The following is a 57,671-nucleotide window of genomic DNA, read 5'->3' on the forward strand; positions in this document are numbered from 1 at the left end:
CGATCCGGCTGGAGCGGTTGGCCAATTTCCGGATGGCAACCTTCTGGGCCAGTGTCAGCCCAATGCGTTCCACATCGTCACTGCTGCAGACCGCAAGAAGATCCGGCCGCTCGACATCGCCGATGGCGCAGTCGGCCCGTATGGTGCTGCCGTTGCTGGCAACGGCGTCGCTGCCGTCCAGACTGCAGCAGCGATATGTGAATGCCTTGCGTTTCAACACCTTGTTCGCGATCCGCAGAGGCTCGATTGCAGAGGCAAAGGAGAGCAGGGAAAAATTTCTCATGAGCAGAAAGCAGATCTCGACGGTTCGCGAGGCAAGCGCCTCCCCGCCGTCATCCCCTGCACTTCGGCCGGGGGGCGGAGAGGATTTCCGCCCTGGGGAAACTTGTGCTTCGTCCAATCTAGCGCTCACAGGTATCCTGCCTTCACCATCTTCATCGGCTCGAACCGATCTTGAAGAACCTTCAGCCGGAAATTTAGCAGCCGGAAAAGCTGCTCCCTATCGGGAAACCGGACTACATTGTCGCAGTTCTTCCGTTGCGCTACCCGGCACACGCCTCACGAAAGAGGCCGCCGTTGTGGTTTACAGGCTCCCAGAATCATCGATAGTACACGGGTCTTGAGCTCTTCATGAACGGTGCGACCCATCCCGGGGCACCGGAGTGACCAACCGAAGGAACATTTCATGCTCTACCGCCTCGGCCTTGCCACCGCATTCGGCCTGTTGACCGCCTCTCCCGCCCTTGCCCATCTGGATCCGTCAGAACACGGCTCCTTTGCCGCCGGCTTCACGCATCCACTGTTCGGCACCGATCACGTACTGGCGATGATTGCCGTTGGCCTTTGGGCCGCCCTTCTTGGCGGGCGCGCCGTCTGGGCTCTGCCGACCGCCTTCGTCGGTGCGATGATCGTCGGATTCCTGCTCTCGCTTGCTGGCGTTCCGCTGCCCTACGTCGAACCGTTCATTCTGACATCGGTCGTGGTTCTGGGTGTCGTCGTCGCCCTTGCCTTGCGCCTGCCACTTGGCGTGTGTGCGGCACTGGTGGGGGTGTTCGGCATTTGTCACGGCCATGCCCACGGCGGTGAAATCGGCTCGGCTGGCGAACTTTCCTATGCCGGTGGCTTTGTTTTGGCGACCGCGCTCCTGCATGCGGCCGGGCTCCTGATCGGCTACGGCGCCAATGTGGCCACCCGGAACGATCCCGCCTGGGCACCACGCATCATTCGCAGCCTGGGTGTGCTGACGGCACTCGGCGGCTTGTATCTTGCAGCAGCGTGAGTTCGGTGACTGATTAAAACAGCCGCGACTGTCGTCCCACTGCTCACCCTCATCTGAGCACGCGCGCAGCGCTGTTTCGAAGGATGGCCGGCAAACTTCAGAGCAAGCGGCCCATCCTTCGAGATGGACCTGACGGTCCTTCTCAGGATGACGTAGAGACGGGATGGCAGACAGGGCAGAACACCGAACGGGTAGCCGGTAAAGAGGTCTCAGCCGATCTCGATATCCAGACCCAGATCCAGAACCGGAGCCGAATGGGTGATCCAGCCTGAGGAGATCAGGTCAACCCCGGATTCGGCGACGGCCTTGACCGTATCGAGCTCTATTCCACCGGATGCTTCCAGCAGAACCTTGCCTCCGGCCTTTGCAACGGCCTGCTTCAGGACTTCGGGTGGCATGTTGTCGAGCATGACCACGTCAGGACCGGCGGCAAGTGCCTCGTCCAGCTGTTCCAGCGTGTCGACTTCCACCTCAATCTTCACCAGATGACCGGCGAAAGCCTTGGCGGCTTCGATGGCTTGCGTCACACCGCCGGCGACCGCGATGTGGTTGTCCTTGATCAGGATCGCATCGTCGAGACCAAAGCGATGGTTGGAACCGCCGCCACATTTGACCGCATATTTCTCGAACGCACGCAGACCCGGTGTCGTCTTGCGGGTGCAGACGATGTCCGCCTTGGTGTGTGCGATCAGATCGGCGAATTTCGACGTAGCCGTCGCAATGCCTGACAAGTGACCCAGGAAGTTCAGCGCCACCCGTTCAGCGGCCAGAAGCGCGCGGGCCGGACCTTCGATCCTGGCGGCGACCGCCTTGGGCGACAACCGGTCACCATCTGCCAGAACGGCCTCGAAATGCAAACCGGCATCCGTCTGACGAAAGGCGCTTTCGGCGAAGGCCAATCCGGCGAGAACCCCCGGTTTGCGCGCAGCAATCACGGCGGAGGCTTTTGCATCGGGTGGCAGTGTTGCCTGGCTGGTGACGTCACCCGCCCGGCCCCAGTCTTCCAGAAGAGCGGCCTTGACGGCTTCATCCACCATCAGGCGTGGCAGCTCGGGCAAAAATCTACGGGTCATGCGCCTCTCCGGTCAGGCAGTTTCCAGGGCCTCGGCGGTGATGACTTCGACTTCCTTCAAGGTGGTGTAGGAGCGGCTTGCCATGTCAGGGTTTTCCTGCGGGAAATCCTTGCGGAAATGCCCGCCACGGCTTTCCTCGCGCTTCAGCGCCGCCGCGGTGATGATACGCCCGGCGACCATCATGTTGAGGATCGACTGGCGCACGCAATTCTGTTCAACCTGCGCAATATCGGCCAGGGCCGTCTTGAGACCGGCCGCGTCGCGCAGCACGCCGACATTGCGCGCCAGTGTCTTGCGCAGAACGGTGATCGCTTCCCGCTCCTCGACGTTGCGCTGGCTCGGCAAGCCCGGAGCATCGTCCATCTCGTTCCAGTAGGCACTGCGCGGGGTCGGCATCAGGCCCTGGATATCTTCCGCAATGCGCGCGGCAAAAACGACCGCCTCCAGCAGCGAATTGGATGCCAGGCGGTTGGCGCCGTGGGCACCGGTTGAAGCCACCTCACCCGCGGCCCACAGACCGTCAAGCGACGTCCGGCCGTTGGCATCAGTCAGGACCCCGCCCATGTGGTAATGCTCCGCGGGCGCCACGGGCAGTAGATCCTTTGCCGGATCGATGCCCGCTGCGGAGGCTGCCGCGAAGACGGTCGGAAAATCGTCCTTGAACCTTTCGCCGATCGCTGTCCGGCAGTCGAGGAAGGCCCCCCGGCCTTCCGATACTTCCCGGTGAATGGCGCGGGCAACGATGTCGCGCGGCGCCAGTTCCAATTCCGGGTGAACACCTTCCATGAAGCGTTCGCCGGCCTTGTTGACGAGGGTAGCTCCCTCGCCGCGCAGGGCTTCGGTTGCCAGCGGTGCCGGATCCTTGCCGAGATCAAGCGCGGTCGGGTGAAACTGCACGAATTCGGCATCGGCAATCACCGCACCGGCGCGGGCCGCCATGGCAAGGCCATGACCGTTGGCTTCGTGCGGGTTGGTCGTCAGTTCGTAGAGGTGGCCGATGCCGCCGGAAGCAAGCACCACGGCCTTTGCCGGGAAAATCAGCCGTTCCAGGCCGCCGCGCCGGCGCGCCAGGACCCCGGTTACATACCGTCCCTCGCCAATGAAGCTTTCGCCGATGTAGCCTTCCAGAATGCGGATCGACGGCGTCTTGCGAACAGCCGCGATCAGGGCATCCATGATCGCGCGGCCTGCCATGTCGCCGCGCACACGTACGACCCGGCTCTGGGAATGAGCGGCTTCGCGTGAAAACTTCAGCCGGCCTTCAAGATCCTGATCGAACGGAACACCATAGGACAAGAGGTCATGAACCCGGGCACTGCCTTCACGGGTCATCTCTTCGACGATCTTTTCCTCGCAGATGCCGCAGCCGGCGGCCAGCGTATCGTCGCGGTGTTTTTCCACCGAGTCCTGTTCGGAGATCGCAGCGGCAATACCGCCCTGCGCCCAGGCAGACGACGCCCCCTGCCCGATCGGTGCGTTGGTGATGACGGTGACCGGACGCGGGCTGAGCTTCAGCGCGCAGAAAAGGCCTGCCAGACCTCCCCCCAGAATGACGACATCATCCACATCCTTGCCTATATAGGCAGGTGCAAAATCCTCAACCGACACGGCCATGGGAAACTTCCTGGAACAGACGGGGCAAGAGCCCCAAAGAAACTCCCGGGCCGGCAGGCCCGGAAGCAATCGCATAGATGCGGTTTAGACCGAAGCCGGTCAGATTTTCAAGTTGATCATCCGCTCGACCGCGGTGCGGGCCCTGTCGGCCACCGCCGGGTCGACGACCACTTCCTCTTTCATCTCCAGAAGAGTGTCGAGGATCTTGTTCAGCGTGATCCGCTTCATGTGCGGGCAAAGGTTGCAAGGGCGGATGTAGTCGACACCCGGCGTTTCGCTGGCAACATTGTCCGCCATGGAGCACTCGGTGATCATCATCACCTTTTCCGGACGCTTTGTCTTGACCCAGTCGATCATGTGCGCGGTGGAACCGGCAAAGTCAGCTTCCGCGACCACTTCGGGCGGGCACTCCGGATGGGCAATGATCTTCACATTCGGTTCGATCTTGCGATAGTCGCGCAACTCTTCCGCGGTGAAGCGCTCATGCACTTCGCAGGCACCGTCCCAGACCAGAACCTCGACGTCGGTCTTGTTGCCGACATTTGCGGCCAGATACTTGTCCGGGATCAGGAACACCTTGTCGACGCCGAAGCTTTCCACGACCTGCAGCGCGTTGGAAGACGTGCAGCAGATGTCGCATTCCGCCTTCACGTCGGCAGACGTGTTCACGTAGGTGATGATCGGGATGCCGGGGTTCCGCTCGCGCAGGGCCCGCACATCGGCACCTGTAATGGATTCAGCCAGCGAGCAGCCTGCACGCATGTCCGGGATCAGCACGGTCTTTTCCGGGCTCAGGATCTTCGAGGTCTCGGCCATGAAGTGCACGCCGCACTGGACGATGACTTCCGCATCGGTGCGGGTCGCCTCAATCGCCAGCTGCAGGCTGTCGCCAACGATATCGGCAACACCATGGTAGATATCCGGCGTCATGTAGTTGTGCGCCAGGATAACCGCGTTGCGCTGCTTCTTCAGCTTGTTGATCGCATGGATGGTCGGCGCCAAAGCAGGCCATTCGATGGCCGGGATGATGTGCTTGACCTTCTCGTAGATCGGCGCAGTCGCCTCTGCGACCTCCGGCGTATAACGCAGGTCCGGGCGCTCCAGCTTGCCGAAACGCTCCAGTGCCGTCAGTCCGGCGGCAATCGGTGCTCCAACCGGTGCTTTGGTCTGGGCAATGGTCATGGCGACCTCCCTTTTTTGCGCGGCGCGAGGGGTATTTTGTGCCGCTATTTAATTATACTCAACTTGAGCATATCAGAGGCAAAAGAAAACGGGCGGTGATGCCCATACTTTTGCTCTTTCGGAGTTTATATAGTCATCAGCAAATCGAAAATCTACAAAAATCCGAAAAATTCTCGCATGGAATCCGATTCGCCTTTGTTTTCCTGAGCTTAAGGCGCAACTTTTCCGTTTCCGGAAAGCCGGCTAACAATTATCGCCTTCACACACGAGATGCAAACGGCAAAACCAACCGGGCTCTGACAGCATCTGCTGCTGCGTTTACACCGCGAACGCGCGACGCACTGGCGTGATCCAAGTTTTGCCGTTCCATTTACAACGTTGATCAATCCATCAAAATTACGCGTTTTGCGATTGGATGGCTTCAGACTATACCTATCGTAATTTCACGATCAGAGACTCATCCATGACAACAGCTTCTTCCACCGGCCGGGTCGGCCCGAATATACCGCTGGTGATTTCCTGCGGCTGTTTGATCGCCCTCATTTCGTTCGGGCCGCGTTCTGCCATGGGCCTGTTCTTTCAGCCCATGACCGAGGCCAGGGACTGGAGCCGCGAGATCTTCGCACTGGCATTGGCGATCCAGAACCTTATGTGGGGCATCGGACAGCCGATCGCCGGCATGATGGCCGACCGGTTCGGAACCTGGAAGACCATGACACTTGGCGCAGTCCTCTACTGTGCCGGCCTTTTGCTGATGATCGACGCGGAAAGCACCGTCGCCCTGCACATTTCCGCAGGTGTGCTCATCGGGCTCGGCATCGCCTGTTCGTCCTTCTCGCTGGTTCTGGCGGCTTTCGGCCGTGCCGTCTCGCCTTCACAGAGAACGCTGGCCTTCGGTATCGGCACAGCCTCCGGATCTCTCGGCCAGTTCCTGTTTGCCCCACTTGGCGGCACGCTGATTGCCAGCATCGGCTGGCAGCAGACCCTCATGGTCTTCGCCGGCCTTGTGGCAATTGTTCCGCTTCTGGCGATCGCGCTCAGGGGCAAGTCGGAGATGCCGAAAGACAGCAATCCGGCGAATGACCAGAAGCTGACCTCCGCCATTTCCGAAGCCTTCGGAACACGCGGATTTATCCTGCTCACCTTCGGCTTTTTCGTCTGCGGCTTCCACGTCGCCTTCATCACGGTGCACCTGCCGCCCTATATCGCCGACCTTGGCCTTGACCCCGCCTGGGGCGCTACGGCCATCGCCCTCATCGGTCTTTGCAACATCGCGGGTTCGCTGCTGTCAGGATATATTTCCGGCCGCTATTCCAAGCCGATCTTCCTGTCGCTGATCTACCTTGGCCGCGCCGTCGCGATTTTCGCCTTCATCATGCTGCCGGTCACGCCTGCCTCGGTGCTCGTGTTCTCCGGCGTGATGGGTCTCCTGTGGCTGTCGACCGTGCCGCCGACATCGGGCCTCGTCGCCGTCATGTTCGGGCCGCGCTACATGGCAACCCTGTTCGGCTTCGTCTTCCTGTCGCACCAGGTCGGCTCGTTCCTGGGTGTGTGGCTCGGCGGCAAGATCTACGACGAAACAGGCTCCTATGACGCCATCTGGTGGCTGGGCATCGCCCTCGGCATCTTCGCCGCCATCGTGCACTGGCCGATCCAGGAAAGACCCGTTGACCGGCTCGCTGCTGCACCTGCCGAGTAAGAGACGCCGGACCTTCAAACTTGAACGTTGAGGCAAAGAACGAAAAAGGCGGGCTCAAGGCCCGCCTTTTTGTTTGTCAGTTCCGTTTCGCTTAACCGGCCAATTCCGTTTACCCAGCCACTTTCGAGAAGTCCGCCACCACGTGGGTCGCATCGCGGATTTCAGCAAGGAGCTGCAGGCGGTTCATGCGCAGCGTGGCGTCCTCGGCATTGACCAGGATATCGTCGAAGAAACGGTCGACCGGAGCACGCAATTTCGACAGCGCTTCCATTGCGCCTTCGAAGTTCTCGCTTGCCACGGCGTCGGCCGCTTCAGCCCGGGCCACATCGATGGCGGCGGCCAGATCGATTTCGGCCTGCTCCTGGAAGTGGTCGGCGTGCGGCTTGCCGGAAACAGGGCTGCCGTCCTTCTTTTCCTCGGCCTTCAGAATATTGACCGCACGCTTGTAACCAGCCAGCAGGTTGGTGCCGTCGTCAGACGATACGAACTTGCCAAGCGCCTCGACACGGCGAACCACCAACAGGAATTCGTCCTGGCCTTCCAATGCAAAGACCGCGTCGATCAGATCGTGGCGCGCGCCTTCATCCTTCAGGTGGACTTTCAGGCGATCACCGAAGAAGGACAGCAGATCGGCTACAAGGGCTGCGGGATCGCTCGCTTCAACACCTTGAAGATCCAGAGCGGAACGAATGGCTTCGCCCAGCCTGATCCTGAGGTTGTTTTCCAGAATGATCCGGATCACGCCCAGAGCAGCGCGGCGAAGCGCGTAAGGGTCCTTGGAGCCAGTCGGCTTATCGTCGATCGCCCAGAAACCTGCGAGAAGGTCCAGCTTTTCGGCAAGGGCCACGGCAACGGCGACCGGGTCGGTCGGCACGCTGTCACTTGGTCCCTGCGGCTTGTAATGCTCTTCGATAGCCGTTGCCACCGACGCATCCTCGCCCTGGGCTGTCGCATAGTAGCGGCCCATGAGGCCCTGCAATTCCGGGAATTCGAACACCATGTTGGAGACAAGGTCCGCCTTGGCGAGTTCCGCCGCGCGTCTGGCCTTGGTCTCGTCCGCCCCGGCAACCATAGCCAGTTCGGCCGAAAGCGCGATCAGGCGCTTCACCCGCTCGCCAACGCTGCCGAGCTTTTCGTGAAACTTCACTTCATCCAGCTTGGGCAGGTTGTCCGAAAGTTTCGACTTCAAGTCGGTTTCCCAGAAGAAGCGGGCATCGGACAGGCGTGCACGGATAACCTTCTCGTTTCCGGCCACGATCAGCTTGCCGCCATCGTCGGCAATGATGTTGGAAATCAGCACGAACTTGTTGGCAAGGCGCCCGGTGGCCGGGTTCTTCAGCACGAAGCACTTCTGGTTGACCTTGATGGTCAGCTGAATGCACTCGTCCGGGATCGTCAGGAAATCCTCGTCGAAGCTGCCCGTCAGCACCACAGGCCATTCTACCAGTCCGGCAACCTCTTCCAGAAGGCCCGGATCCTCCACCAGATCGAGGCCTAGTGCCAGTGCACAATCCTTGGCGTCATTCTGGATGATGTCCTTGCGGCGGTCGGCATCCAGCACGACCTTGTGCTTCTCAAGCGAAGGCGCATAGTCGTCGAAACGGCGCACGTCGAAGGGCTCGTCCGCCAGGAAGCGGTGGCCGCGTGTGGTCTTGCCCGCCTTTATGCCATCGAATTCAAACGGAACCACGTCCGGCTCTTCCGTTTCCGGACCGAAGGTCGCGACGATTGAGTGCAGCGGCCGCACCCAGCGTGTGGATCCAGTGCCCCAGCGCATGGCTTTCGGCCAGGGGAAGTTGCGCAGGATGCCCGGCATGAACTCGGCAATGACGTCGATCGCCGAACGGCCCGGCTTTTCGATCACCGCAACGTAGAAATCGCCCTTCTTCGGATCCGTCTGGATGGTTGCCTGATCGATCGACGTCAGGCCGGCGCCTCTCAGGAAGCCTTCCAGTGCCTTTTCGGGAGACCCGACGCGCGGTCCCTTGCGTTCTTCACGTGTGGCGGCAGAACCGGCGGGAACGCCGGCAACATGCAGGGCCAGACGCCGCGGGGTCGCGAAAGCCTTGGCACCCTCATATGGCAAACCGGCATCCACCAGGGCATTGGTCACGAGAGATTTCAGGTCTTCGGCCGCCTTGCGCTGCATGCGGGCCGGAATCTCTTCGCTGAAAAGTTCAAGCAGAAGATCGGGCATGGATATCTGGACCTTTGGTCTGGTGGAATAACACCGGAAACGGTTTGCGCCGTCCGTTACCAAGACAACGGAGACTTGTCACCCCCTTTCGCGGAACCGGACAACGGGCGACCTGCCCATTTTGACGCCAGTCCGTCTGCTTTGTTTCACTCTTCTTCAAGGATTGCATGTGAAACTGCGCGACTTGTTAGCAGTTGTATGTATTGGGACCGACCTTGTGGCGAACCGGGAAGTTGCAGACAACAGATATATGACACGATCTATAGTTGCGTTACTTGCGATAGTTCTTGTCATTTTTACTGGGGTTAAGGTCCTTCCAGTACTTTTCCCGACCTACCAAATCCATAATTCGCAAATGACGTTCGACGTGGTCACCAGCCTCCTTCTGGGCATCGCCATCTTCAGTCTGGGATATGGCACGTGGGCAACGCGCCGTTTGCGCAAGGAGCTGAAGGCAAGATCCTCGGCTCATTCCGAAGCCCTGGCCCTTGCCCAGCACGACCCGCTGACCGGGCTGCCAAATCGCCGCCGACTGCTGGAGGCCTTTGCCGATCTGACCCGTGAGGTGAAGCCTGACTGCTTTCGTGCCGTAATGATGCTCGACCTCGACGGGTTCAAACCGATCAACGACGTCTATGGTCATGCCTTTGGCGATAATCTGCTGCGAAGCTTTGCCGACCGACTGGCCGAAACTCTCGGCAAGGAAGGCATTGTCGCCCGTCTCGGAGGGGACGAATTTGCCATCGTCTCCCCGGTGTTCAAGGACAAATCCGAGGCAGCCGGCTTCGCCAGGCGACTGTTGACGCGGATCAACGATCGTTTCGAGTTCGGCGACCGCCAGATTTCCATCGGCACAGGTATCGGCATCGCGCTTTATCCCCATGACGGCCACGCGGTCACCGAGCTATTGCGCCGGGCCGATATTGCCCTTTACCGGGCCAAATCCTCTGGGCGCTCGACCTACCGGTTCTTCGAGGTCGACATGGATGCCTCGATCCTGCACCGCACGCTTCTGGAACAGCGTCTGCGCCGTGCAATTTCGGAACATGAGGTGAAGGCCTATTACCAGCCCATCCTGGATATGGATTCCGGCCGCATCGCAGGGTTCGAAGCCCTTGCGCGCTGGACCGATGCCGATTTCGGCAAGGTACCGCCGCTGCAGTTCATCCCGATTGCCGAAGACTGCGGCATCATCTCCGAGCTGACCCAGCATCTGCTGGAGGATGCCTGCAAGGTCGCCGCCACCTGGCCGGACGATCTCTACCTGTCCTTCAATCTGTCGCCGGTGCAGTTGCAGGATCCGGCTTTGCCGACCCAGATCAATGCCATCTTGAAGAAATTCGAATTTCCGCCCAGACGGCTGGTGCTGGAGATCACTGAAACGTCGCTGGTGAAGAACCCGGAATCGGCCAAACGCATCCTGACCGAACTGACGGAAGCCGGCATTTCCATTGCGCTCGACGATTTCGGCGCAGGCCATTCCAGTCTGAGCTATCTGCGCGATTTCCCGATCAAGAAGGTCAAGATCGACAAGTCCTTCACCGAACGCATGCTGGAAGACAAGCAGTGTGCCGCCATCGTCGAGGCCATACTGGTCCTGTCCAAGGGTCTCGACATCGACGCTGTCGCGGAAGGGATTGAGGAAAGCGCGGTCCATGACGCGTTGAATTCCAACGGCTGTCACTACGGTCAGGGCTTCCTTTACGCTGCGGCCGTTACTTCAGACGAAGCCTGCAGCCTGCTGGAATCCCAGGTCGACGGACGGTTTCCCTTCAGCGAGAAGACTGACGCCGCCTGACCCCGCCCCTCATCCTCCGAGGAACAGAAGGATGATGACCGCATTGGCCAGATCCACGAAGAACGCGGACACAAGCGGCAAGATCAGGAATGCCTGGGTTGCCGGGCCGAAGTGTTTGGTGATTGCGGTCATGTTGGCAATGGCCGTCGGTGTCGCGCCCAGTGCAAACCCCGCAAAGCCCGCCCCCAGCACCGCCGCATTGTAGTTACGGCCCATCAGCGGATAAAGCGCCAGGATGATGAAGGCGGCCGCAACGACGACCTGCGTGAAAAGAATGAGCAACATCGGCCCTGCCAGTCCCGCAATGGTCCAGAGCTGCAGGCTCATGAGTGACATCGTCAGAAAGATGCCAAGTGCAAGGTCCGACAAGACCGCCAGGGACTTGGACCGGGCTGGCCAGGTCATTTTCGGAAAGACCAGCGGCACGGTGTTTGACAGCACGATGCCACAGAAGAGGCAGCAGACGAAGACCGGCAGATCGAGGCCTATTCCCGCGCTCAAGGCTTCCTGAAGCGCGACGCCGAGGCCAATGGCAATATTGAGAACCAGCAGCGAGCGCATCAGCCCGGTGTGGGTCACGCTCGTGTCTGCCTCTCGTTCCATCTCAAGGCCGATCATGGGGGCTTCTTCCGGGCGGTTCGGATCCGGTTTGCCTCCCCGTTTTTCGATCAGGAACTTGCCCACCGGACCGCCAAGAAGGCTGGCGGCGATCAAGCCGAGCGTTGCCGTTGCTGCACCGATCTCGACCGCCCCTGGAACGCCATAGTCGGTGGCCAGCTTCGGGCCCCAGGCAATTGCCGTGCCGTGGCCGCCAACCAGCGAAATGGTGCCTCCAAGAAGGCCGAACCCTGTGGGCAGACCCAGCGCCGCCGCAATGCCCGAACCGACCGCATTCTGCAGCAGCATGTAACAGACGGTGAGCATCAGCAGGATCAGGAGCGGCTTGCCGCCCTTGGCCAGGTCCGTGAAGCGGGCGTTCAAGCCGATTGCCGTAAAGAAACAATACAGCAGGTAATCACGCGACTGCAGGGAGAACCCGATTTCCGTTCCAAGGCCGAGATAGACCACTAGGGACAGGAACGCGACAAGCAGACCGCCTGATACCGGTTCCGGAATATTGAACCTGTCCAGAACCAGAATCTTCTTGTTCAGCCGCACGCCCAGGAAGTAGACGAGGATTGCCAGATTGAAGCTGACAAATTCCGTTAGCGTGATCGTTTCGCCGGCCATCCGCACCCCCGCTCCTGCTTGATGCTTCCACTATGCCGTTCGAAGCAGCTTGCGCAAGGCGGAGCTGACGATCCTCAGCTCGTCACCAGCCGCCGCCACCGCCACCGCCGCCACCGCCGCCGGAAAAGCCGCCGGAGGAACCCGACGATCCGGAGCTGGAGGATTTCGGAGCTGGCAGAGACGACTGGAAGGAGCCAGCCATGGAACTTGCCGTCCGGCCGAGGCTGTCGGACACGTGCCGGGCATCGAAGTGATTGCCGGAGTACCAGCCCGGATGGTAGCTGGCGGCCGCAGCCGCCCCGGCAGCGGTTGTCAGCCAGGCCTCGAAGGCCTTGGCCCAGGGCTTTTCGACGCCAAGCGCAACGGCGTAGGGCAAAAGCTCCTCGAAATGATCCGTGCTCATATCCGGAAGCTTTTCCATATTGAGCCGCTCCTTTTCCGCCACGCTCAGATACATCCGAAGACCCTCGATTTCATCGAGAGCCTGGCGGCCGATTGCCGTCGGTGCGCCGATCAGGAAAAAGAACAGGATGTTGAGGGCAACCAGCGCCACCGCGATGAACGGCAGAACAGGCAAGGAATCCACACCGCCATTCACATGGAAGGCACCGAAAGCTGCCCCTGATATTGCGAGACCAAAGACTATGAAGATCAGCGCCATACGCAGTTTCATGCTGGCGAAGCGGAAGATGGCCCTCCCCAGATTGACTGAAATGACAGTCGCAAAAACGGAAAAGACCAGAAAGACGATGACGAACCCTTCCTGACCCGGTTGCAGTCCACCGAAAGCCAGCAGCGCGACAATGGTAACCAGGCTCAGTATGAACCCGGGAATGAGATAGACCTTGTTCGCCCTGAAAAAGACGTTTCGGCTCTCCCGCTCGATAGCCGCCCGGAATTTTTTCCCCAGCGCCTGGATAGAAGTGCCGTTGTCCTTGTTGAGAGTCAATGGACTACCCCGTCCGCTTAGCCAGTCCTCAAGCGCAGCTTCGCCATTGGGCAGCCCGAAGCCCGGGATCTGACCTTCCCGTCCCTTCCGGTTCAGAACCAGAGTTGTATCGCCATCCGTCTCTTCAAGTCGCAAACGTTTCTTGACCGCGAGGTTGAGGCAGGCTGCAGACAGGGCCACCCAGCCACCATCCCCGAACCCTCGGTTGACAATGTATTTGGCAAGAGCCGGCGAGATGCCGGAAGGCGGTGAAAACCTCGGGAAAACAACACCTTCAGAAGGATCCCGGCCAACCATCCACCAGGCTGCGAAATAATAAAGCAGCACCAGCAGCACCCCGGCTCCGCCGATCAGCTCCGATCTGTAGTCCTCGACGAAATACTCCAGCTGTTCGGCTTCCGTAGGCGCTGCAATTGCGCCTTTCGGAAGGCTGACGTTGATCGACAAGCCTTCGTAGGCCCCCAGAACCTCGGTTGTCCGGAAGATAATCTCAGAACCACCCTGGGCGCTTTGTGCCTCAAAGGCATTTCCGGTTTCGCCATAGCCGCCCGTATAGGCCGTCCATGCGCTGGCTTTCACCCTTTCCGGCAAAACGACCCGCGCAATGGCCTCATCAACGGGGAAGATCCAGTCATTGCCTGTCACGTTCCAATAGACCTCGTCATGGTCTTCAAAGAAACGGATTTGCCGGTTGGTTTCATAGGTGAAGCTGTAGGTGTAATTGCCCGGAGACAGGAAGGTGTATTCATCCCCCACATAGATCCGCACACCCCGACTGTTCTCGTTGGTGTGGTAGGAGGCCGGGGCGCCGTCCTGCTGCACCGAGAGCAGCTTGAAGCCGGCCTTGTAGATGCGCCCGTTTGCACCTTCCACCGCAAGCGGAATATCGCGGAAAATGCCCCGCTTGATCTGATCGCCTTCCGCACGAACGGTAATCGTCTCCGTGACCGTCAGCGTGCCATTGCTCGCAACGTCAATATCGGAAACGAACTTCAAGATGCGTTCGTCAGCTTGCGCGCAAAGTCCGGCAGTCAGCAGGACGAAGACGGCCAGGATGCCCGCAGAGACCCGGTTCAGCATTGCGCGCACCTCAGAACTGGACCTTGGGAACCGCGCGGTCAGCCTCGTCTTCGATTTCGAAGTACTCGGCCTTTTCGAACTTGAACTGGTTGGCAATCAGATTGGATGGGAAGCTCTCGACCGCAACACTCAGGTTCCGGACCGCGCCATTGTAATAACGGCGCGCCATCTGGATGGCGTTTTCGATCTCGTCCAGCGAATTGTGAAGGTCGGAAAAGTTCTGACTTGCCTTCAGGTCTGGATAGGCTTCCGCAACTGCAAACAGGCGGCCGAGAGCATGACTGAGTTCTCCTTCTGCCTTCGCACGGCCAGCAACGTCATCCTTCGGCACTGCCGAAACTTGCGCGCGCATGCTGGTTACGGCCTCGAGCGCTTCCTTTTCGTGCGAGGCGTAGCCTTTCACGGTCTCGACAAGGTTGGGAATGAGATTTGCCCGCCGCTTGAGCTGGACATCGATGCCGCTCCAGCCCTCCTCGACCATCTGCCGTTTCTTGACAAGTCCGTTGTAAAGAACGATCGCAAAAACAGATAGCGCAATCAGCGCTGCAAGAAAGAACCAGGACAAGACAATCACCTCCAGAAAATGTGTTCTGGAAGCTAACCGGGAGGTGCTGACTTGTCATCTTCTTCAAGCGAGCGACGCCTGAATTGAGTCATTCTGTAATCTTCGACACAGGATTGCAGATAAGCTTGGGCGAGCTTGTCCGAAACGCCTGAACGAAAGGTCGGCCACCAATGTGCGTCTTGCAACTTTGCAGAATGATCCCGGCACTTGCGGTGCTGCCGTTGGTGCTGGCAACGCAAGATGCCCATGCCTCGCTTGCTGACCAATATCGCTGTTCGAATGGCGATCTGGTCTTTCACGTCATCTTCTCCCCACAGGAACCGGGACCCGCGACGCTTTCCGGACCTGTTGGCGGAAAGGCACATACGCAAGTCCTGCTTGACCCGGTTCCGGGCGCTTCGGGAAAAAGTTTCGAGCGGGGAAGCACCCGGTTTTCCGGCAATCGACAGGCAAGCCACCTGGACATCGGCGACATGCACCTCGCCTGTGAACTGGAGCCCGAGCCGGGCTCGGAACCCGAGTGAGCCTTCGCAGGTTGCTGGTAGCAGGCAAATGAACAGCCTGGATATTGCCTGACGAAAACGGGGCCAACCTGGCCCCGCATTCGATTGATCAAAAAAATCCGCCTCAAGCCGGAATGCGTTATTCCGCAGCCTGGTTGTGATAGCCGACACCGCCGGCTTCCGTTTCAAGGAAGGCAGCGCCGCAGGCCTTGGCAAGTTCGCGGACACGCAGGATATAGCTCTGGCGCTCGGTCACGGAGATGACGCCGCGCGCGTCGAGCAGGTTGAAGGCATGGCTGGCCTTGATGCACTGGTCATAGGCCGGCAGCACCACCTGATGGACATTGGCACCGGCAGCTTCACGTGCTTTCGCACCGGCTTCCAGCAGTGAACGGCATTCGGCTTCGGCATCCTTGAAATGGCGGAACAGCATTTCGGTGTCCGCGTGCTCGAAATTGTGCCGCGAGTATTCCTGCTCGGCCTGCAGGAAAACATCGCCATAGGTGACCTTGGCATCGCCTTCCATGCCGTTGTAGTTGAGGTCATAGACGTTATCGACGCCCTGAATATACATCGCCAGGCGCTCAAGGCCGTAGGTCAGCTCGCCGGAGACGGGCGAGCATTCAAAGCCTGCCACCTGCTGGAAATAGGTGAACTGGGAGACTTCCATGCCATCGCACCAGCATTCCCAGCCGAGGCCCCAGGCCCCCAGGGTCGGGCTTTCCCAGTCGTCTTCCACAAAGCGGATATCGTGCAGCTTCGGGTCAAGGCCGATCGCGTAGAGCGAATTCAGATAGAGCTCCTGAAGGTTTGCCGGTGACGGCTTCAGGATCACCTGGAACTGGTAGTAGTGCTGCAGACGGTTCGGGTTCTCACCATAACGGCCGTCGGTCGGGCGGCGCGACGGCTGCACATAGGCAGCCCGCCACGGACGCGGGCCGAGTGAGCGCAGCGTGGTTGCCGGGTGGAACGTACCGGCGCCGACTTCCATGTCGTAAGGCTGAAGCACAACACAGCCCTGGTCGGCCCAGTAGCGCTGCAGGGTCAGGATCAGGCCTTGAAAGGAGTTTTCCGGCCGCATGTGCGCCGGCAGGGTTTCAGTCGACATGAAGATGTTCCGCGAATATGGCTGTGCCCGGCGTGCACGTATCGCCGGTTTGGGCGACAGGTGCCACGATGTCGGGGCAAGGTCAAGGCGAAGCGGGCGTGGCTGTTTCAGATTGACGGAGCGCCGGCACCAAGGTATCCCTCGCACCGGCTTCAGAATGCCTGCCGCTCGCGGACGACAGTCACGGTGAAATTCTGGTCTTCAAGACTTTCTGTTCCCCACGCATTTCGCGCTGGTGGCAATGCGAGCCCCTCCTTCCCGATCGAAATGCCCATTGATGGAGAACGGAATGTCTTCCGACATATCCCGGCCCAACGCCTATACGCATGGGCCAATCCTTCCGACCCTGGCCAGAACCGCCTTGCCCATCATCCTGGTGATGAGCATGAACGGGTTGCTGACCGTGGTCGATGCCATATTCCTCGGCCTTTACGTCGGGCCGGATGCCCTCAGCGCCGTCACGCTGATGTTTCCTGCCTATATGCTGCTTGCGGCGTTGGCGACACTTGTTGCCAGCGGCATGTCCAGCGTGCTTGCCCGCAAACTCGGAGCCGGCCTTCATGCCGATGCCGAAGCGGTTTTTGCCGGCGCCCACGGCCTGGCACTTGCCATAGCAGGCATCGTGATCGCTCTCTTCCTGGGTGTAGGTGACGGCCTCACCCAGGCCGCCGCTGACGGTTCGGCGGAGATTGCCGGTATGAGCCATACCTACATGGCCATCACGGTTGCCTTCACACCACTGATGTTCGTGCTGTCGGTAAATGCTGATGCGCTGCGCAACGAAGGCCTTGCGGTTGTAATGGCGGGCTTCAGCCTGCTTGTTTCGCTGGCCAACATCGCCTTCGATTATCTGCTGATCGCGGTCTACGATTACGGTGTTGCCGGTAGTGCGGCCGGAACCGTGCTGGCACAGGCGATGGCGCTTGCAATCATGCTGGGTCTGAGACTGAGCGGGAAAACGGAATTGTCACCGTCCGCACTCCTGCGACATCCGCTGACATCTTTCTGGCGCGATATCCTGATGCTTGGTGCACCTCAGAGCCTGAGCTTCATCGGCATCGCCCTGGGGTCCGCCGCAACCATCGCCGCGCTGCAGACGGCCGGTGCCAGCGGATATGAGGCAACGGTCGCCGCATTCGGGATCGTTACCCGGGTCATGACCTTCTGCTATTTGCCTCTCCTGGGCCTTGCCCAGGCGCTACAGTCCATGGTCGGAAACAATTTCGGGGCAGGTCTGTGGCATCGCTCGGACAGCACCTTGCGGGCTGGCCTGGTTGTGGCCCTTGTCTACTGCGGCCTTGCAGAACTCGTGCTCACGCTGTTCTCACACCAGGTCGGCTTCGCATTTGTGAACGATCCAGGCGTGGCGGCGGAAGTCGGCCGGATCCTTCCGGTGATAATGGCGCTCTACTTCGTCGCGGGGCCGCTGTTCATGGTTGCGACCTACTTTCAGGCGCTCGGAGATGCGGCTCGGGCAGCTCTGCTGAGCCTCGCCAAACCCTATGCGTTCTTTCTGCCGCTGGTGTTCCTGATGCCGGTCTATTTCGGAGAGGGCGGCATCTGGCTGTCCAGTCCGCTGGCGGAACTGATGCTGCTGGTGGTGACGCTGGTCCTGCTCAGGATTACCGCGCGCACCGGGACAGCGCGCTGGGGGCTTTTCCGGGCGGTACCGGCAAATTGAAGCCGCTGAAACAAAGCACCTGACGGCGGGCGGGCAAACTGCCCGCCGTTGCGTCAGGCTTGCGGACGGTACTTGCCGCTGACCGGGTCAAGCACAAGCTTGGCACCGCGGCCATTGGGATCGGCTTTTGCAGCTGCCCTGGAAATCTGATTTTCAACCTCGGCCATCTTGCGTTTCACGCGCTGCACGATCCAGTAACCTCCCACGGCCAATGCGGCGACGCCTATCAATTCGGTCATGTCTTTTCCCCTTGCTCACCCGATTTTCACACAGGCATTGTGCCTTTTTAAAGGCCGTAGCGCATCCACATTGCCCGTTCCTCGACAGAGGAGATCAACTCCTCGCCGACCCCGTCCAGCAGTCGGCCCTTTGCAAGGCCGACACCAAGTCCGGCCTTGCGGCCAAAAAGGCCACGTGGTGCGGAAATCAATTTCGGCTCGGCCTTGTCGCCATACCGGTCCTTGATTACTTCGCGCAGGTCGCCGATCGCGTCGACCAACCCAAGCTGAACACCGGTGCGCCCGGTCCAGAACTTGCCCGTGAAAAGATCCGGATCATCTGCGAGCACGTCACCGCGACGCGATTTCACCATGTCGATGAAGGTCTCGTGGATCTCGAGCTGCAGGCTCTTGATGTATTCGATGTCTTCCGGCACTTCCGGCTGGAAGGGATCGAGCGTCACCTTCTTTTCACCTGCGGTATAAACGCGCCGGTCAACGCCGATTTTCTTGATCATCTCCGTGAAGCCGAACCCGGCTGCAACCACGCCGATGGAACCGACGATGGACGACGGATCGACAAAGATCTCGTCCCCTGCGAGCGCAATCATGTAACCGCCGCTGGCAGCCACATCCTCAACGAAAACCAGAACGTCCTTCTCGTTTTCCTTGGCCAGATCCCGGATCCGCTTGAAGATGAGCCTCGACTGAACAGGTGAGCCACCCGGCGAATTGACCACCAGGGCCACCGCCGGTGCTTTCTTCATCGAGAAGGCTTTTTCCAGGGGGATGGACGCGGTCGCCAGGGACAATCCGGACTTCAGCGGCCCACCGCCACCGATTGCCCCATGCAGGCGCACGACCGGAATGACAGGCTTATCGTTTCGAAAGGGTTTGGGAAGAAACCGGCGAAGGGATGAAATCACGCGCAATAGGCCCTGAAAGAGTTCACAAACTCCATCCGATATATGTACGCAAAGCCCGCTTGCAAAGACTCCAGGCCGTCAAAACCTTGTCGCACGGTTTAACGCGCCCAAGCGCTGTTCAACCACCGAAAGCGCTGATCTTCTTTTTGCGCTTGCGTTTCGGCTTTTCGTCTTCTTCTTTCATTCGCTCCAGAACCTCTTCCGGTTTGGGCTTGGGCGACGCTTCGAACGGCCAGGTGAGCCTGACACCGGCCTGGTTGTTCTTGCGCCAGACAATCTCTGCACTGATTGGCAGATCGAGACCGGGAATGGAGACCTCGATGTCATCGGGAAGTCGATCCAGCTTGTCGCCTTCCAGCCGGCATCCTGACCTGCTGGCATCAACGATCCGACATCTCATTGTTGCCGAATTGGTCTTGCCGCAAACGATTGCCGTGATCCAGACTTGCCGCCGGATCTCGCGGCGTTTTTCGCCTGACGCCTCTCGTTTGGTCTGAAAAGAAATTTGCGCTTGCTGATCGCCAAAGGCAATCACGGTCCCGCGGACCAGTTTGTCGAACCCGGCAAGGCGCAAGCCCACCTCCTCCTTCAGGAGGTCAACCCTGTCGGACGCAATCCAACAGCCGTTCTCTGTCAGATCATAGGCCGTTGCTTCGAAACACGACATGTCCGCCAAGTCGACGACGAGCGCCGAAATGCATTTGTCTGCATCCATCGTCATGACCGGTTGTTAAAATCACCCAGAGCGTTACACACTCAATGTTACAACCTGTAGTCTGAAATCCAAGTTAACGCAAGGTCACTTTTGATCTGAAAAAGAAGGATTTCCCTGAACGTTTCGAACAACCCGCCCGGCAAGGTCGAGAAAACGAAGAAACGTCTGGATGATTGCAGGAAACCATGCAGTCCGAAGGTTATTGCACTGCTTTTTCTGCCAGCTTCTGCTTGATCGCCAGAAAGTCACGCCAGGACAATCGCTTCTCAAGCGGACTGCGTAAAAGATACGCCGGATGATAAGTGGCGATAGCCGAGATTTCCCTGCCCTTGCAGGGATAGGTCATCCAGCGCCCGCGCATCTTGCGGATGCCGTCCTGTACCCCGAGCAGGGTCTTGGCGGATGCCGCACCGAGAAAGACGAGCACGTCCGGGTTGACCAGTTCGATCTGGCGCAGAATGAACGGCTTGCAGATCTCGGTTTCCTGCGGTGTCGGCGTCCGGTTGCCAGGTGGCCGCCAGGGAACCACGTTGGCGATATAGGCCGACGAGCGATCCAGACCGATCGCACCCAGCATTCTGTCCAGCAATTGGCCGGAACGGCCAACAAAAGGCAGGCCTTGAAGATCCTCGTCGCGGCCCGGCGCCTCGCCGACAAACATCAGCTTCGCCTGTGGATTGCCGTCGGCAAACACAAGCTTCTTGGCGGTCAGCTTGAGGTTGCAGCCGTCGAAACCGCCCAGGCAATTGCGCAGTTCCTCGAGAGTCGGGGCAGTTGCCGCCAGATCCCGGGCTGCGGCGATTATCTCCCTGTCCGGCAAGACCGGCGCTTGCCCCGCAACTGCGGGCGGCACGGAAATCGCCTGGGGAGCGACGGGAGCTGCCGGAACCGGAGAGCCTGTCTGCCCCTGGAAATTGCCTGCCGGGGCCTGTTGCCGGGGCTGCTGAGCATGCGTGGGGGCTGCTGCATGCTGACCGGCCAGCGCACGCTGCGCTGCCTGCGCACGCGTCAGCGCTACCCAATCGACGGGTTCGTCCTGAAGAAAACAATCGACACCCGCACCGGCATAAAAATCCAGCAGGGCTTCAAGGTGTCTCGGGTCGTTCGGGATCTGTTGCAAGAGGCTGCCTCCGGCGCGGAGTTTAACCGCCCCGATCATTTCTACAAGCATGCAGCGCCAGACCACCTTCAATCCGGCCGGTTTTCCAAAGCCTGTGCACATTTTCGAAACTGCCGGGAATACACTCGAATTACGTTTACGTAAACGTTAACTAAGCACTTGACGCCCTGCGCCTGCTTTGGTCTATCTGATGCCCAACTGAAGGAATAGCGGCGAAATTTCGCAATTGCCGATGAAAAATGTCGTGTTTTGCGCTGCAAAATGGGGCAAATAGGCGGTAAGGGCTAATAGGCGCTGCTTCCGAACGGACGCAGGTAAGTTGCTCTAACAATTGGGCATCAGCCGTTACCGATACGCTGGTTCACTTGATTTGAGCACCTGGCGGCGCAGACGTTGCCCTTTGGGCGGAGGGAGAAAAAGATGAGCGAACAAGAAGCGCTTGGCGAACGCGAAAGCATGGATGTGGATGTTGTGATCGTAGGCGCAGGGCCTGCCGGTCTTGCAGCTGCGATCCGGCTGAAACAGATCGCCAACGACAAGGGCGAAGAGCTGAGCGTTGTCGTACTGGAAAAAGGATCCGAGGTCGGCGCGCATATTCTCTCCGGCGCCGTGATTGATCCGATCGCTCTCGACAAGCTGCTTCCGGAATGGCGCGAAGAAGACACGCCGATCAAGACGGCGGTTACCGACGACCACTTCCTCGTGCTGGGGCCGGCAGGTTCCATGCGTTTGCCGAACATGTTCATGCCGAAACTCATGAACAACCACGGCAATTACATCGTCTCGCTTGGCAATGTCTGCCGCTGGCTGGCCGAAAAGGCTGAAGCGCTCGGTGTTGAAATCTATCCGGGCTTTGCAGCTGCCGAAATCCTCTATGACGACAATGGCAACGTGGTTGGTGTTGCAACGGGCGACATGGGCATCGGCCGGGATGGCAAACCCAATGCGATGTTCACGCGCGGCATGGAGCTGCGCGGCAAATACACCTTGATCGGTGAAGGCGCACGTGGCTCTCTGGCCAAGCAACTGATCGAGAAATTCGACCTCGACAAGGACAGCGACGTGCCGAAATTCGGCATCGGCATCAAGGAACTGTGGCAGATCGACCCGGAGAAGCACCGGCTTGGCCTGGTGCAGCATTCCTTCGGCTGGCCGCTTGACGGCAAGACCGGTGGCGGCTCGTTCCTCTATCACCTGGAAGACAACCAGGTCGCTGTCGGCTTCGTGGTTCACCTCAACTACGAGAATCCCTGGCTGTCGCCCTTTGACGAGTTCCAGCGTTTCAAGACGCACCCGGCGATCCGTGACACCTTCGAAGGCGGCAAGCGCATTTCCTATGGTGCCCGTGCCATTACCGAAGGCGGTTTCCAGTCCGTGCCGAAACTCTCGTTTCCCGGCGGTCTGCTGATGGGTTGTTCCGCAGGCTTCGTCAACGTGCCGCGGATCAAGGGCTCCCACAATGCCATGCTGTCCGGCATGCTGGCGGCAGAAGAAGTGATGGCCGCAATCGGCCGTGGCGAAGCGCACAACGAGCTGGCCAATTACGACACAGCCTGGCGCGAAAGCCCGATCGGCAAGGATCTCTGGCGCGTGCGCAACGCAAAGCCGCTGTGGTCCAAATTCGGCACCGCTATCGGTGTTGCCCTCGGCGGTCTCGACATGTGGACCAACGAGCTGTTCGGCTTCTCCTTCTTCGGCACCATGAAACACGGCAAGAAGGACGCCGACACCCTGAAACCGGCCAAGGACTGCAAGAAGATCGACTATCCGAAGCCGGATGGCGTCGTTTCCTTCGACAAGCTGTCTTCGGTGTTCCTTTCCAACACCAACCACGAAGAGGATCAGCCGATCCATCTGAAGGTGAAGGACGAGGCACTGCAGAAGCGCTCGGAACACGATGTCTTCGCCGGTCCGTCCAACCGCTATTGCCCGGCTGGCGTATACGAGTGGATCGAGGAAGGCGAAGATGCGCCGCGGTTCCAGATCAATGCGCAGAACTGCGTCCACTGCAAGACCTGCGACATCAAGGACCCGAACGGCAACATCAACTGGACCGTTCCGGAAGGTTCCGGTGGTCCGAACTATCCGAACATGTAAGGTTCGCTGCCAAACTGGAAAACATTGAAAGCCACGGGGAAACCCGTGGTTTTTTGTGCCTTGAAAAAACGAACAGCACCGGAAAGGAAGCCTTCCCGGTGCTGCAGTCTTGCGGCCGATGGGTCGTAATCAGGCTGGCGTATGTGGGGGTCCAGCCTGTTGCGGTTGTCAAACACACGGACAAGGCCGAGTGGACATGCCACTCCGCTTGCTGCCGCGTGGTTGCCCGCGCCACAAGTTCGTACCCGTATTAACAACGGGCAATTCTTATGGGGTCGTTGGTCCCGATGGAGCCAGCGTGCACATTTATCCCAGAGATGATCTGGATTTTTTTCGGGTTTCGATTTGTTTAATTCTGTTAACCAAAACCGTGATGGCGCCGGAATAAACTCCCCCTACGGCAAGGTCAAATAAATAATGAGACGAATAAAAACTTGTTATGACTCCAAAAGACAAAATTATACCAACTGGTCAAAAAAATGCCAGGAATAAGCCTCAACTGAAAACACGGAGCCTGGAAAATAAGGGTTACCGAAAATACCGATCAATACATCGCGATATTTGACAGTATAACTATTGCCGGTTTTTTCCGTTTACAAACAAGGCGATAAGGAACTTATCGACCTTCAGAGGGTCTATAAATTTTTTCTATATAACAATAAATTAAGAAAATGAATTAGCCAATTCTTTGAAATCTAAGCGTTTATTTCAACCACTCAACCATCAACTCCATCTGAGGTTGTTCGTCAAATCCATCACTATTTCACCAAAAGCAAACTAACTAGCTGAATTTACTGATAAATCTATTTATCCACATACCAAATAGCGACCAGCTGGTTGTGATTGCAGTCTCTCGTTGGTTAATTTACTTTTACTTTCACGGGGCAAATTTGTAGAAAGTCACCAAGATCTTGGTGACTTTCTACAAGTTCTTCGCGGAGTTCCCGCGGTTTTCCCGAAAGCTTAACGAGATCGAGCCGCGCAAGCGGTTGGATACCTTGTGGACAGGAAGACAGCAGGGTCATAACCAGCCGGCGGCGGTTCTGGTTCGGATCAGGCGGTTCATCCACCAAATTCATTCAGCACTGTTTCAACAGTTCTGAAACCCATCGACCACAAGGTTCGGCACCGGGAAGGCCACTTCCCGGTGCAATTTTTTTCACATCACAATGAACTGCGACGTAACCCGTCAGTCGTCAGGCTGCATCTCTGCGTGTGTTCTGACGACGGCGACGCGGAGGACGACGGTTTTCGGACGCGTTGTCGTTGGCGCCGGAGGACGACTGCTTGCGGAACGGCTTCTTGCCACCCGGTTTGCTGTTGCCATTCCGGTTTCCGCCGCGCTTTGCGCGCCCGGCAGCCGCGGACATCGGCGGAATTTCACCACCGGCGACCGTGATATCGATACCGATCAGCTTCTCGATCTGGCGGAAGAGACCGATTTCCTCCGGAGCACACAGGGCAATCGCCTCGCCTTCCGCACCGGCGCGGGCCGTACGGCCAATTCGGTGAACGTAGGCTTCTGCAACTTCCGGCAGCTCGAAGTTATAAACGTGGCTGACACCCGGGATATCAATGCCGCGAGCGGCAACATCGGTTGCCACGAGCACGTTGATGGTGCCTTCCCGCAGGTCCTTGATCGCGCGGTCACGCTGGTTCTGGCTCTTGTTGCCATGGATCGAACCAGCGGAAATTCCGGAATGCGCCAGCTTGCGCATCAGCCGCTCCGCACCGTGCTTTGTGCGGCAGAACACCAGCGACAGCCCGTCCGGCTTGTCACGAAGCTGATCGACCAGGAAGTCGCCCTTGTCGTTCTTGTCCATGAAATGAACCGACTGGGTAACCTTGTCAGCGGTCTTGCCGGCCGGAGCAACTTCGACCCTCTCCGGGTTGCGCAGATAGGACTGTGCCAGCTCGTTGATCTGCTTCGGCATGGTCGCGGAAAACAGCAAGGTCTGGCGTTTGTCGGCCACCAGGCCTGCGATCCGACGCAGGGCATGAATGAAGCCCAGATCGAGCATCTGGTCGGCTTCGTCGAGCACCAGGTAGGAAGCGGTGCGCAGGTCGATCGCTTCACGATCTACCAGGTCCAGCAGCCGGCCCGGTGTTGCCACCAGAATGTCGGTGCCCTTTGAGAGCCGCTTGATCTGGCCGTTGATGGACACACCACCGACAACGGAGGAAACCCGCAGCGGTGTATGCTTCAGGAAGGAAATCAGGTTCTTAGCGATCTGGTTCACCAGTTCGCGGGTCGGGGCCAGAATAAGCGCCCGTGTGCCCTTGGGAACGGCTCTTTTCTTCTCCAGGAGAAGCCGGTCGATCAACGGCAGGCCGAAAGCAGCCGTCTTGCCCGTACCCGTCTGTGCCAGACCCATGAGGTCCCGGCCTTCCAGGATCAACGGGATGGCTTTTTGCTGGATCGGTGTCGGAGCGTCATAGCCGTTTTCGGTAACGGCAGTCACAAGGCCATTGGAGAGTCCCAGGCTTTGAAAGTCGGTCAATATAAAATCCTTGGTTCAAGCGAAACAAACGCTTGTTAAGCCGCACGTCATTGACGGTGCGACTTGAAGTTGGAATGCGGCACAGCCGGCAGCCATCGCTACCCGGTCTCTCTGCCGCCAGACCCTCGCGTGAAATGGGAACTGGTTGAACCCCTCATTGGGTTCTTGAAGTGGCAACCCTCTTGCGACTGCCCGCCAAGAAACTTCTCTTGTCCGGGGCGCACTCTCTGCTCACGCGGCAGCGGTTGCAGTGCGGTATATCGTCGGGAACGGCCCTAATGTCAAGCAAAGAAGCCGCAAAAGCGCTTACAGCTCAAAAAGTTCGGCCTGCCTCAGGGTTGCAGCCGCAGCAACCGGCCATCGTCGCTGTCTGTCAGAACATAGACGTAGCCATCGGGGCCCTGCCGGACATCGCGTATCCGCTCGCCAAGATCCGTCAGCAGCTTTTCCTCGCCGACAACCGTTCCACCGTCGAGGTCAACACGGGCAAGGTGCTGTCCGGCCAGCGCACCGACCAGCATGTCGCCCTTCCAGTCGGGATATCGGTCGCTTGTTACAAAGGCCATGCCGGACGGCGCGATGGAGGGATCCCAATAGTGAACCGGCTGTTCCATGCCTTCCTTCGACGTGCCTTGACCGATGGTTGCCCCGGAGTAATGGCGTCCGTAGGAAATCACCGGCCAGCCATAGTTCTTCCCGGCTTCGGGAATATTGATTTCGTCGCCGCCACGTGCCCCGTGTTCAACAGTCCACAAAACGCCGGTTTCAGGATGGATCGCAGCCGACTGCGGATTGCGATGACCATAGGACCAGATTTCCGGCTTGTAGCCTTCCTGCCCGACAAAGGGATTGCCCGGAGCAGGTTGACCGTCCCTCGTCAGACGCAACACCGACCCGGCGTGGTCCGAGGTATCCTGAGCACGCTCGCCGTCTCCCCGCTCACCGACGGTCATGAACAAGGTGCCATCGGGCGCAAAAACGAGGCGTGATCCGAAGTGGCGGCCTCCGTAGGCCTTGTTGTTGCCGGAAAAGATCGTCTCACCATCTTCCAGCGCGAAGCCTCCCTCAAAGGCACCGGTAAGCTTCGCCCGGAACAGGGATGTGCCGGCGCCCTCCGCCGATCCCTGGGAATAGGACAGAAAGACCGTCCGGTCGGTGGCAAAGTCCGGGCTGAGCGCTACGTCCAGCAGACCACCCTGTCCTTGGGCAAAGACTTCCGGAACGCCGGTAACTTCGCTCTGCCTGCCGGATGCATCAATGTGCTTCACGGTCCCGTCGCGTTCCGTCACCAGGTAGCCCTCCTCCGGAAGGAAAGCGACGCTCCATGGGTAGGATAATCCCGCGGCAACGGTTTCCAGCTGAACCGCGGATTGGGCCATAGCGGCAGGGACAATCGGCAGGACGAGCGCTGCGGCCATTGCGGCCACGCCTGGAAGAAGATGCGAATTCAGGGTCATTGGGGCTCCACGGACGATCCATACTCCCTGATAAGTAGGAGCCTGAACGGTCTGGAAAACCCGGCACGGTGCTAAAAATCGGAGCCCGGTTTCGTCGGCCCGTCCTGCAGCCCCTCGAGCCGTGCGGCGATCGTTCGCTTCTCGAAGGCCACGTTCCAGTCGATCAGCGTCCGCCAGACCGCTTCCGCCTGCGCGCCTTCCAGCCCCAATTCTTCCGCCCGGTCTTTCAGTGCAGCCACCATTGTTTCAATCCTCTGGTGATCAAAGGCCTCATCAGGATGCTGTTTCAGGTCCGCCATCCGCCGGACATAGCCCTGGCGACGGGCAAAGAGCTGCAGGAGTTCTTCGTCAAGCGCATCAATTGCGTTGCGGATATCCGTTTTGCTGACGCAGTCGGCTGGCTGTTTCACAAGGGTCATGGCAGGCCGTTTGAAAAATGGAAAAGCGGACCGGTTGTACCGGTCCGCCTTGTTCAACAGAAGGCGCGATTTGAAGCAGGACTAGCCGGCGGACCGGGTCTGTGCCTCGACGCTGGCAAGTGCCGACATGTTCACCACGCCGCGCGACGTGACAGACGGTGTCAGGATATGCGCGGGCTTGGCCGTGCCCAGAAGGATCGGTCCGACATGAAGCGCCTGGGTCGAAACTTTCAGAAGGTTATGGGCAATGTTGGCCGCATCCAGGTTCGGGAACAGAAGCAGGTTGGCCTCTCCCTTCAACTTGCTGCCCGGCATCACCCGCTCGCGCAGCTCCACGCTGAGCGCGCTGTCGCCGTGCATTTCGCCATCGACTTCCAGTTCCGGGTAACGCTTCCAGATCATCTCCAGCGCTTCGCGCATCTTGCGCGAGGACGCCGTGTCGCGAGAACCAAAGTTGGAAAGCGACAGCAGGGCGATCTTTGGTTCAATACCGAAGCGCCGGATTTCCTCAGCCGCGAGGTTTGCCATTTCGGAGATCTCTTCGGCGGTCGGGTCTTCCGTCACAAAGGTATCCGACAGGAATATCGCCCCTTGCGAGTTGATCAGCAGCGACATGGCCGAAAGGTCCCTGGCCGTCTCGCAAACGCCGATCACCTGCTTGATGTCCCGCAGATGGCGGATGAACCGGCCTTCCAGACCGCAAATGACCGCATCGGCATCGCCGCGGCGCACCGCAAGGGCGGAAATCACCGTGGTGTTGGTGCGCACGACCGTCCGCGCCGCGTTGGGCGGCATGCCCTTGCGGCCGACACACTCGAAATATTCGTCGACATATTCACGGTAGCGCGGATCGTCCTGCGGGTTGACGAACTCGAAATCGACATCGGGACGAATGCGCAGGCCAAAGCGTTCGCAGCGTTGCTGCAGGACGTCCGGACGGCCAACCAGGATCGGCTTGGCGATATTGTCTTCGATCAGCACCTGAGCGGCACGAAGAACACGTTCGTCCTCGCCTTCGGCATAAATGATCCGCTGCGGGTCCTTGCTGGCGTTCTGGATGATCGGCTTCATGATGAGGCCGGACCGGAAGACGAAACGGTTCAGCCGGTCCAGATAGGCCGTGAAATCCTCGATCGGGCGCGTGGCGACACCTGTTGCCATGGCCGCCTTGGCAACAGCCGGTGCAATGCGCAGGATCAGGCGCTGATCGAACGGCGAAGGGATCAGGTAGTTCGGGCCGAATGTTTCGGTCTTGCCGCCGTAGGCACGGGCGGCAACGTCGGACGGTTCCTCGCGCGCAAGGCCGGCAATTGCCTCCACGGCGGCCCGCTTCATTTCCTCATTGATGGTGGTCGCCCCAACATCGAGCGCGCCCCGGAAGATGTAGGGGAAGCACAGGACGTTGTTGACCTGGTTCGGGTAGTCGGACCGTCCGGTACACATGACCACGTCGTCACGGACAGCTTTGGCGTCCTCCGGCATGATTTCCGGGTTGGGGTTGGCGAGCGCCAGGATCAGCGGGCCCTTGCCCATCTTTTCCACCATGCCCGGCTTCAGCACGCCGGCAGCGGACAGCCCCAGGAAGACATCGGCGCCGTCGATTACCTGATCGAGCGACCTCAAATCCGTCTTCTGGGCAAAGACCGCCTTCCATTCGTCCATCAGCGCCTCGCGGCCTTCATAGACGACGCCTTCAATGTCGGTAACCCAGATGTTCTCCCGCTTCGCCCCCAGCGAGACGAGCATGTTGAGGCAGGCAAGCGCAGCCGCGCCCGCACCGGACGCCACAATCTTGGCTTCCTCGATCTTCTTGCCGGCAAGGTCCAGACCGTTGCGAACCGCGGCACCGACGATGATCGCCGTGCCATGCTGATCGTCGTGAAAGACCGGGATCTTCATTCGTTCCCGGAGCTTCGATTCAATCATGAAGCATTCGGGTGCCTTGATGTCTTCCAGGTTGATACCGCCAAAGGTCGGCTCCAGAACCGAAACCGCATCGACGAATTTTTCAACGTCGGTCTGGGCCACCTCGATATCGAAGACGTCGATGCCGGCGAACTTCTTGAAGAGAACCGCCTTGCCTTCCATCACCGGCTTGGATGCCAGCGGACCGATGTTGCCGAGGCCGAGCACTGCCGTGCCGTTTGAGATGACGGCGACCAGATTGCCGCGCGAGGTGTAATTGGCTGCCAGTGCCGGATTGTCGGCAATCGCAAGGCACGGCGCGGCCACGCCGGGTGAATAGGCCAGTGCCAGATCGCGCTGGTTGCCCAGCGGCTTGATTGCCTGGATCTCCAGTTTTCCCGGGCGCGGATGCTCGTGATAGAACAGGGCCGCTTCGGTCAGATCACTTCCGGTCTTGCTGCTGTCGCTCATGACGGTCCCTGTCTCCTGCCTCTTCCCTAAGGTCATATTGTTTTTCTGCAAAGCTCTGCGGCCTGTCCGCAAGGATGATCTGCAATTTCGTGAATACTCTGTGTGATTTAACCGGCGCGCTGCCTGATGAGAACCCGTAATAGCAAAAACAGTACGACCCCGTTCAGGATATGCCACAGGAAATGCGTGCCAATGGCAAGTTGATCGCAAACCGGGCCGTCCAGCGTCCGGAATGTCAGTGAAACGGCAAAGACGACACCTGTCAGCAACACCTCACGCCCGAGCCGCGCATTCTTGCGAAGAAACAGTGCCCCCACCACGAAGATCGCCAGCAGCGCAGGCACATAGCCTGCTGATGAGCCGACCAGCGGTGCGACCGCGCGCCCGGCAAAGGGCGTGACTGCGAAAAACACGATAACGATGCCTAGCGCCGCCCACCAGGACAGACCCAGAAACCGGTTCAGCGCCGCAAAGAGATAGACATGGATAAACAGCGCGATCGGGATGACATCGGCAAGGCTCGCCCAACGTGTCGCGAAGGTGTGAAACAGGAACGACCCCAGGCCGGTCACGAAGACGATGCCGATCAGGACAAGGGCAAAGAGATCGTCCGGTGTCTTGCGGCGCCAGAGCATGTATCCGGCAATGGCCGCAATCAGGAAAGCCGCATTGGTGAGCGCATTGAGCGGCTCGGACCAGAACTCCGGCCCGATCCGCTCACAATAATTGTCCAGCTTGTCGGTCAGCGCCATCGGCTCCAACACCCGCCCCTGCTTCTTCCCTCGAAGGACTTACAACTTGGACGTGACAGTTTCGGTAATCAAGCGGCCAAGCCTTGAAATACCTTCTTCGATTTTCTGATAGTCGTTGCAGGAGAAGCTGAGCCGTAGGGTGTTCGCCCCGGTGCCATCCGGATGGAACGCACGGCCGGGAACGAAGGCGACACGCGCCGTTTCGATGGAGGTTTCCAGCAGAGTTGCCGCGTCCATCCCTTTGGGCAGGGTCATCCAAATGAACATGCCCCCTTCCGGGCGGGTCCAGCTGACACCAGCCGGCATGTGCCGCTCAAGTGCGGCCAGCATTGCATCGCGCCGGGACTTGTAGACCGCATTCGTCTTTGCCGTATGCGCTTCAAAGACATTTTCGGCGACCCGGGCCATGGCTTCCTGGTTGAGCACCGGCGAATTCAGGTCACTCGCCTGCTTGATCAGAACCAGCCTGGAGATGACATCAGCCGACGCACAGATCCAGCCGAGGCGCAATCCCGGTGAGAGCGACTTGGAAAAGCTGCCGCAGTAAAGTGTGCGGGCGTTGTTGATCCCACCCGAGGCTTCGCAATCAAGCGCCAGCATCGGTGGCAACGGTTCGCCGTCATAGCGCAGCGCCTCGTAGGGCGAATCCTCAATGACTGCACAGGAGAGCTCTCCGGCCAGTGCCAAAAGGCGTTGTCGCTCGGCCAGATCCACCGTCAGGCCTGTGGGGTTGGCGAAATCGGGAGAAAGGTACGCGAACTTGATCCGTCCGCCCTTTTCGCGCGCGATTGCCGCATAATCTTCCGCAGGGCGGTTGGCTCCAGGGTCAAGCCGGTCGTAACCGGGCTCATAGGCATTGAAAGCCTGCAATGCGCCCAGATAGGTCGGCCACTGCACCAGCGCGGTGTCGCCTTCCGTCAGGAACAGTTTGCCGATGTAATCGAGCCCCTGCTGAGACCCGGAGGTGACGAGAATATTTTCTGGCCCGCACTCGACGCCAAGGCGGCGCATGTGGTTGACGATCCAGTTGCGCAGGCGGGCGCTGCCTTCGCTCATGCCGTATTGCAGTGCGCGGCCCGCGTCCGGACCTGCCAGAATTTCCTGATACGCTGCCTTGAACGCTTCGGCGGGGAACAGAGCCTGGTCGGGAATACCGCCGGCGAAGTTGATCACATCCGGCTGGTCCAGCAGTTTCAGGAGTTCACGGATTTCCGAGGCGCGCATGCGGCTGGCGCGTCGGGCGTATAGGCTTTCCCAGGTTGTCATTGTTGGCTCATTGCATTTTTGGATTGGTTATTTAAGTCAATAATACTGACCTAACTTTTTTGCAAGTGTCTCAATCTTGTTATTTTTTGTAATTTTATTTCAATATCAAAATGCCGCGACAGTTTGCTTGCTGCCTCTGGAAGCCATTGCGACTATTGCCTATGTCTGGAGAGCAAAGGAGTTCGCCATGTCCCGTCTCGATGAAACCCGTCCGTTCATTCCGCTCAACATTGCTGTGCTGACGGTATCGGACACGCGCAAGCTGGAAGAAGACCGCTCCGGCAATACGCTGGTGGACCGGATCGAAAAGGCAGGACATACGCTTGCGGACAGGCAGATCGTCACCGATGACGTTCCGGCCATTCAGGCGGTCGTCAAAAGCTGGATCAATGACAAGGGCGTGGATGTGATCGTCTCGACCGGCGGCACCGGCTTTACTGGCCGTGACGTGACGCCGGAGGCTATGGAGCCTCTGTTCGAAAAACGCATGGACGGCTTTTCAGAGGTCTTTCACCGGATCTCCTACGACAAGATCGGCACCTCCACGATCCAGTCCCGTGCGACCGGCGGCGTCGCCGGGGCGACTTATATTTTCGTGCTGCCCGGTTCCCCGGGCGCCTGCAAGGACGCTTGGGACGGTATCCTGAAATGGCAGCTGGACTATCGTCACATGCCCTGCAATTTTGTGGAGATCATGCCCAGGCTGGACGAGCACCTGAAGCGCGGCAAGCTGCGGGAGGCGTGAGCGCCACCACACCGAAGAAGAGCGTATCCGCCCAGAACCGTGCAGTGCCTTGTTCAGCCGTGCAGCTTGACGGCAACACTCGCTGGAATGCGCAGGGTACCGACGCAAAAGCGTGCGAAAGCCTGGCGGAACCTGGAAAACAGCCCTTCCCGCTCGGCTTCACCCGAAGAGACCGCGGCAGCCCGCAGGAACACCATCCGCCCACGTCCGATACGCTTGGCGATATCGAGATCTTCCAGCTCCGGCAACGGCCGATGGCCGCCGAGCTTCTGATAAAACTGCCTGGAGATCAGCAGGCCTTGGTTACCGTAAGGCATGCCAAGCAGTTGGGATCGCAAGGCTGCAAAAGACTCGCTTACCCGCGCACTGAGCCCGAAAGCCTCATAGCGAAGGCGGAAGCTTGCGGCGGTCCGTGGACCGTTGGAGGCACGGGCTGCCCGCTCGATGAAGGCCTGGGCCTCATGATGCCAGCCGCTTTCCAGAAGCGTTTCCGGCCGCAGGAACAATAGCCAGTCGCCCCGGCTCGCCATGGAGGCGCCATAGGCAAGGCGTTCGCTGCGGGAAGCATTGCCCCGGCTGATCCAGACACACCCGGCCGCGTCGGCAACCTTCTCGGTATTGTCCGACGAACCACCATCGACCACGATAACTTCGCGGATAACGCCCTCTGCAGCTGCCGGCACCAGGGCCGAAAGCGCGTGAACGAGCTCGGTTTCGGAATTTCTTGTCGCAATGATGACGCTGATCATGATCTCAAGTTTTACATGATTTTTTTCAAAGTGCGAGTGTCGCCGACGAAGCGGGAGCTGTTTTTTTGTTGGGGTTCTTAACAAACTCCAATAATCGGCCACCAACCTTCGCGATATATATCGCCGGGTAATGTCTACTTTGGTTGCATGAAAAGAAAAGACCGGGCGAAAGCTGTAGCAGTACCTCTTTCACATTTGTCATAGGGCCGTGAAAAGTTGCTCCAGTGTGAAACCGATCGGTATCCATTTGACGGTTTTCAGGAAAATAGCCCCTCTCCGGCAAATGGAAGTGCCGGATTTCATGTTATCTTAAGAGTGCATACCAAAGCTGAAAGCTCTTACTTCGACCAGAACCCAAGCGATCGCGCCATGACGACACCCGATCAAAAGCCAACTTCAGGCGCAGGATACCTGACGCAGACGCTCGGCCGAATTTTCATGGGGCTCGCCGGGTTTGTTCTGTCCCTGGCTTTGCTGGCCGGGACAGCATCGGCCCGAGACCTCGTGGTGCTGGCAACCCCGGAAGAGCCATACAAGTTTCTTGAAGACGGGGTGTACAAGGGTATCGACGTCGAAGTTCTCGATGAAGTCATGCGCCGTCTCGGCCTTTCCTATTCGCTGGAACTGATCGATTCCGGAACCCGCATCCAACAGGAAGCGCGCGCCGGACGGGCGGACATGCTGCTATTGTTTTCCAAGAAGCCGGACCGGATGGAGTACCTGAACTATCCAGACGAAAGCTACATCGACATCAGCTGGAGCTTCTTCATCCGCGCCGAAGATGCCGGGACAATCCGTTTCGAAGGCTACGACGATCTGAAGGGGCTGCAGATCGGTATCACGCAGGATTTCGCCTATACGCCGGAGTTCCTCAACGCCGGCCTCGATTTTCAGACGGTCGCCAGTAACAATCTCCAGATCGGCATGCTGCTGGCAAAGCGTGTGGACGCCGTTCCCATGAACACCATCAGCACGCTCTACGAGGAAAAGAAGGCCGGGAGGCTGGACCAGTTGGCGACGTTACCGCTGCCGCTGATAACGAAGCCCTACTACAACGTCTTTGCCAAAGCCTCGACCTACCCGGACATCAAAAGCCTTCCCGGACGCTACGACGAAACCATTCGCGAGATGCAGTCCGACGGGACGCTGGATGCGATCCTGATCAAATACCTTGGTCGCCGGCCAGGTCACGATGATCGTGGCGGTTCCTGAATTCCGGCCTGGTCTGCAGTCCACGATCTTTTGAAGGTCAAAACCCACAAGGTGTAAACAGCATCTTGCGTCGCGTTGGCGTCGTGATAATGTTCTTGTTATGTTCCATTTCGTAACCTGGACGTTCTCGCGTGCCCTTCAGTCCCCCCGATGAGATTTCACTACCAGCCGACGCAGCCGGCCTTGTACCCGATGTCCGCTCCGTTGCCGAGCACAGGCGGCGGGGACGCGCGGCTGCGCTCAATGCCTCCGGCCGTTTCGAGAAATTAACTCGTGAATGTTTCGACGATGGCTGGGAAACGCTTGAAGACCTGCCGCCGCTGAAAACCCAGGTGCAGGAAGAGCGTGCGCGCACAATCATCACCCGAAACGAGTCGCCGGATATTTCCTTCGACCGCTCGATCAATCCGTACCGGGGCTGCGAACATGGATGCATCTACTGTTTCGCCAGACCGAGCCACGCGTTCATGGGGCTGTCTCCGGGCCTGGATTTCGAAACCAGGCTGTTCGCCAAACCCAATGCCGCACAGTTGCTTGAACGTGAACTTTCCCGCCCCGGTTATCAGCCGCGCGTGATCGCCATCGGCACCAATACTGATCCCTACCAGCCGATGGAACGCGGCTACAAGCTGATGCGTGAGATCCTGGAAGTGCTGGACAATTGCTCCCACCCGGTTGCGATCGTCACCAAGTCAGCCCTGGTCACGCGAGATATCGACATTCTGTCGAGGCTGGCAGAACGAAATCTGGTGAAGGTTGCCTTGTCGGTCACGACGCTCGACAAGAAGCTCTGCCGGGCCATGGAGCCGCGTGCGTCTGCACCCCACAAAAGGCTTGAGGCCGTCCGGGCTCTCTCCGACGCGGGTATTCCCACGTCCGTAATGATGGCGCCTGTGATCCCAGCCCTGACAGACAGCGAAATTGAAAACGTTCTGGAAGCGGCAGCCGAGCATGGCGCGACGGAGGTCGCCTACATCCTTTTACGGCTTCCCCTGGAAGTGTCGGAACTCTTTCGGGACTGGCTGCTGCGAGAGCGTCCGGACCGCTACCGCCATGTGATGAACCTGATCCGCGCCATGCGCGGCGGCAAGGACTATGACGCCAAATGGGGCGAGCGCATGCGCGGGAGAGGTCCTTATGCCGACCAGATTGCCAAACGGTTCTCGCTGGGAGCGAAACGCCTTGGCCTCAATCTGCGTCGCCGAAAGCTCAACACCGAGGCCTTCGTCCAGCCGCAAAAAGGCGGTGTGCAATTGGACCTGTTTTGACGCAAGATCTTGAGAAACTTGCTGCCGGACGGCAGGGTGCTGTTCATGACGTTCAGCCCTTCGCTCTTTGACCTTGCATTTCCCGATAGCCCGGACCTTGCCATTGAGCGCAAGCACGCGAAATCCTTTGACGGTCGGCTCTGCGGCGTAGACGAAGCCGGTCGTGGCCCCTGGGCTGGGCCCGTGGTCACGGCCGCGGTTATCCTGGATTACGACCGGGTACCGCTTGGCCTCAATGATTCCAAGAAACTGACCGAAGCCCGGCGCGAAGAGCTTTTCGAGCAGATAGTTGCTACAGCCCATGTCTCGCTCGCCAGCGCTTCACCGGCAACGATCGATGCTGTCAATATTCGCACCGCAACCCTTTCGGCCATGGTGCGGGCCGTCAATCACCTGCCTCTGGTACCCGACTACGTACTTGTCGACGGCCGAGATGTGCCGGCAGGGCTGACACAGGCCGGACAGGCATTGATCAAGGGCGATGGCCGCTGCCTGTGCGTTGCGGCTGCCTCTATCGTTGCGAAGGTGACAAGGGACCGGATGATGGTTCACCTCGACGCCAGTTTTCCGGACTACGGGTTTGCCCAGCACAAGGGGTATGGTGTGCCGCAGCACCAGGCAGCGCTGGAACGCCATGGGCCGACAGTTCATCATCGCCTCAGCTTCAAGCCGGTCAGGCTGGCTGCAGGGTCTTGAGGTTCCAGACATGACGGGTTGGGTTTAGACGGCAGGAAATACGCTGCAAGTCAGCGACATTCCTCTGCTTTCGGGCACGTCAACACCAACCAGCAATGGCGTTCGCTGCCGATTAGTGCCAAGTAGCGTGCAAATTGCTTGCCGCAACAAAAAAGCGGCCCCGAAAGGCCGCTTCTTCAATTTGTCAGCAGAGTGGACCGAACTTAGTTCAGCCGCTCCTTCACCTGCTCAATGCTCTTGGCGAGGATGTCGTCGGCGACTTTATCCTTCACCTTCGCTGCAAGGATTTCCTCGGCAGCGGCAACGGCAATGTCAGCGGCCTTGGCACGGACTTCAGCGACTGCCTGGCTTTCGGCCTGTGCAATCTTGTCTTCCGCAGCCTTGGTACGGCGAGCAATCATTTCTTCCAGAGCCTGGCTGGTTTCGAGCGTCAGGCGCTCGGCTTCCGAGTTGGCTTCTGCGATGATGGCTTCCGCTTCGCTTTCGGCTTCATGACGCTTGCGCTGATACTCAGACAAGAGAGCCTGGGCTTCTTCACGCATCTTGCGTGCGTCTTCCAGTTCCTTGCGGATGGTTTCTGCGCGTTCGTCCAGTGAACCGTTGATCTTGGCCGGAACCTTGACGTAGAAAATCACGACGAAGAACAGGATAAGACCGATCAGGGCCCAAAATGTAGCATCCATGACGGTCTCCTCAGTTCATCGCCGACTTGAGCGCCTTGGTCAGGTCGGTCTTGGTCGGAGCTTTGCCCATCAGCTGCTCAACGAGCGCTGAAGCGGTTTCTCCGGCAATATCCCCGATCTGAGAAAGGGCATCGGTCTTGGTTGCAGCGATCTGTGCTTCAGCCGCTTTCAGCTTCCCGTTCAGCTCGGCTTCCGCCTTTTCGCGGCGAGCTTCATGATCTGCCTTGAGCTTGGTCCGCGTCTCGTGGGCAATGCCATGAGCCTTGTTGCGGGCCTCGGCCAGCGCCTGCTCGTAAGCTGCGATCGCAGCGTCGGTTTCTTCCTGCAGCCGGTTGGCTTCGGAAATGTCACCGGCGATACGGTCCCTGCGGTCTTCCAGAATGCCTGCGATCCGCGGAACGGCCACATTCTTCATGATCCAGTAGAACACGCCGAACGTGATCGCGAGCCACAAGAGCTGGGAGGCGAATGTGGTGCTGTCAAAAGGCGGGAAACCCGCGCCATGCTCTGCGGCCGGCACTTCTATGGCTTCGTGCATGCCTTCTGTGGTCGAGTGAGTTTGGCCTGCCATTTCCAGTCTCCTAAATCCGGCTGGGCGGCGCTAGAGAGCGCCGCCACCGGAGTCGCATCGATAGTCGCTAAGGTTTAGCGATTAAGCGAACAGGAGGATCAGAGCCACCAGCAGGGAGAAGATGCCCAGAGCTTCCGTCACGGCGAAGCCGAAGATCAGACGGCCGAACTGGCCATCAGCAGCGGACGGGTTGCGCAGAGCGCCTGCGAGGTAGTTACCGAAAATGTTGCCAAGGCCGATGCCTGCGCCGCCCATGCCCAGGCATGCGATACCGGCACCGATGTATTTTGCTGCTTCTGCTTCCATGACACGTGCTCCTAAATGGTGTTTGCAGATTGCTCACTCGCGGCGCAATGGCCGTGTGATTGGGTTACCCTCAGTGTGAAGGATGAATGGCGTCGTTCAGGTACATGCAGGTCAGAACGGTGAAGACGTATGCCTGCAGGAACGCGACCAGGAATTCCAGAGCCGTCAGGGCAACCGTCATTCCGAGAGGGAGAATGGATCCGAAGATACCGACCGCACCCATCGCGCTAAGGCTGACGATGAATCCGGAGAACACTTTCAGCGTGATGTGACCGGCGAGCATGTTCGCGAAAAGACGAACGGACAGGCTGATCGGGCGCGAAAGGAACGAGATCACCTCGATCAGCGTCACGAGCGGGATCAGTGCACCGGGCACGCCGCTGGGGACGAAGAGCTTGAGGAACTTCATGCCGTTTTTCATGAAGCCGTAAATGATCACGGTAAGGATCACCAGCATCGCCAGGGCGAAGGTCACGATGATGTGGCTGGTGATGGTAAAGAAGTACGGGAACATCCCGAACAGATTGGCAACCAGAACGAACATGAAGAGCGAGAACACGAGAGGGAAGAAACGCATCCCTTCCGTTCCTGCTGAACTTCGCAATGTTCCGGCAACAAACTCATACGCCATTTCCGAAATCGACTGCAGGCGGGTCGGAACGAGTCCGCGGCCGCTTGTCGAGAAAATCAGGAATGCAGACGTCGCCGCCACGGTCAAAACCATGAACAACGAAGAGTTGGTAAAAGAGAAATCCATGCCCCCGACTTCAATCGGGAATAGCGTCTGGATATGGAACTGATGGATCGGATCGTTCGCCACCGGCCAGCCTTCTTCGTTCGTTCATATCAATGCGCCAGAAGGCGCGACAAATTCTATTTCGATCTGTCGTTCTGAACGTCTTTTTCGCGCTGGACCTTGGCATCCGGCTGCTCGACGACACCGGCCGCGCGCAGAACGTTCAAGACCCCGGCCACGAAACCCAGCAACAGAAAGACAATCAGCCCGAAAGGCGACGTCCCAAGCCACTGGTCGGCAACCCAACCAATCCCGGCCCCCACCAGCACGCCGGCGATAAACTCCGAAGAGAGTTTCATTGCCTGCGCGTATCCGGATGAGCTGCTTTGCGACTTCCGAGCGGTCTTTTCTTCAACCACCCTTATGTCATCAAGCTTCCGGTTCAATTGAGCCCGCCGTTCCGACAGACCTGCTTCCGGGGAACCAACCGCCCGATCCTTGTTATCGCCGTTTTGCGAAGACATGTTCTTAAGTCCTCAGCTCGCGCCGACATGCTTGATCCGACAACTGGGGAGCCCCCTAAGCCGCGCGCACCATAGTCGGCACCTCATGCCGTGTCAAGAAGCCTGCACTAAACTCTATCCACTTGAAAAATATAGATCTTTTCTGTTTTAACAGAATCAGCCAGACCTAAGTTGCATAAGGTTTTCGCGGCAGTGCCGCACCAGACGCAATCTTAGCCAGTTTCGCGGAATCGCTCTGCCGTCTCCAGATCGACCGAAACAAGCTGGGAAACCCCGCGCTCGGCCATCGTCACGCCGAAGAGACGGTTCATGCGCGCCATGGTGATCGGATTGTGCGTGATCACCACAAATCTGGTTTCCGTGCTCTTGGCCATCTCGTCTAGTAGATCGCAGTAACGCTCTACGTTCGCGTCATCCAGCGGTGCATCGACCTCGTCGAGCACGCAGATCGGCGCAGGGTTGGTCAGGAACACCGCGAAAATCAGGGACATGGCCGTGAGCGCCTGCTCACCACCCGACAGCAGCGTCATGGTCTGTGGCTTCTTGCCGGGAGGGCGCGCGATGATTTCCAGCCCCGCATCCAGCGGATCATCGGAATCGACCAGCTGGAGTTCGGCCGTTCCCCCGCCGAAAAGATGAGTGAACAAGCGCTGGAAATGACCGTTGACGATCTCGAAGGAGGCGAGCAGACGTTCGCGCGCCTCGCGGTTGAGATTCGAAATCCCTGTTCGCAGACGGCGAATCGCCTCGATCAGGTCATCACGCTCCGAGGTCAGCGTGGTCTTCTGATCGTCGATTTCGCGCAGCTCTTCTTCCGCGCGCAGGTTGACGCCGCCAAGCCGTTCGCGTTCCGCCTTCAGCCGTTCCAGCTTGCGCTCCATGGAATCGGGATCTGGCAGCGGTGCGCCTTCCTTCAGACCCGCGATTTCCGGCAATGCCGTTACCGCAACCTCCAGATCCTCGTCGATCCGCCGTTCCAGGTTCTGCTTGCGGTCCCGGGCGGCTTCCAGTCGTTCCTCGGCGCGAATCTTCTCTTCTCGTGCGCCCGCCATCGCTTCCATCGCGGCCTTGGCTGCACGGTCGACGTCGGCAAGATCCAGTTCCGCCTGCTGAAGCTGATCGTCCCGCGCCTTCTTTTCCTCTTCTGCCTTGGCAATGGCGGAAAACACGTCGCGGCGCTTGATTTCGATGTCTTCAGGCGCCTCGATCAGCTCGGCCCGCTCTTCTTCCGCTTCTTCACGCCGTTCCTGCAAAATGGAAATCTGCTGGGCGGCATTGGCAGCACGGGTCTTCCAGCCGTCATATTCCCGGGCGATGGCTTCAAGCCGCCGGTCGCGCATCTGCTGTTCGCGGGCAAGACCCTCTGCCACGGCCCTTGCTTCGGCCAGGGCGCCGCGTGCGGCCGCGACCTGCCCCTGCAATTCTTCGATGCTTTCGCGATAGCTGGTTCCGTCTGGCGCTTCTTCCAGGCGTTCTTCGGCCTCTGCCAGCTGTTCACGTGCCAGCTCGGCCTCTTCACCAAGACGCTGTGCCCGGTCCTGCGCAGCTTCCAGCTTGGCGGCGAACTGGGAAACGGCCCTTTCCGCCGCAGCCAGGGCTTCGCGCGCCGCGGCTGCCTGACGCTGGCCGTCACGAACCTTGCCCCTGGCCATCTGTTCAAGTTCGACGGCCTGCCGAACCCTCGTTGCGGCACCTTCCAGTGCCTGCTGACGATCCTCAAGCTCGCGCCGAGCCTGCTCGATTTCATCTCCGAGTTCAGCAAGGCGGTTCTTCTGCGCCAGGCGCTGTGCCGCCGGTGTCGGCGCATTGGCCGCGATTACAAATCCATCCCAGCGCCACAGGTCGCCTTCCACGGAAACCAGACATTGCCCCGGTTTCAGGGTCGTGCGCAGGCCTGGTCCGTCGGTCTGGTCGACAAGGCCGATCTGACGCAGGCGGCGGCTCAGCTCGACAGGGGCTTCAACCACCTCGGCCAGACTGCGGGTTCCTGCCGGCAAGGCTGGATCGCCATCATGAGAGAGGACACCACCCCAGCGAACAGCAGCAGCTTCTTCAAGTGAGGCATCAAGGTCTTCACCAAGTGCCGCCCCCAGAGCCGTTTCAAAGCCCTGCTCCACCTGGATCTGCTCGACAACCGGCGTGTGATCCTGTTCGGAGTGAACATTCAGCACCTGCTCCAGCGTCCTTGCCTCTGTCTCGAGGCCCTGCAGCATCTGGCGGGCATCACCAACGGGTCCACGTGCGGACTGTTCCTGTTCGCGCGCTTCGCGGGTCGCGGTTTCGGCTTCTTCCGCGGCAGCTTCCGCCTCCAGAAGAGTTTCCTCGGCCATCTCCAGCGCTTCCCGGTTCTCGGAAACGCCGTCCTGTTCGGCCATGCGTTCGTTGATTTCCTGAAGAGCCTTCTGCGCGTCCTGAGCCTGAGCTAACAACCGGTCCGAGCGCTGGCGGCTTTCCGCGACTGCCCGCTCCAACTGGCGGCGTTCGGCGGTTGCACGCGCTTCGGCCGCGGTCAGGTCGGACAACTGGTTCTCCAGCGTTCCCACGCTCTCTTCGGCCTCGGCCACCTTTTCACGAGCGCTTTCGGTGCGCTCCTGCACCATCTCGTTTTCTTCCAGTAGCTCTGCGCGTTCTTCCGACAAGCGCTCCAGAACCTCGTCGTTCTCGGACACCATGGACTGTTCGCGCCGGATATCTTCCGCCAGCTGCACCAGGCGGCGCTCCAGATCCTGAAGCTTTTCCTTTACCCGCCGTTCTTCCGCGTCCAGTTCGTTGCGGGCGATCACCAGCCGCTGCAAGGCGGCGCCCGCCCTTGCCGCATCCTCGCGCAGTTCCGGCAGCTTGTGGGCGGCGATAGCCTGGATGCGGGCGCTTTCCGCCTGCAGACCCGTGGCTTCGTTCACCTGCTTCTGGGCTTCGGCAAAATGGCTTTCGGCTGTTCCCAGCGCATCGCGCGCCTCGGTCCAGCGAATGTAAAGGATCGAGGCTTCAGCCCCGCGGATTTCAGACGACAGGTTACGATAGCGCGAAGCCTGGCGCGACTGGCGGCGCAGATTGTCGAGCTGGCTGTCGATCTGAACGAGGACATCCTCCAGTCGTTCCAGGTTCTGCTCAGCGGCGCGAAGGCGAATTTCCGCCTCATGCCGGCGCGAATGCAGACCGGAGATACCGGCGGCTTCTTCCAGGATCTGCCTGCGGGAGGTCGGTTTGGCGGCAATCAGCTCGCCAATCTGCCCCTGGCGCACCATGGCAGGTGACCTGGCGCCTGTGGATGCGTCGGCAAAAAGAAGCTGCACGTCACGCGCACGCACATCCTTGGCGTTGATCTTGTAGTTGGAGCCCTGCTCGCGTTCGATACGGCGGCTGACTTCAAGCGCATCGGCATCATTGAAAGCGGCAGGCGCCGTACGGTCCTGGTTTTCAAGGTAGAGCGTCACTTCCGCGGTGTTGCGCGCCGGGCGGTTCAGGCTGCCGGAAAAGATGACGTCGTCCATGCCGGACGCACGCATGTTCTTGTAGGAGTTTTCGCCCATCACCCAGCGAAGAGCCTCGACAAGATTGGACTTGCCGCAGCCATTCGGCCCGACCACACCGGTCAGGCCGTTGCCGATGATGAACTCCATCGGTTCGACGAAGGATTTGAAACCGACAATTCGGAGCTTGGAAAATTTCATTGGCGCCCGTGCCTCCTGGACACGGACACCTGAAGATCACGGGCTTGATCGGCGCATACCGAACAGACCGGCGGACAGACCGCCAGTCTAGAGGTATGCGTCAATAAGTTTGCCCATCTCTTCAATCGAAAGCGCCCCCGAGTGCTTTTCGCCATTGATGAAGAACGTCGGGGTGGAGTTCACGCCAAACTCGTTTGCACCGCGGTTTTTCACCGCATCGATGGCGTCGAGCAGACCCTGGTTCCCCAAGCATTCCTCAAAGGACTCTTTTGTAAAACCTATCTGCTTGGAAAAGTCGAGCATGGATTGGTACGGATTGTCGGTAAACGCCCAGGTCCGCTGCTGTTCGAACATGATGTCCACAATCTCGAAATATTTGTCCGCAGGAGCGCAGCGGGCGAGCATGAACGCGCCGGCCGCAACCGGATCCAGCGGGAATTCGCGGAAAATGAAGCGAACCTTGCCGGTATCGATGTAGTCGGCCTTCAGGGCCGGATAGGTACGCTCATGGAAATTGGCGCAATGTCCGCAGGTCATGGATGCGTATTCCACAATCGTGACCGGCGCGTTTTCGTCGCCAAGGATCTTGTCGCCCAGCGGGCCGGGTTTGACCAGCTCGTCCTGGTCGACGGCCTGCGCAAGAGCCAAGCTCGAACCGGCAAGGCAGAATGCGGCCGTCGCCAGGGCAGTGGTTTTGAGAAACTGTCTACGGGTCTGGGTCACGAAGATCGTCCTGTCACATTAATCAAGCGCTGCACCGGCCGGTGCGTGGATCGAAGCACATCCTGTCGGATATCCTGGCCGATCGGGTTAATTGATACCGGGCCACCCTATTTGCGTTCAGCTGAATGCAGGATGAACCAGCTTGCCGCTTTCTGTGCCCTCTCGGGCAGGCGGCGTCAACAAAGCTTATCAAATGTGGCAGGAGCGAGGACGGTCAAAGGCTATTAAATACTGGCATCCACCCTTGACCCGCCGACACCAACACAAGGGAAATCCTGAGTTCTTCGATATCATGCCAAAGTCAGCGGCACGTTTGCCAATGCCGGTTTCACAGAGTTGTTATTGGAAGAAGCAATGTGGGCCGTCAGGCCGCATCTTCTGCGCTGCGGGCGATAACCTGGGCGCCAAGCTTCCTGAGCGCCTGCCGCAGGCGGTCGTTCTCCACACCCTCCAGCCGCGCTTCGAGCTGCTGTTCCTCGGTTTGCGTCAAGTCGCGCAAGGGCTTCTTGCGCACGGGCTGCTTCACCAGAACCGGCTTCTGCAGGATCTTGATGCGGCCGATGGCCCGCCAGCCATAGAAAGTATTGATACGCTCGATCACCTGGGCACTGTCATGAGACAGGATCAAGGCTGTCGCCCCGTCCGTGTGCACCACCAGCGTCGCCGGTTCCGGCGGGTTTTCCGGGTCGCCGCGTTCAGGCTGCCGCGGCCAGATCAGCCTGTCCGGCTGCACGCGCGTGCCGTAACGCTCGCCGACAATATCGGCCCAGGAGGCAATGATATCGACGGACGCAAATCCACGCTTCCGGCAAACAGGCGTCATCGCCTTGCCGACAAGATCGGCCAGCGATTTCACCCCCTTCGAGGCGTGCACGGGATTTGCCTTTGTAGCGCTAATAGCCTACCTCCTCATCCAGATGTAAGGTGCGGCGATTTGCCGGCCATTTTCCGGATTGGGGTGTTGTGTCTCAATAGAATACGACAAAATGACGACGAATACTTTCCCCAACCTCACCGCACTGCCTTTATCAGCCAAGTTGTCCCCAGGCTATCCAAGGCTTGCTGCTTCATATCAACACCACTTGTTCTGCTGATCTCATGGCGTCTGCTTCCCCTTCCCGACTGCTTCTCGACTGGTACGACCGTCATGCCCGGCGCCTGCCCTGGCGGGTTTCCCCGGAAGACCGCCTACTGGGCGAAGTCCCCGATCCCTACCGGATCTGGCTGTCCGAAGTCATGCTTCAGCAAACGACCGTTGCCGCCGTCAAAGACTATTTCACGAAGTTTACGCGAAGCTGGCCAACCGTAACCGATCTTGCCGCCGCGGCTGAAGAAGACGTCATGAAAGCCTGGGCGGGACTTGGCTATTACTCGCGGGCGCGCAATTTGAAAAAATGCGCAGAAACCGTTGCCCGTGATCACGACGGCCGCTTTCCGGAAGACGAAGACGCATTGCTGAAGCTGCCGGGCATCGGCCCCTATACGGCTGCCGCCATCGCAACCATCGCGTTTGATCGGCACGCAGCAGTGGTCGACGGCAACGTGGAGCGGGTGCTGACACGACTTTTCCAGATCGAAACACCGCTTCCGGACGCCAAACCAGAAATAAAGGCGAAAATGGCTGGCCTGACACCGGACCAAAGGCCCGGTGACTTTGCGCAGGCGGTGATGGACCTTGGCGCAACCATCTGTACGCCCAGACGTCCGGCCTGTGCGCTCTGCCCGTGGCGCTCTATCTGCAAGGTGCAATCCTCAAGCCTTGCCGAAACACTGCCGCGCAAAGCACCCAAGAAGGAAAAACCCACTCGTTTTGGTGCTGCATTCGTGGCTGTCGATGCGGCGACGGGGGCCGTGCTGTTGCGCCGCCGCCCACCAAGAGGTCTGCTCGGCGGGATGAGCGAAGTACCGGGGACCGAATGGGCAGAGGACTTCTCGCCCGAAACGGCTCCAGACTTCGCACCGTTTCGAGCCGATTGGCAGCAGCGCCCGGTAGAAGTGAAACACACCTTCACCCATTTCCATTTGCGGCTCACCGTCTATCGGGCCGACCTTACGGCAGACACCACTCCACTGCTTGACGGTGGCTGGTGGTCGGCCCCGGAAGTCATTGAAACCGAAGCACTTCCCACGGTTATGAAGAAGGCTCTTGCCGCTGCGTTCGAAAGCCCCCGGAAATAGTTCTTTCCCGGCTCAAGAAAACAGTTGCAGTTTGTCCGGTTTGGATGTTGAACAGCGCACCCAATCCTTGGATCTGAGCCTCGATGTTCACCTATTCCTATGACGCACTCTTCTCTCAAAAGGACTGCGATGAAATCATCCGCCTGAGCCGGGCCGAAGCTCAGGATACGGGCGGCCTCGTCGGAGGCAAGCAGCAGGGTGACATCCGCCGGGCCAGAATCAGCTGGCTTGATGACGAAGGCGATGCGGGATGGGTTTTGAACCGCGTGATGACCGCCGTTGCAAAGGCCAACCGCGAGGCTTTCGATTTCGACATCACCGAGTTTCGCGAGAAATTGCAGGTCGCCATCTACGACGAAAGTGAAGAAGGCCATTACGACTGGCATTCCGATGTCGGCGAAGGCCCGATCGCGCAGTTCCGCAAGGCAACCATCGTCACCCAGCTTTCCCCTTCACAGGACTATGAAGGTGGCGCGCTGGAAATCAGCCTTGGGCACAAGGTGATGGCCGCATCGCGTGAACAGGGCTGCGCAACGCTGTTTGCCAGTTTCATGCTGCACAGGGTCGTACCCGTGACCAAGGGCACCCGCTACTCCCTGACCTGCTGGAGCCACGGCCCCCGCTTTCGGTGAGGTCTGAGCGAGGACCGGCGTCCACGGCTCTGAAGCTTGCTCTCTATACTCCCGGAAAAACCTCAAAGCGCACGTGATCGGTTTCAATTCGCTGTTTCGGGGTGTAACCAGTGGAAGTTACACTTCCGTGCGCAATGTACCCTTGCGCCTGCCGTGAATTACTCTAGAATAATTCTAAACAAAGATCGGTTTGCAATAAGGAGGCTCTGCCGTGAAAGGGAATGAAAAAGTCATTGAGTGCCTGAACGAAGCTCTGTTTCTGGAGCTGGGCGCCATCAACCAGTACTGGCTTCACTACCGCCTCCTGAGCGACTGGGGCTTTGCGCGCCTTGCCAAGAAGGAACGTGAAGAATCCATCGAGGAAATGCAGCACGCCGACAAGCTGGTCGACCGCATCATCTTCCTGGAAGGCCATCCGAACATGCAGAAGGTCGCACCGCTGCGCATCGGCCAGAACATCAAGGAAGTGCTGGAATCAGACCTTGCCGGCGAATATGACGCCCGCACGGCCTATGCCAAGTCCCGCGATGTCTGCCGTGAAGAAGGCGACTATGTTTCCATGCAGCTTTTCGAAGAGTTGCTGTCCGACGAGGAAGGCCATATCGACTTCCTGGAAACCCAGATCGACCTTCTGGAAAAGATCGGTGTCGAGCGCTACGGCATGTTGAATGCCGCACCAGCCGACGAAGCCGAGTAGTCGCAAGCGGCCATTTCATTGGTTATGTTGAAGCCGGTGCAGGTCTGCACCGGCTTTTTCATTGCAATTGGAGGTGCGAGACCATGACGGAAATCCGGTTCGGGCTGATCGGAACAGGCTATATGGGCAAGGCTCATGCTGTTGCCCTGAAATCAGTGGCGTCGGTTTTCGACACAGGCCTGCGCCCGATTTGCGAGACGATCTGTGCAACGACGCTGGAAGGCGCTCGGGAAAAGGCCCGTGCTTTCGGGTTCAACCGGGCGACGGACGACTGGCGCACTGTCGTTGCCGATCCGGCGATCGATGCGGTTGTAATTGCCTCACCCCAGTCGACCCACATGGATATCGCAATTGCCGCCTTTGAAAACGGCAAGGCTGTCTTTTGCGAAAAGCCGCTTGCCAGCCACGCCGAAGATTGCCGCAGGATGATGGCGGCCGCAGAAGCCTCCGGCCTGCCGAACATGACCGGCTTCAATTACATTCGCACTCCTGCAAACCAATTTGCCCATGACCTTGTCCAGTCAGGCCGGATTGGTCAGATCCACTATATTCGCGCTGAACACACCGAGGATTTTCTGTCAGATCCGCAGACGCCGTCGCACTGGCGTACCAAGGACATAAGCAATGGATGCATGGGCGATCTCGCCCCTCACATCATCAACGCCGCCCTGCGCCTTGCCGGGCCTATCTCCAGCGTTAGTGCGGATATTCAGACCGTCCATTCCGAACGCCCCGGCGCAAACGGGCCGGAGGCGGTCACCAATGACGACCAGGCCCATCTCATGTGCCGCTTTCAAAACGGTGCGATGGGTCATCTCTTCATCAGCCGTGTCGCCACCGGCCGGAAGATGGGTTACGCCTACGAGATATACGGTGACAAAGGTTCGATCCGCTTCGACCAGGAAGACCAGAATGCACTCTGGCTTTACCTTGCCGAAGGGCCGGAGGCGGAACGCGGCTTCCGCAAGATCCTGACCGGTCCTGCACATCCCGATTACCTGCCCTTCTGTCAGGGCCCCGGTCACGGAACCGGTTATCAGGACCAGATCATTATCGAGATGCGGGACTTCCTGAAGGCCATCGAAACCGGAACACCTGTCTGGCCGACCTTCCGGGACGGGCTGGAGGTGCAACTTGTCACGGAAGCTGCCTGGAAATCGTCGAAGACCGGTACGTGGGCAACGGTTTGACGGACGGGGTGGCTTGGGGCGAGCGTTGTTCTCCAGGGTGTTTCCCCGGACAAGCGCAGCGCAGGTTCGGGGCCTACTCGCAAGTCAGCTTGCCAAAGCAGGAGGTTCTGCCAACCCCTTGCCGCGCCTGGTCATTTCTCTGGAAATCAGTAGGCCCCGGGTCTCGCTTTGCTCGCCCGGGGCGACAGTCATAAATCGGGAAACTTCCTGCCCGCTCTGCACACCCTACTGGAACGCCGTCTCGGCAAAGCTGCGGAGCTTGCGGGAATGCAGGCGTTCTGCCGTCATGTCTCGCATCTTCTCCATGGCCCTGATGCCGATCTGGAGATGCTGGGCGACCTGGCGCTTGTAGAAGTCGGTCGCCATGCCCGGCAGTTTCAATTCGCCGTGGAGCGGCTTGTCCGAGATGCACAGCAACGTGCCGTAAGGCACCCGGAAGCGGAAGCCGTTGGCCGCGATGGTTGCCGATTCCATATCGAGCGCGATGGCACGGGACTGGGAGAACCGCTTGACCAGTTCCGGCTGGTCCCAGAGTTCCCAGTTTCGGTTGTCGAGCGATACGACGGTTCCCGTGCGCATGACACGTTTCAATTCATACCCATCGATGCCGGTGATTTCGGCAACCGCGTCTTCCAGTGCAACCTGCACTTCGGCAAGCGGCGGGATCGGCACCCAGATCGGCAGGTCCTGGTCGAGCACATTGTCCTCTCGCACATACCCATGGGCCAGCACATAGTCACCGAGCGTCTGGCTGTTCCTGAGGCCTGCGCAGTGTCCGAGCATCAGCCAGACATGCGGGCGCAGCACCGCGATATGGTCGGTAATGGTTTTGGCGTTGGACGGCCCGACGCCGATGTTGACCATGGTGATGCCGCTGCCGTCAGCCCGCTTCAGGTGATACGCCGGCATCTGGGGCAGTTTTGTCAGCTCTTCGCCATCCGGCTGGGTCTGTCCTGCCTCCAGCACTACGTTGCCGGGGGAAACAAAAGCCTCGTAGCCACTGTCCGGCTGCAACAGCAGCGCCTTGGACATGCGGCAGAACTCATCGATGTAGAACTGGTAGTTCGTGAAAAGCACGTAGTTCTGGAAATGCTCGGCCTTTGTCGCGGTGTAGTGCTGCAGGCGGTGTAGGGAATAGTCGACGCGCGGCGCCGTGAAGGATGCCAGCGGCATCACACCGTCGGCCGGATCGTAAGTGCCGTTGGCGATGGAATCGTCCATCACCGTCAGGTCGGGAAGATCGAACATGTCAGCGAGGGGGCGGTCGAGATTTGCTGCTGCAGCGCCGCCTTCCACATGCGTTCCGTCATAGAAAGCGAAGTGCAGCGGGATCGGCATGTCGCTGTCGCCGACCTGGATCGGCACGTCGTGGTTCTTCATCAGCAGCGAAAGCTGCGACACCAGATAGTTACGGAACAGATCCGGGCGGGTAATCGTGGAGGCGTGGGTGCCAGGGCGGGAGACGAACCCATAAGACAGGCGGCTGTCGAGGCGGACGTGGCTGTCGGTCACGATACGGACCTGCGGATAGAACGCGCGCACGCGGCCGTCGATTTCCTTGCCATCCAGAAGGTCCTGAAAATGCTGGCGCAGAAAGGCGGTGTTGGATTCAAAAATTTCGATCAAACGGTCGACCGCCTTGTTGGCGTCGGTAAAGACCTCAAGCGGATGCGATGGCGCATGCCGAACCCTGCGGGCGGCTTGATGAAAAACGTTTTTGGTTGAGTTGGACATAAACCGTCTCCTTATTGTTGTTATGGGCTCACAGTCCCGCTAACGCTTGCCTTGGTCAATAGATCTAGCATCGGATTTTGAATTTTTTTTCGCAGAGAGAAAATTTCTGCACAAGCGCCTCAACGATGCATTTGAGCAGGCTTTCCCAAACCGTGGCAAGCGGCTAAAGTCCGGCTAACTTTTGACCAGGAGTTTCCCATGAAAAAAACCGTTCTGACCCTCGCGGTCGCCGTTTCCTCCCTGATTGGCGCAGGCGTCTCCGCCCTTGCCGACAATCTGCCGGATCTCGGTGGCCGGGACATTGTCATTGCTTCGGAAAACACCTACCCACCGCTGCAGTTCGTCGACCCCAAGTCTGGCGAGGCAATCGGCTGGGAATATGATGCGGTTGCAGAAATCGCCAAGCGGCTGAACCTGAACGTCACCTTTCAGAACACCAGCTGGGATGCGATGATCCCTGCCATCTCCGCCGGCGAATACGACATGGCGATGAACGGCATCACCATTCGCGCCGACAGGGCCGAGCAGGTCGACTTTTCGGAGCCCTACATGCGGTCCGAAATGTTCATGCTGGTGCGCGCCGATGAAGACCGGTTTACCGATGCAAAGGGCTTTGCTTCCAACACGGACTTCCTGGCAGGTGCTCAACCGGGCACCACCCCCTTCTACGTCACTGTTTATGAAGTGCTGGATGGCGATGAAGCCAACCCGCGCATCAAGCTGTTCGAAACCTTTGGTGCCGCTGTCCAGGCGCTCAAGGCGGGCGACGTCGATCTGGTCCTGACAGACAGCACCGGCGGCCAGGGCTATGTCGCGACCAATCCGGACACCTTCAAGCTGATCGGCGATCCGATGGGCTCGGAAGACTTCGGCTTCATTTTCCCAAAAGGCTCCGACCTGATCGAACCGATCAATGCGGCTGTCGCCAGCATGCGCACAGACGGCACGCTGGATGCACTGAACAAGAAGTGGTTCTTCGACTATAAAGTCGCCCAGTAAGGCCATCCTCCGCCCCTGCGCGGCTGGACTTTCCACTCCATGGCCGGTATCCGGGCTTTTGGCCCCGATGCCGGCCATTTTCGTTTGAACTGCCGTTAACAAAGCTGGAGCCGAGACCAACCCATGTTCCGCAACAAGACACCGTCCGGCGCCCCCAAGGAAGACTTTCCCTATTGGCTTGTTGCTGCCGCCGGCATTGCGGTTTTCCTGTTGTTCCAGATCGCCACCGACGACATCTATTCGCAGGTCATGTCGACGGTCTCGCGTGGTATCGGACTGACGGTCTTCGTCACGCTTGTCGCCTTCTTCTGCGCCTCCCTGATCGGGCTCCTGCTGGCGCTTGCCTCCCTGTCCGGATCAATCGTCTTGCGGCAGATGGCCCGGTTCTACGTCGAGATCGTGCGCGGCATGCCGATCATCGTGCTTCTGCTCTATATCGCCTTCGTCGCGACGCCGCTGTTCATTGCCGGGGTCAACGCCGTTGTGGAACCTCTGGGTCTGGATCCGTTGCGCACGCGGGATTTCCCTCTGCTCTGGCGCGCCGTTCTCGCGCTGACCATCGGCTATTCAGCCTTCATCGCCGAGGTCTTTCGGGCAGGCATCCAGGCGGTCGACAAGGGACAGATCGAGGCCGCCGAAGCACTCGGCATGAACGGTTGGCTTCGCTTCCGCCTCATCATCTTCCCGCAGGCCCTGAAGACCATCCTGCCGCCCCTCGGCAATGATTTCGTCGCCCTGATCAAGGACAGCTCGCTGGTCTCGGTTCTGGGTGTCGCGGATATCACCCAGCTGGGCAAGGTTTACGCTGCCGGCTCCTTCCGGTACTTCGAGACCTACAATGTCGTCGCGCTGATCTACCTGATGATGACGATCACGCTTTCGCTGGCCCTGCGCAAATTTGAACGGGCAAAGCAGATCCAGGAGCGCTAAGGTTTTCGCCTGACCACGCCTTTCCTCCTCCCTCATCCTGAGGAGGGGGTGCAGGGGGAACGGCGTCTGCAGCGAGACGGAGACCCGCATGCGTTCCTTTGAAGAAATAGAAGCACTGGCCGCAGAGAAGAAAGGCGGACCGGCAGCACTCAACGCTCTTTTGGCAGAGCATAATGCGCCCAGGACTGCGGAAGAGCTGGAGAAGGTCGGAGACGATCGCTGGCTGGCCATGTTCACCAAGTGCGTGTTCCAGGCCGGTTTCAGCTGGAAGGTGATCGACCAGAAGTGGCTGGGCTTCGAGGAAGCCTTCGAGGGGTTCGACGTTCCCCGCCTCGCCTTTCTCCCTGACGAGGCGTTTGAAGCGCTGCTCGGCGACAAACGCATCGTCCGCAACGGTGCCAAGATCCGATCTGTTCAGGAAAACGCGATTTTCCTCAAGGACCTAGCGACCGAACACGGCAGTGCAGCCGGTTTTTTCGCGCATTATCCCGTCAACGACCAGATCGGCCTGATGGAGCTGCTCAAGAAGCGCGGCAGCCGGCTTGGTGGCAACACAGGGCAAATCGCCTTGCGCTTCATGGGCAAGGAAAGTTTCGTCCTCTCCGGCGATGTGGTTAACGCCCTGATCCGCGAAAATGTCATCGAGAAGGACGCGATGTCGAAAAAAAATCTCACCGCGATTCAAGCCGCCTTTAACGAATGGAAAGCAACTTCCGGTCGTCCTCTGAACGAAATCAGCAGAATTCTGGCCTTTTCGGTCGGGACAAGTCATTAACTTCTCATTCAGCTTTTACGATTGTAAACAAAGCCTTGATTCAAAGGGAATTTTTGTTCCATCAGCTTAACTGCTGATTTACCAAACCCGGTAACCATGACACTCGAAATTGCGTGAGGTATTGCGTCGCAATGAGTGTACTGCGTACCGGGGTGTCCTTCGCGGCACCCCGCCTATCAAATGAACCGGAAGCTGGTGCTTCCTGGCTGAACACGATCCTGAAGGGCGACTGCGTTGCCGCCCTTGAGAAACTGCCGCCCCGGTCTGTTGACCTGGTCTTCGCGGACCCGCCCTACAACCTTCAGTTGGGTGGCGATCTGCACAGGCCGGATCAGTCAAAGGTGGATGCCTGTGACGACCATTGGGACCAGTTCGAAAGTTTCGAAGCCTATGACGCTTTCACCCGGGCCTGGCTTCTGGCCGTCCGGCGGGTGATGAAGGCGGATGGCTCGCTGTATGTGATCGGTTCGTATCACAACATCTTCCGCGTCGGCGCGATCCTGCAGGATCTCGGCTTCTGGATCATGAATGACATCGTCTGGCTGAAGTCCAACCCGATGCCGAACTTCCGCGGCAAACGGTTCACCAATGCCCACGAGACCATGATCTGGGCGGTCAAGTCGAAAGATGCGAAGCCGACCTTCAACTACGATGCGCTGAAGACCTTTAACGAGGATCTTCAGATGCGCTCCGACTGGCACCTGCCGCTGTGTACCGGCACCGAGAGGCTGAAGGGCAAGGACGGGCAGAAGGTGCATCCGACCCAGAAACCGGAGGCTCTGCTCTACCGTGTTCTGACGGCCTCCTCCAAACCGGGAGATGTCGTGCTCGACCCGTTCTTCGGGACGGGCACCACCGGGGCTGTCGCCAAGAAACTTGGCCGCCACTATGTCGGCGTGGAGCGTGAGCAGGACTATATCGACGCGGCCACGGCTCGTATCGAGGCCATCGAGCCTGGCGATACTGCGTCACTGGAAATGCAGCAGGGCAAGCGGGCGCTGAAACGCATCCCGTTCGGCACGCTTCTGGAAAGCGGTCTGCTGCAGCCGGGGACGGAACTCAGCTGCCCGAAAGGCAAGCATCTTGCCATCGTGCGCGCCGACGGCTCTCTCAAGTCCGGCGATCATACCGGCTCGATCCACAAGGTCGGTGCTCTGGTACAGGGTCAGGAGGCCTGCAACGGCTGGACCTTCTGGCACATCAACGAGGGCGGCAAGACGTCGCCCATCGACGATCTCCGCAAGGAAATCAGATCCCGCCTGCAGGCATAAGCAGGCACTCCAAAGAGAGACTTCGCGTTCCCCGCGAGATCGACTTAGCCCCGTTTCCCAGAAAAGGAGACGGGGTTTTCTTTATGGAATACGGGAACGGTATCTCGATCAGGCGCTCTTGTATTTCACGTCCGGCGCCCAGACATCCAGCCATTGCAGGATCTCGTCGGCACCGATGGGCGGCGAAAAATAGAAACCCTGGAATAGACGGCAGCCACAGTTTTTCAGGAACTCCAGCTCCTCGCGGGTTTCAACGCCTTCCGCCAGAACGTCCAGCCCCATGTTCTTGGCCATTGCCAGCATGGCGCCGGCAATTCTCTGCATCTTCGGGTTCCTGTCGAGCCCGGAAACAAACGAGCGGTCGATCTTAAGCGTCGCGACCGGTGTTTCGATCAAGGTTGCGATGGAGGAATGTCCGGTGCCGAAGTCATCAAGGGCCAGGGCGAAACCTGCCTGTTCCAGGTTACTGCACTGGGCAATCAGCTCCTGATCCGACTGGTCGAAGAGGATCGATTCCAGCAGTTCCAGCTGAATGTCCCCGGGCTTCAGGCCGGCCGCGGCAAGTTCGGCATGCAAGATCGCGACAAATTCCACCGACCTGAGGTTCGATGCCGTCACGTTCAACGAGAGCTTGCCTATGTCCCTGCCGGCGGATTTCCAGGCAGCAAAATGGGTGAACGCCTTGCACCGCACCTGCCGGTCGATTTCGGACATGATGTTTGCCCTGGTCGCCGTTTCCAGGAAACGGGCCGGTGGCAACACCCCTTGTTCTGCCGTCTCCCAGCGCGCGACCACCTCCAGGCCGCACACCCGACCCGTGACGATATCGATCTGCGGCTGAAAATAGGGAACGAACTGGCTGCGTTTCAGACCTTCTTCGATCTGTGAGACCAACCTGCTCGTCTCCTCGTGCCGCCGGATCATCTCCTTTGACAGCAATTTGACGGACGACCGGGTGACCTTGGCATCGTAAAGCGCGATATCGGAATTCGCGATCAGCCTGTCGGCGTTCTGCACTTCGCCGGGATGAAACAGAACCACGCCTATACTCGCGCTGACCTGGCAGCTGTGCCCGTTGTAGCGGATCGGCATGGCGATCGCATTCAAGAGGCGCAGCGCCATGGCATAGAGGCTTTCCTTGTCCGGAGGCTCAGCCAGAAACAGGGCAAACTCATCACCGCCAAGCCGTGCAGGAAGGTCGTTCGGACCGCATATCGCCGACAACGCCTCGGCCGTCTGCATCAGGATCATGTCGCCCGCGGTATGGCCGAAGTTGTCGTTGACCGACTTGAATTCGTCGAGGTCGATGTGAAGGAGCGCAAACACGTGCCCGGTGTCAGGCAGCTGCAAAGCCTCTTCCAGACGCCGGTGCAGTGCCCCTCTGTTGGCAATCTCCGTCAGCGGATCCTGTGAGGCCTTCTTTTCCGCTTCGATCTTCGCCGCCTTCAATGCGGTTGCCATCTTCTGGCTGTCCTCCAGAAGCGTACGCTGCGCTTCGAAGGAGTAGAAGAGATCGATGGAGAAGTCGTTCGGTTTGAAGTCGGATTCCGTCAACCCGAAACGCTCGACGACCTGTGACAGGTGAAGACCGAAGGACAGGTCCAGAAACACCGTGTCCTCGTTCGCAGCTGCAAGGGCGAAACCGCGAAACTGTATAGGCTCGCCATCCTGCGGACATGCGGAAAGGACCAGTTTCGTGCCGAGCCTTTCGCGAACACAGGCCATGGATCTGACGTTACGCGGCCGCTCAACCGTGAAGACGTCGAACAAGTTTGCTCCCGACGCTTCCGGCCCGAGGATCCGTTCAAGGGTCGGGCCCAGTCCACTGATCCGGCCGCGACTGTCCAGAACAACATGCATTGGAAACAGCATGTCGATGGCCTTGCAGGTCAGATCGAGTTTGGATGCTGTCAAATTCCGGCCTCGGTTCTCATGGGCTTGAGTGCAGTGTCGAGGATCCGGATTTCAAAGATGTCGTGATCCGCCTGTTCCGATTTCACCGCGACCTGGTTGACCTCGATGCTCTCGCCGGTCTCCTTGGCGAGACCATGCAGAAGTCCGATGACCATCGGCGCCAGTCCGTCACGATCGGAATAGTAGTGCAGAATGCAGGATCCATCTTCCTTCTGGTCGACCTCGAAGGACGGCGGCTTCAGATGTGGCATCGACAGCAGGATCCGGTCATGCATGTCATCGAGCCCCTTCAACTGCTCGATGAAGGAATTGCCGGCAAGGCGCATCAGATTGCCGAAATGCGAGGCGCCTGCGTATTCGACCCAGTATTTTCCGAAGATGCTCAGGACGTCCGATGCAGGCAGGCCGGTAAAGCTGCAGATGGCACCGACGAGCTTGTAGGTGATGGCATCGTCATAACTCGACATTCTTTCAAATTCGAGTTCCTCCAGGCCCGCGGTTTCGCAAATGCTTTGCCAGGCTTCGGGTCCGTGGTTGTCCAGAATGAAGGTGCGAATGCCTTCGTTCACCATTCCATACATGCAGACTCCTCCAGAGTTAGCATTGTGAGTATACGAATTTGCTTACGTCAGCATTAATCAGTTCCAGACATATGTCTGTTTTTAACTGCCATTACTGACAAACAATCACTACTTCCGCGCGAGTTTTCCGATTTAATTACCCAACGTTTCTTTTTCTCCAAATAACCCATTGAGAAAAACAACAATGATTACCTGAAACTCTTGCCGGAAGAAGGCGCATCGTTTGAGGTACCGGAAAGGCAATGCAAACCTTCGTGTCCGGCTCGGCCGCGTCTTCGGTTCGGCCCCTTGCCGGACAGACGGCTTGCAATCGCCATGCAATCCCTCCATCCTCCGCGATCAATCGAGCGTTCATGGGAGGAACGATCCGACGGTTTGAAACCGGCGCAAACGGCCGGAAGACCCGAGGTCGGCGGTCGCATTTATGAAGGACCATGTCGAGACAGTTCTGCGAACCGTGCAATCGGGATCGGCGCCTGCGCTGTCCCGGATTGCAGCCTCGTGGCGCAGATCGATCGACAAGCACGGCCTGGACCCTGCCGCCCACAAGGCGCCCCAGCGCATGGGGGACGACCAGCTTTACCGGCGGCGGGAAGAGACAGGTGCCTTCCTGAAAATCGCCACGCCGAAACTGGACCAGTTATTCGGCCTGGTCGGTCAGTCCGGCTGCACGGTTCTTCTGACCGACGCGGAGGGGGTTGTGCTTGACCAGCGTTGCATGAGCGCCGATGCGGACATCTTTAAGGACTGGGGTCTCAGCCAGGGCACCGACTGGAGCGAAGCCGCCGTCGGAACAAACGGCATCGGCACCTGCCTTGCCGAGGAACGCAATCTGATCGTCCATCGGCAGGAACATTTCCTGGCTCGCAATGTCGGCATGAGCTGCATGGACGCGCCGATCTATGGTCCGGACGGCAGGCTGGCCGGTGCACTCGATGTGTCTTCTGCCCGTTCCGACCAGACGGAAACCTTCAACCGGCTGATCGCAGCAATGGTCTCGCAGACTGCAAGACAGATCGAGATCGAAACCTTCCGCGCCGCTTTTCCTGCCGCCCGTATCATCGTCGCCGACGGGGAAACC

At 58.9% G+C, this 57,671-nt stretch carries 50 protein-coding genes (2 of these 50 running past the window's edge); 19 read left to right on the plus strand and 31 right to left on the minus strand.

What is annotated here, in order from left to right:
- Window positions 1-283: the 5' portion of a GlxA family transcriptional regulator gene (locus ACYQ6M_RS19020; protein WP_023001935.1), read on the minus strand. It extends 653 nt beyond the left edge of the window; the window shows 283 of its 936 coding nt (coding positions 1-283); it begins with the start codon at window positions 281-283; its stop codon lies beyond the left edge, outside the window.
- A gap of 402 nt (window positions 284-685) precedes the next feature.
- Here ACYQ6M_RS19020 and ACYQ6M_RS19025 point away from each other — a divergent pair, with 402 nt between their 5' ends.
- Window positions 686-1,279, plus strand: a complete 594-nt coding sequence (locus ACYQ6M_RS19025) for a HupE/UreJ family protein (RefSeq protein WP_023001936.1) — start codon at window positions 686-688, stop codon at window positions 1,277-1,279.
- Window positions 1,280-1,488: 209 nt separating this feature from the next.
- On the opposite strand, the gene nadC is transcribed toward ACYQ6M_RS19025, so the two are convergent.
- From nadC to nadA, 3 genes are all read right to left on the minus strand, one after another.
- A complete protein-coding gene (gene nadC / locus ACYQ6M_RS19030) occupies window positions 1,489-2,352 on the minus strand; it encodes a carboxylating nicotinate-nucleotide diphosphorylase (protein WP_460075009.1) in 864 nt (287 codons plus the stop codon).
- Window positions 2,353-2,364: 12 nt separating this feature from the next.
- On the minus strand, window positions 2,365-3,966 hold the full coding sequence (locus ACYQ6M_RS19035; RefSeq protein ID WP_460075011.1) for an L-aspartate oxidase: 1,602 nt from the start codon (window positions 3,964-3,966) through the stop codon (window positions 2,365-2,367).
- A 99-nt stretch (window positions 3,967-4,065) separates the two neighbouring features.
- A complete protein-coding gene (nadA, locus tag ACYQ6M_RS19040) occupies window positions 4,066-5,148 on the minus strand; it encodes a quinolinate synthase NadA (protein ID WP_055657911.1) in 1,083 nt (360 codons plus the stop codon).
- Window positions 5,149-5,611: 463 nt separating this feature from the next.
- Between nadA and ACYQ6M_RS19045 the strand changes: the two genes are divergently transcribed.
- The gene (locus ACYQ6M_RS19045) at window positions 5,612-6,847 is read left to right on the plus strand and encodes an MFS transporter (RefSeq protein WP_460075013.1); all 1,236 of its coding nucleotides are present in this window, start codon (window positions 5,612-5,614) and stop codon (window positions 6,845-6,847) included.
- 109 nt (window positions 6,848-6,956) lie between these two features.
- Here ACYQ6M_RS19045 and glyS read toward each other — a convergent pair whose 3' ends face one another.
- Window positions 6,957-9,044, minus strand: a complete 2,088-nt coding sequence (glyS, locus tag ACYQ6M_RS19050; RefSeq protein WP_460075015.1) for a glycine--tRNA ligase subunit beta — start codon at window positions 9,042-9,044, stop codon at window positions 6,957-6,959.
- Between the two features lie 355 nt (window positions 9,045-9,399).
- On the opposite strand from glyS, the gene ACYQ6M_RS19055 reads away from it, so the two are divergent.
- On the plus strand, window positions 9,400-10,842 hold the full coding sequence (locus ACYQ6M_RS19055; RefSeq protein WP_023001942.1) for a putative bifunctional diguanylate cyclase/phosphodiesterase: 1,443 nt from the start codon (window positions 9,400-9,402) through the stop codon (window positions 10,840-10,842).
- A gap of 9 nt (window positions 10,843-10,851) precedes the next feature.
- Here ACYQ6M_RS19055 and gltS read toward each other — a convergent pair whose 3' ends face one another.
- From gltS to ACYQ6M_RS19070, 3 genes are all read right to left on the minus strand, one after another.
- A complete protein-coding gene (gene gltS, locus ACYQ6M_RS19060) occupies window positions 10,852-12,072 on the minus strand; it encodes a sodium/glutamate symporter (RefSeq protein ID WP_228869624.1) in 1,221 nt (406 codons plus the stop codon).
- An 82-nt stretch (window positions 12,073-12,154) separates the two neighbouring features.
- The gene (locus ACYQ6M_RS19065) at window positions 12,155-14,101 is read right to left on the minus strand and encodes a DUF2207 domain-containing protein (protein ID WP_460075018.1); all 1,947 of its coding nucleotides are present in this window, start codon (window positions 14,099-14,101) and stop codon (window positions 12,155-12,157) included.
- Window positions 14,102-14,111: 10 nt separating this feature from the next.
- Window positions 14,112-14,672 carry a LemA family protein gene (locus ACYQ6M_RS19070; RefSeq protein ID WP_460075718.1) on the minus strand — a complete coding sequence of 187 codons (561 nt, stop codon included), beginning with the start codon at window positions 14,670-14,672 and terminating at the stop codon, window positions 14,112-14,114.
- A gap of 188 nt (window positions 14,673-14,860) precedes the next feature.
- On the opposite strand from ACYQ6M_RS19070, the gene ACYQ6M_RS19075 reads away from it, so the two are divergent.
- On the plus strand, window positions 14,861-15,190 hold the full coding sequence (locus ACYQ6M_RS19075) for a hypothetical protein (RefSeq protein WP_460075020.1): 330 nt from the start codon (window positions 14,861-14,863) through the stop codon (window positions 15,188-15,190).
- Window positions 15,191-15,308: 118 nt separating this feature from the next.
- Here the strand turns inward: ACYQ6M_RS19075 and ACYQ6M_RS19080 are convergent, their stop codons facing one another.
- Window positions 15,309-16,250 carry a glycine--tRNA ligase subunit alpha gene (locus ACYQ6M_RS19080; RefSeq protein ID WP_197923129.1) on the minus strand — a complete coding sequence of 314 codons (942 nt, stop codon included), beginning with the start codon at window positions 16,248-16,250 and terminating at the stop codon, window positions 15,309-15,311.
- A 316-nt stretch (window positions 16,251-16,566) separates the two neighbouring features.
- On the opposite strand from ACYQ6M_RS19080, the gene ACYQ6M_RS19085 reads away from it, so the two are divergent.
- Window positions 16,567-17,958, plus strand: coding sequence for an MATE family efflux transporter (locus ACYQ6M_RS19085; RefSeq protein WP_460075022.1), 1,392 nt, complete (start codon window positions 16,567-16,569; stop codon window positions 17,956-17,958).
- Window positions 17,959-18,011: 53 nt separating this feature from the next.
- Here ACYQ6M_RS19085 and ACYQ6M_RS19090 read toward each other — a convergent pair whose 3' ends face one another.
- The 4 genes from ACYQ6M_RS19090 to ACYQ6M_RS19105 form a co-directional block, all read right to left on the minus strand.
- Window positions 18,012-18,197, minus strand: a complete 186-nt coding sequence (locus tag ACYQ6M_RS19090) for a hypothetical protein (protein ID WP_023001949.1) — start codon at window positions 18,195-18,197, stop codon at window positions 18,012-18,014.
- A 47-nt stretch (window positions 18,198-18,244) separates the two neighbouring features.
- On the minus strand, window positions 18,245-19,102 hold the full coding sequence (locus tag ACYQ6M_RS19095; RefSeq protein ID WP_031269710.1) for a S49 family peptidase: 858 nt from the start codon (window positions 19,100-19,102) through the stop codon (window positions 18,245-18,247).
- Between the two features lie 118 nt (window positions 19,103-19,220).
- Window positions 19,221-19,817 (minus strand): PilZ domain-containing protein, encoded by a 597-nt coding sequence (locus ACYQ6M_RS19100; RefSeq protein ID WP_460075024.1) that lies wholly within the window; start codon window positions 19,815-19,817, stop codon window positions 19,221-19,223.
- A gap of 199 nt (window positions 19,818-20,016) precedes the next feature.
- Window positions 20,017-20,976, minus strand: a complete 960-nt coding sequence (locus ACYQ6M_RS19105) for a uracil-DNA glycosylase (protein ID WP_460075721.1) — start codon at window positions 20,974-20,976, stop codon at window positions 20,017-20,019.
- A 381-nt stretch (window positions 20,977-21,357) separates the two neighbouring features.
- On the opposite strand from ACYQ6M_RS19105, the gene ACYQ6M_RS19110 reads away from it, so the two are divergent.
- Window positions 21,358-23,034: an electron transfer flavoprotein-ubiquinone oxidoreductase gene (locus tag ACYQ6M_RS19110; RefSeq protein WP_023001953.1), complete on the plus strand. Its 1,677-nt coding sequence runs from the start codon at window positions 21,358-21,360 to the stop codon at window positions 23,032-23,034.
- 1,196 nt (window positions 23,035-24,230) lie between these two features.
- Here the strand turns inward: ACYQ6M_RS19110 and ACYQ6M_RS19115 are convergent.
- From ACYQ6M_RS19115 to ACYQ6M_RS19140, 6 genes are all read right to left on the minus strand, one after another.
- Window positions 24,231-25,535, minus strand: a complete 1,305-nt coding sequence (locus ACYQ6M_RS19115) for a DEAD/DEAH box helicase (RefSeq protein WP_023001956.1) — start codon at window positions 25,533-25,535, stop codon at window positions 24,231-24,233.
- Window positions 25,536-25,867: 332 nt separating this feature from the next.
- Entirely contained in the window at window positions 25,868-26,992 is a 1,125-nt protein-coding gene (locus ACYQ6M_RS19120; RefSeq protein WP_267480456.1) for a PQQ-dependent sugar dehydrogenase, read from the minus strand.
- Window positions 26,993-27,063: 71 nt separating this feature from the next.
- The gene (locus ACYQ6M_RS19125; protein WP_460075027.1) at window positions 27,064-27,411 is read right to left on the minus strand and encodes a chorismate mutase; all 348 of its coding nucleotides are present in this window, start codon (window positions 27,409-27,411) and stop codon (window positions 27,064-27,066) included.
- A gap of 81 nt (window positions 27,412-27,492) precedes the next feature.
- Window positions 27,493-29,787, minus strand: coding sequence for an NADP-dependent malic enzyme (locus ACYQ6M_RS19130; RefSeq protein WP_023001959.1), 2,295 nt, complete (start codon window positions 29,785-29,787; stop codon window positions 27,493-27,495).
- A 107-nt stretch (window positions 29,788-29,894) separates the two neighbouring features.
- Entirely contained in the window at window positions 29,895-30,551 is a 657-nt protein-coding gene (locus tag ACYQ6M_RS19135) for a ceramidase domain-containing protein (RefSeq protein WP_353653734.1), read from the minus strand.
- 27 nt (window positions 30,552-30,578) lie between these two features.
- Window positions 30,579-31,805 carry an aminotransferase-like domain-containing protein gene (locus ACYQ6M_RS19140; protein ID WP_055657890.1) on the minus strand — a complete coding sequence of 409 codons (1,227 nt, stop codon included), beginning with the start codon at window positions 31,803-31,805 and terminating at the stop codon, window positions 30,579-30,581.
- 187 nt (window positions 31,806-31,992) lie between these two features.
- Between ACYQ6M_RS19140 and moaB the strand changes: the two genes are divergently transcribed.
- Window positions 31,993-32,550 carry a molybdenum cofactor biosynthesis protein B gene (gene moaB, locus ACYQ6M_RS19145; protein ID WP_031269714.1) on the plus strand — a complete coding sequence of 186 codons (558 nt, stop codon included), beginning with the start codon at window positions 31,993-31,995 and terminating at the stop codon, window positions 32,548-32,550.
- A 53-nt stretch (window positions 32,551-32,603) separates the two neighbouring features.
- Here moaB and ACYQ6M_RS19150 read toward each other — a convergent pair whose 3' ends face one another.
- Window positions 32,604-33,299: a glycosyltransferase gene (locus ACYQ6M_RS19150; RefSeq protein ID WP_209168442.1), complete on the minus strand. Its 696-nt coding sequence runs from the start codon at window positions 33,297-33,299 to the stop codon at window positions 32,604-32,606.
- A 369-nt stretch (window positions 33,300-33,668) separates the two neighbouring features.
- Between ACYQ6M_RS19150 and ACYQ6M_RS19155 the strand changes: the two genes are divergently transcribed.
- The 3 genes from ACYQ6M_RS19155 to ACYQ6M_RS19165 all read left to right on the plus strand — a co-directional run bounded on the left by ACYQ6M_RS19155 (window position 33,669) and on the right by ACYQ6M_RS19165 (window position 36,475).
- Window positions 33,669-34,511 (plus strand): substrate-binding periplasmic protein, encoded by an 843-nt coding sequence (locus ACYQ6M_RS19155; RefSeq protein WP_460075030.1) that lies wholly within the window; start codon window positions 33,669-33,671, stop codon window positions 34,509-34,511.
- Between the two features lie 155 nt (window positions 34,512-34,666).
- Window positions 34,667-35,779, plus strand: coding sequence for a PA0069 family radical SAM protein (locus tag ACYQ6M_RS19160; RefSeq protein WP_051990221.1), 1,113 nt, complete (start codon window positions 34,667-34,669; stop codon window positions 35,777-35,779).
- Between the two features lie 45 nt (window positions 35,780-35,824).
- On the plus strand, window positions 35,825-36,475 hold the full coding sequence (locus ACYQ6M_RS19165; RefSeq protein ID WP_460075032.1) for a ribonuclease HII: 651 nt from the start codon (window positions 35,825-35,827) through the stop codon (window positions 36,473-36,475).
- Between the two features lie 203 nt (window positions 36,476-36,678).
- On the opposite strand, the gene ACYQ6M_RS19170 is transcribed toward ACYQ6M_RS19165, so the two are convergent.
- The 8 genes from ACYQ6M_RS19170 to ACYQ6M_RS19205 form a co-directional block, all read right to left on the minus strand.
- Complete coding sequence (locus ACYQ6M_RS19170) at window positions 36,679-37,158, minus strand: F0F1 ATP synthase subunit B family protein (RefSeq protein ID WP_023001967.1); 480 nt, start codon at window positions 37,156-37,158, stop codon at window positions 36,679-36,681.
- A 10-nt stretch (window positions 37,159-37,168) separates the two neighbouring features.
- On the minus strand, window positions 37,169-37,729 hold the full coding sequence (locus ACYQ6M_RS19175) for a F0F1 ATP synthase subunit B (protein ID WP_023001968.1): 561 nt from the start codon (window positions 37,727-37,729) through the stop codon (window positions 37,169-37,171).
- Between the two features lie 81 nt (window positions 37,730-37,810).
- Window positions 37,811-38,035 (minus strand): F0F1 ATP synthase subunit C, encoded by a 225-nt coding sequence (locus ACYQ6M_RS19180; RefSeq protein WP_006935776.1) that lies wholly within the window; start codon window positions 38,033-38,035, stop codon window positions 37,811-37,813.
- A gap of 70 nt (window positions 38,036-38,105) precedes the next feature.
- The gene (locus ACYQ6M_RS19185; protein ID WP_023001969.1) at window positions 38,106-38,855 is read right to left on the minus strand and encodes a F0F1 ATP synthase subunit A; all 750 of its coding nucleotides are present in this window, start codon (window positions 38,853-38,855) and stop codon (window positions 38,106-38,108) included.
- A 53-nt stretch (window positions 38,856-38,908) separates the two neighbouring features.
- Window positions 38,909-39,295 (minus strand): AtpZ/AtpI family protein, encoded by a 387-nt coding sequence (locus ACYQ6M_RS19190; RefSeq protein WP_023001970.1) that lies wholly within the window; start codon window positions 39,293-39,295, stop codon window positions 38,909-38,911.
- Window positions 39,296-39,507: 212 nt separating this feature from the next.
- Window positions 39,508-42,966 carry a chromosome segregation protein SMC gene (gene smc, locus ACYQ6M_RS19195; protein WP_460075035.1) on the minus strand — a complete coding sequence of 1,153 codons (3,459 nt, stop codon included), beginning with the start codon at window positions 42,964-42,966 and terminating at the stop codon, window positions 39,508-39,510.
- Window positions 42,967-43,053: 87 nt separating this feature from the next.
- Window positions 43,054-43,689 carry a thioredoxin domain-containing protein gene (locus ACYQ6M_RS19200; protein WP_460075037.1) on the minus strand — a complete coding sequence of 212 codons (636 nt, stop codon included), beginning with the start codon at window positions 43,687-43,689 and terminating at the stop codon, window positions 43,054-43,056.
- A 364-nt stretch (window positions 43,690-44,053) separates the two neighbouring features.
- Window positions 44,054-44,563 carry a DUF721 domain-containing protein gene (locus ACYQ6M_RS19205; RefSeq protein ID WP_031269719.1) on the minus strand — a complete coding sequence of 170 codons (510 nt, stop codon included), beginning with the start codon at window positions 44,561-44,563 and terminating at the stop codon, window positions 44,054-44,056.
- A 224-nt stretch (window positions 44,564-44,787) separates the two neighbouring features.
- Here ACYQ6M_RS19205 and mutY point away from each other — a divergent pair, with 224 nt between their 5' ends.
- The 4 genes from mutY to ACYQ6M_RS19225 all read left to right on the plus strand — a co-directional run bounded on the left by mutY (window position 44,788) and on the right by ACYQ6M_RS19225 (window position 48,386).
- The gene (gene mutY / locus ACYQ6M_RS19210) at window positions 44,788-45,867 is read left to right on the plus strand and encodes an A/G-specific adenine glycosylase (RefSeq protein ID WP_460075040.1); all 1,080 of its coding nucleotides are present in this window, start codon (window positions 44,788-44,790) and stop codon (window positions 45,865-45,867) included.
- Window positions 45,868-45,950: 83 nt separating this feature from the next.
- Window positions 45,951-46,499, plus strand: coding sequence for a 2OG-Fe(II) oxygenase (locus tag ACYQ6M_RS19215; RefSeq protein ID WP_023001975.1), 549 nt, complete (start codon window positions 45,951-45,953; stop codon window positions 46,497-46,499).
- A 211-nt stretch (window positions 46,500-46,710) separates the two neighbouring features.
- A complete protein-coding gene (gene bfr / locus ACYQ6M_RS19220) occupies window positions 46,711-47,196 on the plus strand; it encodes a bacterioferritin (protein ID WP_023001976.1) in 486 nt (161 codons plus the stop codon).
- A gap of 83 nt (window positions 47,197-47,279) precedes the next feature.
- Window positions 47,280-48,386 (plus strand): Gfo/Idh/MocA family protein, encoded by a 1,107-nt coding sequence (locus ACYQ6M_RS19225; protein WP_460075042.1) that lies wholly within the window; start codon window positions 47,280-47,282, stop codon window positions 48,384-48,386.
- A gap of 225 nt (window positions 48,387-48,611) precedes the next feature.
- Here ACYQ6M_RS19225 and ACYQ6M_RS19230 read toward each other — a convergent pair whose 3' ends face one another.
- Entirely contained in the window at window positions 48,612-50,120 is a 1,509-nt protein-coding gene (locus ACYQ6M_RS19230; RefSeq protein ID WP_062490216.1) for an AMP nucleosidase, read from the minus strand.
- 198 nt (window positions 50,121-50,318) lie between these two features.
- Here ACYQ6M_RS19230 and ACYQ6M_RS19235 point away from each other — a divergent pair, with 198 nt between their 5' ends.
- The 4 genes from ACYQ6M_RS19235 (at window position 50,319) to ACYQ6M_RS19250 (ending at window position 54,095) form a co-directional block, all read left to right on the plus strand.
- On the plus strand, window positions 50,319-51,119 hold the full coding sequence (locus ACYQ6M_RS19235; RefSeq protein ID WP_023001979.1) for a transporter substrate-binding domain-containing protein: 801 nt from the start codon (window positions 50,319-50,321) through the stop codon (window positions 51,117-51,119).
- A gap of 123 nt (window positions 51,120-51,242) precedes the next feature.
- Window positions 51,243-52,049 carry an amino acid ABC transporter permease gene (locus ACYQ6M_RS19240; RefSeq protein ID WP_023001980.1) on the plus strand — a complete coding sequence of 269 codons (807 nt, stop codon included), beginning with the start codon at window positions 51,243-51,245 and terminating at the stop codon, window positions 52,047-52,049.
- Window positions 52,050-52,137: 88 nt separating this feature from the next.
- On the plus strand, window positions 52,138-52,824 hold the full coding sequence (locus ACYQ6M_RS19245) for a DNA-3-methyladenine glycosylase I (RefSeq protein WP_460075045.1): 687 nt from the start codon (window positions 52,138-52,140) through the stop codon (window positions 52,822-52,824).
- A 131-nt stretch (window positions 52,825-52,955) separates the two neighbouring features.
- Window positions 52,956-54,095: a DNA methyltransferase gene (locus ACYQ6M_RS19250; RefSeq protein ID WP_460075047.1), complete on the plus strand. Its 1,140-nt coding sequence runs from the start codon at window positions 52,956-52,958 to the stop codon at window positions 54,093-54,095.
- Window positions 54,096-54,203: 108 nt separating this feature from the next.
- On the opposite strand, the gene ACYQ6M_RS19255 is transcribed toward ACYQ6M_RS19250, so the two are convergent.
- Both ACYQ6M_RS19255 and ACYQ6M_RS19260 read right to left on the minus strand, forming a co-directional pair.
- Window positions 54,204-56,009, minus strand: coding sequence for a putative bifunctional diguanylate cyclase/phosphodiesterase (locus ACYQ6M_RS19255; RefSeq protein ID WP_460075049.1), 1,806 nt, complete (start codon window positions 56,007-56,009; stop codon window positions 54,204-54,206).
- Complete coding sequence (locus ACYQ6M_RS19260) at window positions 56,006-56,590, minus strand: heme NO-binding domain-containing protein (RefSeq protein ID WP_062490227.1); 585 nt, start codon at window positions 56,588-56,590, stop codon at window positions 56,006-56,008. The genes ACYQ6M_RS19255 and ACYQ6M_RS19260 overlap by 4 nt, the downstream gene beginning before the upstream one ends.
- 424 nt (window positions 56,591-57,014) lie before the next feature.
- On the opposite strand from ACYQ6M_RS19260, the gene ACYQ6M_RS19265 reads away from it, so the two are divergent.
- On the plus strand, window positions 57,015-57,671 hold the 5' portion of the coding sequence (locus ACYQ6M_RS19265) for a GAF domain-containing protein (RefSeq protein WP_460075051.1). The gene runs 288 nt beyond the window's last position; the window shows 657 of its 945 coding nt (coding positions 1-657); its start codon is at window positions 57,015-57,017; the stop codon falls past the right edge of the window.

Source organism: Roseibium sp. ROS1 (genome assembly GCF_054658215.1).

Coding starts and splice junctions, on each gene's coding strand:
- ACYQ6M_RS19025 (WP_023001936.1), top strand. CDS start 686: ATGCTCTACCGCCTCGGCCTTGCCACCGCATTCGGCCTGTTGACCGCC.
- nadC (WP_460075009.1), bottom strand. CDS start 2,352: ATGACCCGTAGATTTTTGCCCGAGCTGCCACGCCTGATGGTGGATGAA.
- ACYQ6M_RS19035 (WP_460075011.1), bottom strand. CDS start 3,966: ATGGCCGTGTCGGTTGAGGATTTTGCACCTGCCTATATAGGCAAGGAT.
- nadA (WP_055657911.1), bottom strand. CDS start 5,148: ATGACCATTGCCCAGACCAAAGCACCGGTTGGAGCACCGATTGCCGCC.
- ACYQ6M_RS19045 (WP_460075013.1), top strand. CDS start 5,612: ATGACAACAGCTTCTTCCACCGGCCGGGTCGGCCCGAATATACCGCTG.
- glyS (WP_460075015.1), bottom strand. CDS start 9,044: ATGCCCGATCTTCTGCTTGAACTTTTCAGCGAAGAGATTCCGGCCCGC.
- ACYQ6M_RS19055 (WP_023001942.1), top strand. CDS start 9,400: ATGACGTTCGACGTGGTCACCAGCCTCCTTCTGGGCATCGCCATCTTC.
- gltS (WP_228869624.1), bottom strand. CDS start 12,072: ATGGCCGGCGAAACGATCACGCTAACGGAATTTGTCAGCTTCAATCTG.
- ACYQ6M_RS19065 (WP_460075018.1), bottom strand. CDS start 14,101: ATGCTGAACCGGGTCTCTGCGGGCATCCTGGCCGTCTTCGTCCTGCTG.
- ACYQ6M_RS19075 (WP_460075020.1), top strand. CDS start 14,861: ATGATCCCGGCACTTGCGGTGCTGCCGTTGGTGCTGGCAACGCAAGAT.
- ACYQ6M_RS19080 (WP_197923129.1), bottom strand. CDS start 16,250: ATGCGGCCGGAAAACTCCTTTCAAGGCCTGATCCTGACCCTGCAGCGC.
- ACYQ6M_RS19085 (WP_460075022.1), top strand. CDS start 16,567: ATGTCTTCCGACATATCCCGGCCCAACGCCTATACGCATGGGCCAATC.
- ACYQ6M_RS19090 (WP_023001949.1), bottom strand. CDS start 18,197: ATGACCGAATTGATAGGCGTCGCCGCATTGGCCGTGGGAGGTTACTGG.
- ACYQ6M_RS19100 (WP_460075024.1), bottom strand. CDS start 19,817: ATGGATGCAGACAAATGCATTTCGGCGCTCGTCGTCGACTTGGCGGAC.
- ACYQ6M_RS19105 (WP_460075721.1), bottom strand. CDS start 20,976: ATGATCGGGGCGGTTAAACTCCGCGCCGGAGGCAGCCTCTTGCAACAG.
- ACYQ6M_RS19110 (WP_023001953.1), top strand. CDS start 21,358: ATGAGCGAACAAGAAGCGCTTGGCGAACGCGAAAGCATGGATGTGGAT.
- ACYQ6M_RS19120 (WP_267480456.1), bottom strand. CDS start 26,992: ATGACCCTGAATTCGCATCTTCTTCCAGGCGTGGCCGCAATGGCCGCA.
- ACYQ6M_RS19125 (WP_460075027.1), bottom strand. CDS start 27,411: ATGACCCTTGTGAAACAGCCAGCCGACTGCGTCAGCAAAACGGATATC.
- ACYQ6M_RS19130 (WP_023001959.1), bottom strand. CDS start 29,787: ATGAGCGACAGCAGCAAGACCGGAAGTGATCTGACCGAAGCGGCCCTG.
- ACYQ6M_RS19140 (WP_055657890.1), bottom strand. CDS start 31,805: ATGACAACCTGGGAAAGCCTATACGCCCGACGCGCCAGCCGCATGCGC.
- moaB (WP_031269714.1), top strand. CDS start 31,993: ATGTCCCGTCTCGATGAAACCCGTCCGTTCATTCCGCTCAACATTGCT.
- ACYQ6M_RS19150 (WP_209168442.1), bottom strand. CDS start 33,299: ATGATCAGCGTCATCATTGCGACAAGAAATTCCGAAACCGAGCTCGTT.
- ACYQ6M_RS19155 (WP_460075030.1), top strand. CDS start 33,669: ATGACGACACCCGATCAAAAGCCAACTTCAGGCGCAGGATACCTGACG.
- ACYQ6M_RS19165 (WP_460075032.1), top strand. CDS start 35,825: ATGACGTTCAGCCCTTCGCTCTTTGACCTTGCATTTCCCGATAGCCCG.
- ACYQ6M_RS19170 (WP_023001967.1), bottom strand. CDS start 37,158: ATGGATGCTACATTTTGGGCCCTGATCGGTCTTATCCTGTTCTTCGTC.
- ACYQ6M_RS19175 (WP_023001968.1), bottom strand. CDS start 37,729: ATGGCAGGCCAAACTCACTCGACCACAGAAGGCATGCACGAAGCCATA.
- ACYQ6M_RS19180 (WP_006935776.1), bottom strand. CDS start 38,035: ATGGAAGCAGAAGCAGCAAAATACATCGGTGCCGGTATCGCATGCCTG.
- ACYQ6M_RS19190 (WP_023001970.1), bottom strand. CDS start 39,295: ATGTCTTCGCAAAACGGCGATAACAAGGATCGGGCGGTTGGTTCCCCG.
- smc (WP_460075035.1), bottom strand. CDS start 42,966: ATGAAATTTTCCAAGCTCCGAATTGTCGGTTTCAAATCCTTCGTCGAA.
- mutY (WP_460075040.1), top strand. CDS start 44,788: ATGGCGTCTGCTTCCCCTTCCCGACTGCTTCTCGACTGGTACGACCGT.
- ACYQ6M_RS19215 (WP_023001975.1), top strand. CDS start 45,951: ATGTTCACCTATTCCTATGACGCACTCTTCTCTCAAAAGGACTGCGAT.
- ACYQ6M_RS19225 (WP_460075042.1), top strand. CDS start 47,280: ATGACGGAAATCCGGTTCGGGCTGATCGGAACAGGCTATATGGGCAAG.
- ACYQ6M_RS19230 (WP_062490216.1), bottom strand. CDS start 50,120: ATGTCCAACTCAACCAAAAACGTTTTTCATCAAGCCGCCCGCAGGGTT.
- ACYQ6M_RS19235 (WP_023001979.1), top strand. CDS start 50,319: ATGAAAAAAACCGTTCTGACCCTCGCGGTCGCCGTTTCCTCCCTGATT.
- ACYQ6M_RS19240 (WP_023001980.1), top strand. CDS start 51,243: ATGTTCCGCAACAAGACACCGTCCGGCGCCCCCAAGGAAGACTTTCCC.
- ACYQ6M_RS19245 (WP_460075045.1), top strand. CDS start 52,138: ATGCGTTCCTTTGAAGAAATAGAAGCACTGGCCGCAGAGAAGAAAGGC.
- ACYQ6M_RS19250 (WP_460075047.1), top strand. CDS start 52,956: ATGAGTGTACTGCGTACCGGGGTGTCCTTCGCGGCACCCCGCCTATCA.
- ACYQ6M_RS19260 (WP_062490227.1), bottom strand. CDS start 56,590: ATGTATGGAATGGTGAACGAAGGCATTCGCACCTTCATTCTGGACAAC.